General features: G+C 54.8%; 44 protein-coding genes (1 of these 44 cut by a window edge). 28 read left to right on the forward strand and 16 right to left on the reverse strand.

The window, feature by feature from the left end; genetic code table 11:
- The 5 genes in view from ROO76_15295 to ROO76_15315 are tightly spaced (at most 37 nt apart) and all read left to right on the forward strand, a layout consistent with a single transcriptional unit that may run on beyond the window.
- Positions 1–336: the 3' portion of a hypothetical protein gene (locus ROO76_15295; protein MDT8069528.1), read on the forward strand. Its footprint begins 159 nt before the window's first position; 336 of the gene's 495 nt are visible here — the last part of the coding sequence; its start codon lies off the left edge, out of view; the stop codon is at positions 334–336.
- Positions 333–3,650 (forward strand): CusA/CzcA family heavy metal efflux RND transporter, encoded by a 3,318-nt coding sequence (locus tag ROO76_15300; GenBank protein ID MDT8069529.1) that lies wholly within the window; start codon positions 333–335, stop codon positions 3,648–3,650. The genes ROO76_15295 and ROO76_15300 overlap by 4 nt, the downstream gene beginning before the upstream one ends.
- A 9-nt stretch (positions 3,651–3,659) precedes the next feature.
- Positions 3,660–4,421 carry a lytic transglycosylase domain-containing protein gene (locus ROO76_15305; protein MDT8069530.1) on the forward strand — a complete coding sequence of 254 codons (762 nt, stop codon included), beginning with the start codon at positions 3,660–3,662 and terminating at the stop codon, positions 4,419–4,421.
- A gap of 2 nt (positions 4,422–4,423) precedes the next feature.
- Complete coding sequence (locus ROO76_15310; GenBank protein ID MDT8069531.1) at positions 4,424–4,945, forward strand: Fe-S-containing protein; 522 nt, start codon at positions 4,424–4,426, stop codon at positions 4,943–4,945.
- 37 nt (positions 4,946–4,982) lie between these two features.
- Positions 4,983–5,369 carry a hypothetical protein gene (locus ROO76_15315; GenBank protein MDT8069532.1) on the forward strand — a complete coding sequence of 129 codons (387 nt, stop codon included), beginning with the start codon at positions 4,983–4,985 and terminating at the stop codon, positions 5,367–5,369.
- Positions 5,370–5,434: 65 nt separating this feature from the next.
- On the opposite strand, the gene ROO76_15320 is transcribed toward ROO76_15315, so the two are convergent.
- The gene (locus ROO76_15320; protein MDT8069533.1) at positions 5,435–6,115 is read right to left on the reverse strand and encodes a hypothetical protein; all 681 of its coding nucleotides are present in this window, start codon (positions 6,113–6,115) and stop codon (positions 5,435–5,437) included.
- Here ROO76_15320 and ROO76_15325 point away from each other — a divergent pair.
- The 7 genes from ROO76_15325 (at position 6,065) to ROO76_15355 (ending at position 11,444) form a co-directional block, all read left to right on the forward strand.
- Entirely contained in the window at positions 6,065–7,210 is a 1,146-nt protein-coding gene (locus ROO76_15325) for an ABC transporter permease (protein ID MDT8069534.1), read from the forward strand. The two genes, ROO76_15320 and ROO76_15325, sit on opposite strands and share 51 nt — an antisense overlap.
- Before the next feature lie 9 nt (positions 7,211–7,219).
- Positions 7,220–7,960 carry an ABC transporter ATP-binding protein gene (locus ROO76_15330; protein MDT8069535.1) on the forward strand — a complete coding sequence of 247 codons (741 nt, stop codon included), beginning with the start codon at positions 7,220–7,222 and terminating at the stop codon, positions 7,958–7,960.
- Positions 7,961–7,987: 27 nt separating this feature from the next.
- Complete coding sequence (locus ROO76_15335) at positions 7,988–8,317, forward strand: hypothetical protein (GenBank protein MDT8069536.1); 330 nt, start codon at positions 7,988–7,990, stop codon at positions 8,315–8,317.
- An 18-nt stretch (positions 8,318–8,335) separates the two neighbouring features.
- On the forward strand, positions 8,336–8,980 hold the full coding sequence (locus tag ROO76_15340; GenBank protein ID MDT8069537.1) for a tetratricopeptide repeat protein: 645 nt from the start codon (positions 8,336–8,338) through the stop codon (positions 8,978–8,980).
- A 493-nt stretch (positions 8,981–9,473) separates the two neighbouring features.
- The gene (locus ROO76_15345) at positions 9,474–9,962 is read left to right on the forward strand and encodes a hypothetical protein (protein ID MDT8069538.1); all 489 of its coding nucleotides are present in this window, start codon (positions 9,474–9,476) and stop codon (positions 9,960–9,962) included.
- Between the two features lie 477 nt (positions 9,963–10,439).
- Positions 10,440–10,856, forward strand: a complete 417-nt coding sequence (locus ROO76_15350) for a hypothetical protein (GenBank protein MDT8069539.1) — start codon at positions 10,440–10,442, stop codon at positions 10,854–10,856.
- Positions 10,857–11,231: 375 nt separating this feature from the next.
- Positions 11,232–11,444: a hypothetical protein gene (locus tag ROO76_15355; protein ID MDT8069540.1), complete on the forward strand. Its 213-nt coding sequence runs from the start codon at positions 11,232–11,234 to the stop codon at positions 11,442–11,444.
- Positions 11,445–12,220: 776 nt separating this feature from the next.
- Here the strand turns inward: ROO76_15355 and ROO76_15360 are convergent.
- From ROO76_15360 to ROO76_15380, 5 genes are read right to left on the reverse strand one after another with little or no spacing between them, the layout of a single operon-like run.
- Positions 12,221–12,658 carry a hypothetical protein gene (locus tag ROO76_15360; protein ID MDT8069541.1) on the reverse strand — a complete coding sequence of 146 codons (438 nt, stop codon included), beginning with the start codon at positions 12,656–12,658 and terminating at the stop codon, positions 12,221–12,223.
- Positions 12,659–12,701: 43 nt separating this feature from the next.
- The gene (locus tag ROO76_15365; protein ID MDT8069542.1) at positions 12,702–13,016 is read right to left on the reverse strand and encodes a hypothetical protein; all 315 of its coding nucleotides are present in this window, start codon (positions 13,014–13,016) and stop codon (positions 12,702–12,704) included.
- Between the two features lie 17 nt (positions 13,017–13,033).
- Entirely contained in the window at positions 13,034–13,633 is a 600-nt protein-coding gene (locus ROO76_15370; protein MDT8069543.1) for a c-type cytochrome, read from the reverse strand.
- Entirely contained in the window at positions 13,630–15,255 is a 1,626-nt protein-coding gene (locus ROO76_15375; protein ID MDT8069544.1) for a TolC family protein, read from the reverse strand. The genes ROO76_15370 and ROO76_15375 overlap by 4 nt, the downstream gene beginning before the upstream one ends.
- Before the next feature lie 9 nt (positions 15,256–15,264).
- A complete protein-coding gene (locus ROO76_15380) occupies positions 15,265–16,728 on the reverse strand; it encodes a copper oxidase (protein ID MDT8069545.1) in 1,464 nt (487 codons plus the stop codon).
- 705 nt (positions 16,729–17,433) lie between these two features.
- On the opposite strand from ROO76_15380, the gene ROO76_15385 reads away from it, so the two are divergent.
- Positions 17,434–18,366: a hypothetical protein gene (locus ROO76_15385; GenBank protein MDT8069546.1), complete on the forward strand. Its 933-nt coding sequence runs from the start codon at positions 17,434–17,436 to the stop codon at positions 18,364–18,366.
- Between the two features lie 111 nt (positions 18,367–18,477).
- Here the strand turns inward: ROO76_15385 and ROO76_15390 are convergent, their stop codons facing one another.
- The 5 genes from ROO76_15390 to ROO76_15410 form a co-directional block, all read right to left on the reverse strand.
- On the reverse strand, positions 18,478–19,887 hold the full coding sequence (locus ROO76_15390) for a DUF5666 domain-containing protein (GenBank protein ID MDT8069547.1): 1,410 nt from the start codon (positions 19,885–19,887) through the stop codon (positions 18,478–18,480).
- A 107-nt stretch (positions 19,888–19,994) separates the two neighbouring features.
- A complete protein-coding gene (locus ROO76_15395) occupies positions 19,995–20,435 on the reverse strand; it encodes a hypothetical protein (protein MDT8069548.1) in 441 nt (146 codons plus the stop codon).
- A gap of 44 nt (positions 20,436–20,479) precedes the next feature.
- Positions 20,480–21,175: a FecR domain-containing protein gene (locus ROO76_15400; GenBank protein MDT8069549.1), complete on the reverse strand. Its 696-nt coding sequence runs from the start codon at positions 21,173–21,175 to the stop codon at positions 20,480–20,482.
- 72 nt (positions 21,176–21,247) lie between these two features.
- Positions 21,248–22,633 carry a sigma-54 dependent transcriptional regulator gene (locus ROO76_15405; GenBank protein MDT8069550.1) on the reverse strand — a complete coding sequence of 462 codons (1,386 nt, stop codon included), beginning with the start codon at positions 22,631–22,633 and terminating at the stop codon, positions 21,248–21,250.
- Complete coding sequence (locus ROO76_15410; protein ID MDT8069551.1) at positions 22,630–24,468, reverse strand: CHASE2 domain-containing protein; 1,839 nt, start codon at positions 24,466–24,468, stop codon at positions 22,630–22,632. Before ROO76_15410 ends, ROO76_15405 begins: the two co-directional genes overlap by 4 nt.
- Before the next feature lie 532 nt (positions 24,469–25,000).
- Here ROO76_15410 and ROO76_15415 point away from each other — a divergent pair.
- From ROO76_15415 to ROO76_15425, 3 genes are read left to right on the forward strand one after another with little or no spacing between them, the layout of a single operon-like run.
- The gene (locus ROO76_15415) at positions 25,001–25,471 is read left to right on the forward strand and encodes a DUF6223 family protein (GenBank protein MDT8069552.1); all 471 of its coding nucleotides are present in this window, start codon (positions 25,001–25,003) and stop codon (positions 25,469–25,471) included.
- 14 nt (positions 25,472–25,485) lie between these two features.
- The gene (gene sigJ / locus ROO76_15420) at positions 25,486–26,415 is read left to right on the forward strand and encodes an RNA polymerase sigma factor SigJ (GenBank protein ID MDT8069553.1); all 930 of its coding nucleotides are present in this window, start codon (positions 25,486–25,488) and stop codon (positions 26,413–26,415) included.
- Positions 26,416–26,434: 19 nt separating this feature from the next.
- A complete protein-coding gene (locus ROO76_15425) occupies positions 26,435–26,878 on the forward strand; it encodes a VOC family protein (protein ID MDT8069554.1) in 444 nt (147 codons plus the stop codon).
- Positions 26,879–27,010: 132 nt separating this feature from the next.
- On the opposite strand, the gene ROO76_15430 is transcribed toward ROO76_15425, so the two are convergent.
- Positions 27,011–27,391, reverse strand: a complete 381-nt coding sequence (locus tag ROO76_15430; GenBank protein MDT8069555.1) for a hypothetical protein — start codon at positions 27,389–27,391, stop codon at positions 27,011–27,013.
- Positions 27,392–28,078: 687 nt separating this feature from the next.
- Positions 28,079–29,167, reverse strand: a complete 1,089-nt coding sequence (locus ROO76_15435; protein MDT8069556.1) for a DUF4436 family protein — start codon at positions 29,165–29,167, stop codon at positions 28,079–28,081.
- Positions 29,168–29,721: 554 nt separating this feature from the next.
- Here ROO76_15435 and ROO76_15440 point away from each other — a divergent pair.
- From ROO76_15440 to ROO76_15470, 7 genes are all read left to right on the forward strand, one after another.
- Positions 29,722–30,114 (forward strand): glycine zipper family protein, encoded by a 393-nt coding sequence (locus ROO76_15440; GenBank protein MDT8069557.1) that lies wholly within the window; start codon positions 29,722–29,724, stop codon positions 30,112–30,114.
- 243 nt (positions 30,115–30,357) lie between these two features.
- Positions 30,358–31,110, forward strand: coding sequence for a hypothetical protein (locus tag ROO76_15445; GenBank protein ID MDT8069558.1), 753 nt, complete (start codon positions 30,358–30,360; stop codon positions 31,108–31,110).
- 337 nt (positions 31,111–31,447) lie between these two features.
- Positions 31,448–32,200, forward strand: a complete 753-nt coding sequence (locus ROO76_15450) for a hypothetical protein (protein ID MDT8069559.1) — start codon at positions 31,448–31,450, stop codon at positions 32,198–32,200.
- Positions 32,201–32,306: 106 nt separating this feature from the next.
- Positions 32,307–33,683, forward strand: a complete 1,377-nt coding sequence (locus tag ROO76_15455) for a DUF1254 domain-containing protein (protein MDT8069560.1) — start codon at positions 32,307–32,309, stop codon at positions 33,681–33,683.
- Positions 33,684–33,950: 267 nt separating this feature from the next.
- The gene (locus ROO76_15460; protein MDT8069561.1) at positions 33,951–34,289 is read left to right on the forward strand and encodes a hypothetical protein; all 339 of its coding nucleotides are present in this window, start codon (positions 33,951–33,953) and stop codon (positions 34,287–34,289) included.
- A 16-nt stretch (positions 34,290–34,305) separates the two neighbouring features.
- Positions 34,306–35,025, forward strand: coding sequence for a hypothetical protein (locus tag ROO76_15465; GenBank protein MDT8069562.1), 720 nt, complete (start codon positions 34,306–34,308; stop codon positions 35,023–35,025).
- 295 nt (positions 35,026–35,320) lie between these two features.
- Entirely contained in the window at positions 35,321–35,980 is a 660-nt protein-coding gene (locus ROO76_15470; protein ID MDT8069563.1) for a carbonic anhydrase, read from the forward strand.
- 607 nt (positions 35,981–36,587) lie between these two features.
- On the opposite strand, the gene ROO76_15475 is transcribed toward ROO76_15470, so the two are convergent.
- The 3 genes from ROO76_15475 to ROO76_15485 form a co-directional block, all read right to left on the reverse strand.
- Positions 36,588–37,304, reverse strand: a complete 717-nt coding sequence (locus ROO76_15475; protein ID MDT8069564.1) for a hypothetical protein — start codon at positions 37,302–37,304, stop codon at positions 36,588–36,590.
- A gap of 185 nt (positions 37,305–37,489) precedes the next feature.
- Positions 37,490–37,882 (reverse strand): cupin domain-containing protein, encoded by a 393-nt coding sequence (locus ROO76_15480; protein MDT8069565.1) that lies wholly within the window; start codon positions 37,880–37,882, stop codon positions 37,490–37,492.
- Between the two features lie 54 nt (positions 37,883–37,936).
- Complete coding sequence (locus ROO76_15485) at positions 37,937–38,191, reverse strand: hypothetical protein (protein ID MDT8069566.1); 255 nt, start codon at positions 38,189–38,191, stop codon at positions 37,937–37,939.
- A gap of 927 nt (positions 38,192–39,118) precedes the next feature.
- Here ROO76_15485 and ROO76_15490 point away from each other — a divergent pair.
- From ROO76_15490 to ROO76_15510, 5 genes are all read left to right on the forward strand, one after another.
- On the forward strand, positions 39,119–39,829 hold the full coding sequence (locus ROO76_15490; GenBank protein MDT8069567.1) for a hypothetical protein: 711 nt from the start codon (positions 39,119–39,121) through the stop codon (positions 39,827–39,829).
- 123 nt (positions 39,830–39,952) lie between these two features.
- Positions 39,953–41,038, forward strand: coding sequence for a VWA domain-containing protein (locus ROO76_15495; protein ID MDT8069568.1), 1,086 nt, complete (start codon positions 39,953–39,955; stop codon positions 41,036–41,038).
- A 13-nt stretch (positions 41,039–41,051) separates the two neighbouring features.
- Positions 41,052–41,714, forward strand: coding sequence for a class D sortase (locus ROO76_15500; protein MDT8069569.1), 663 nt, complete (start codon positions 41,052–41,054; stop codon positions 41,712–41,714).
- Between the two features lie 152 nt (positions 41,715–41,866).
- Positions 41,867–42,556, forward strand: coding sequence for a hypothetical protein (locus ROO76_15505; GenBank protein MDT8069570.1), 690 nt, complete (start codon positions 41,867–41,869; stop codon positions 42,554–42,556).
- A gap of 1,217 nt (positions 42,557–43,773) precedes the next feature.
- Positions 43,774–44,076 (forward strand): lipid-binding SYLF domain-containing protein (locus tag ROO76_15510; GenBank protein MDT8069571.1); only part of this gene is annotated, 303 nt, incomplete at its 3' end.

Consider the following 44,076-nt stretch of genomic DNA (forward strand, 5'->3'; position numbering starts at 1 on the left):
GGGAGGACGCGACGCGTGTGTTGTGCCCGCTGCGCGATCACGGAAGCGAGACAGGAAAGCAAGGCTTTGCGGCTGATCTCCGTGACCGACTACACCACTGGTCGGCAACTGCCTCCCGAGCGCGCCTGGTACGTGGAGGACAGCCGCGCCGTTGCATGCAATCACGATATGGCGATGGTGGATCAGGATCGACAGGTGGAACGTCTGGCGTTCGACCGCTGCTCGCCTGGAACTTTTGCCTTCGCCCGCAAAGAAGATGCTGACGCCTTCGTCGCTCGAAACGGCGGTGTGCTGCACAACCTGCAAGAAATGCTTGGAGAGGTCAAACCCCAATGATTAACCGGCTCATTGAAATCTGCGCTCATAATAAGTTCCTCGTCTTACTGTTCATCGCAGTTGGTGTGCTGTTCGGCTGGCAATCGCTCAAGAATACCAAGCTGGATGCCATCCCCGACTTGTCGGACACGCAGGTAATCGTCTATGCCCGCTGGGACAGGAGCCCCGACATCATTGAGGATCAAGTCACCTATCCCATCACCACCGCCCTTCTCGGACTGCCCAAGGTGAAGGACATAAGGGGCTTCAGCGATTTCGGGTATTCCTACGTCTACATCATCTTCGACGAAGGAACCGATCTTTATTGGGCGCGTTCGCGCACCCTGGAATACCTCAGCTCCGTCGTCCCGAAGTTGCCACAAGGAGTGAACGTCGAACTTGCGAAGGACGAGACTGCGGTCGGCTGGGTCTATCAGTATGCGCTGGTGGACACGACCGGCAAGTATTCGCTCGACCAGATGCGCTCCTACCAGGACTGGTATCTCCGGTACGCCCTGCAAACTGTACCCGGGGTAGCCGAGGTGGCTCCGCTGGGCGGGTTTGTTCGCCAGTATCAGATCAACATTGATCCGAATAAGCTGCTCGGCTACAAGATCCCGATCAATATGGTCGTCGATGCGGTTAAGCAAGGAAACAACGAGATTGGCGCCCGCCTGATCGAATTCAGCGGGCGGGAATACATGGTGCGGGGACGTGGTTACATACGTTCCCTCGATGACATCCGCAATATCGTCGTCATGAACAATCCGCAGACTGGCACGCCGGTTCGAGTGGGAGACCTGGCGACCGTCACTTTCGGTCCCGACATCCGGCGCGGAGTGGCCGAACTGAATGGAGAGGGAGAAACCGTCGGTGCAGTGGTGATCATGCGTTTCGGCGAGAACGCAGAGAAAGTCATTGAGCGCGTCAAGGCCAAGATTACCGAACTTCAGCCAACCCTCCCCAAGGGCTTGAAAATCGTTCCTGTCTACGACCGTTCTGAGTTGATCGACAGGTCGGTCGAAAACCTCAAACACACGCTCCTGGAAGAACTGATCATCGTTAGCATTGTGATTTTTATTTTTTTGTGGCACTTCCCGAGTGCCATCATTCCGATCACAACAATCCCGATCGCTGTCGTGCTCGCCTTCATTCCGATCCAGCTCTCGGGGATGACGGCGAACATCATGTCGCTTGGCGGAATCGCGGTGGCCATTGGCGCCATGGTGGATGCTTCAGTGGTGATGGTCGAACAGATCCACAAGAAGCTGGAACATTGGGAAGCCGAGGGCCGCGTCGAGAGCCGCAACTCCGTTCTTGTGACCGCCGTCAAGGAGGTGGGTGGTCCGAGCTTCTTTGCCTTGCTGGTAATTGCAGTTTCGTTCTTGCCGGTGTTCACCCTGGAAGCGCAAGAAGGGCGGCTGTTCAAGCCGCTGGCGTTTACCAAGAACTTCTCCATGGCAATTGCGGCGGTGCTTGCCATCACGCTGGTACCGGCGACAGTAGGACTGCTGTTTGGCCGCACGCGCCCCTTCAGCTTCCGGCCAGCATGGTTGTCACGGTTTCTGTCGGCATTCGTTATCGGGACGATTCACAAAGAAGAAAATCACCCCATCAGCCGGCCGCTGATGAAGATCTATCACCCGGTATGTGAGTTCGTGCTGGAGCACAAATGGAAGACTATCGCGGTGGCGATCGTCGCAATGGTCGTCACGATTCCGGTGTTCTTCAAGCTTGGCTCGGAGTTTATGCCGCCGCTGGATGAGGGCACGCTGCTCTATATGCCGACGACACTTCCGGGAATGTCAATCACGGAAGCGAGCCGGATCCTGCAAGTGCAGGACAAGATCATCAAGAGCTTTCCGGAAGTGCAGTCGGTGTTCGGCAAGGCCGGACGGGTGGAGAGCGCCACCGACCCCGCTCCGTTCGCGATGTTCGAGACAGTCATCGTTTTGAAGCCGCAGTCGGAGTGGCCGAAACAGCCGCGGTGGTATTCGAAGTGGGCGCCGAATTGGGTGCAAGGAGCATTGAGGCGCTTCTGGCCAGACCACATGAGCACGCAGCAGCTCATTTATGGCTCTGGCGGGCTGAATGACGCTCTGCAACTTCCAGGAATTTCCAACGCCTGGACCATGCCGATCAAGGCGCGCATCGACATGCTGACCACGGGGGTTCGCACCCCGCTCGGCATTAAGGTCCTGGGCTCAGACCTCGGCAAAATCCAGCAAATCGGCGAAGAGATCGAGATGGCGCTGAAGAACGTTCCGGGTACCACGAGCGTTTTTGCGGAGCGCACCACGGGCGGCTATTTTGTCGATTTCGACCTCAAGCGCGACGAAATCGCCCGTTACGGGCTGAGCATCAGCGACGTGCAGGATGTGCTCATGTCAGCCATTGGCGGGGAAAACGTGACCACCACGGTCGAAGGCCGCGAGCGTTATCCGGTGAATGTCCGCTATATGCGCGACTACCGCTCCGACATTGGAGCATTGAAGCGCGTGCTGGTGGGAACACCATCCGGGCAGCAGATTCCCCTTGCGCAGTTGGCCGATATCCGGTTGAGCACCGGACCGGGCATGATCCGTGACGAAAATGGACGGCTCAGCGGCTACGTTTATGTTGATGTTTCCGGACGCGACATCGGCAGCTACGTGAGCGATGCGAAAAAGGTGGTGCAGGAAAAAGTGAGCGTTCCTGCCGGCTACCAATTGGTATGGAGTGGACAGTATGAATCCATGCAACGGGTGAAGGAGCGGCTCAAAATTGTGCTCCCGATCACTCTGTTCATTGTGTTTCTGCTGCTGTACTTCAATACGAAATCGGCGGTGAAGACGTGCATCATTTTGCTCGCCGTGCCGTTCTCGGCGATTGGGGCTGTCTGGTTCCTCTATCTGCTCCACTACAACATGAGCATTGCAGTCTGGGTAGGACTGATCGCACTCCTGGGGGTGGACGCGGAAACAGCGGTATTCATGCTCCTGTACCTCGACCTTGCATATCACGACTCCATCAATAAGGGCAAGATGAATAGCTGGGATGACCTGCGTGAGGCGATTGTCCATGGAGCCGTCAAGCGGCTGCGACCAAAGGTCATGACGGTGTCGTGCATGTTGTTTGGTCTTCTGCCGATTATGTGGTCGGTCGGCAGCGGCGCCGACGTAATGAAGCGCATCGCTGCTCCGATGATCGGTGGCATCCTCGTGTCCTTCCTAATGGAGCTGGTGGTGTACCCGCCAATCTTCGCGATCTGGAAATGGAATTTTGAAGTCAAGCCGCGGCTGAAAGATGGGCACGACTTGACACCCACTCCGGTCGATCAACTCACGAACGCGTAGAGGAAGCCAATGAAGATACATGGCAAATGGAACTTGGTCCTCGCACTGGTACTGACGGCAGCCATGGCAAAGGCGCAGTCGCCGAGTGCCATCGACGAACAGTTTGCCGCTCTGGACCAATCACTGAGCGGGACCGCCGACCGCCTCCTAACGGCTGCCACCGCTCAGCGAGGGCCTGGCCCCGACAAGGCTGATGGCCCGGCAGTGGCTTGGCAGAGGCCCGAGCCGGGACCGTCAATCAGCCGGAGTGTTCGCTGGCGTGAGCTGCAAAGGCAGATTGAGCCAATCTTGAAGGCGCAGGGGCTTCCAGTTGAAGTTCTGGCCGTGGTGAAAGTCGAGAGCGGCGGCCAGTTGGACGCCTTGTCGCGCGCTGGCGCTCGTGGATTGTGGCAGTTGATGCCGGACACAGCCCGGCGCTACGGGCTGGTCGTATCCGAGTCGAAGGATGAACGGCTGGATCCCGAGAAGGCGACATGGGCAGCCACAGCATACCTGCGTGATCTTTATGAGTTATTCGGTGACTGGACTCTGGCGCTTGCGGCATATAACGCAGGGGAGGAGACGATTTCGCGCGCGATCGTCCGCTCAGGGTCCCGGGAGTTTGACGTCCTGAGTCTAAAGCGGGCGATACCGGAAGAGACGCGGAGATACGTACCTGCAGTTTTGGCGGCGATGAGACTGTTCGGCGTCACCAATTTCCTGGCTGGTCGTAATCGAGTCGGCTTCGGCAACAGTCCGCTGATTTACGCCTCGATGGATGCAGGAGAGTAGCCATGACGCGCCGCTTGAGAGAAAAGACGATCGCCGGCAAATATGTCTTCTGGCCCTTATGGGCGCTCTGCGGCGTTCTGTTGCTGTCCCTGATGTACGTGTTCGTGCGTATCTATATCGACGAGCGGCCAAAGGGGTCGGACATCGCCGTTGTCGATATCCCAGAGACCCGTGAGATTCGATTGCAGACAGCAGACTTTCACCTGGGTGAACTACATCTGTTTCATGTCTCCGGAACCGGAATCATCCTCGCTGTGAAACGGCTTAAAGATTGGCGGGTTCATGCTGCCCTGTCAAGTTGCACGGTCTGCTCCCGCCAGGGCCATAACAGTTACGCAAAAAGGGACCAACTGTTTTGTGGAATCTGCAATCAGCCAATGCGATTTGAGAACGACACCGTTGCGGCAAGAACCGCAAAGAACCAGTGCCCTCTTCCCGAGGTGCCAATATCGGAACAAGGCGGAACCATTGTGATTGCAAGCAAGGATGTCTTGAGAATTGCAGATCGGGCTTTGATGAAGTGAAGCAGTGCAATCAAGGAAGGGAAAAAGGAGACAGTAGATGAACCCAAGAAGTGCAGTTCTGGTGTTGGTAGCTTCAGTTGTCCTGACCGGCTCAGTATGGGCCCAGCACGAACATCACCAGCCCGCCACGCAGCCTTCAGCGGAGTCACAGTCAGCTCCGTCAGAAGATATGATGTCCGCTTGTCATCACCACATGAGCGCGGCCCAGGAGACCTTGACGAAACTTGACACTGCGGTGACGGATGCTCAGCAGGCGAACACGCCGGCGAAGAAACAGGCGGCATTAGACGAGGTCCGCTCTCTGGTAGATCAGCTTAAGAAGCACATCAGCATGTGCCCCATGATGCAGTCTGAGGCGATGCAGGGTATGGATGAGATGAACTGCATGGGGAACGGGAAACAGAAGGACACGAAGGACAATTAAAGAATTCAGAGACGCGGAAAGTCCGCGTCTCCGTCTTACTCATTCTTATATCGGAGTTAAATATGTCACACCACAGTGAACAACGGCTGGCAAAACGCAAACAGTTCTCCAGCCGAAATCAAAACAACAGCTTCCGCTTGGCAATTGGAGCTGTTCTCGCGATTGCAGCGCTGGTAATCGGCTTCCTTGTGTTTGGGCAAAGCGGAAATGCCTCCAGCAAGGGGCGGCAGGTCGTTGCCGTTAATAACGAGGTCAGAATTCCTCTTTCCGAAGTCGGCGATGGGAACGCCAAGTTCTATCAGTACAAAGCCAACAACGATAAAGTTGTCCGCTTCTTCGTGATCAAGAGCTCCGATGGGGTTTACCGTGCCGCCGCAGACGCATGCGATGTCTGCTTCCGCGAAAAGAAGGGTTATCACCAGGAAGGTGACGACATGGTCTGCAATAACTGTGGCCGCCATTTCCCCTCCAAAGCAGTGAATGAGATTACCGGCGGATGCAATCCTGATGGAATACCTCGCACGATCCAGGGCAACGATCTCGTCATTCAAACCGCCGAACTCGAGCAGCGGATAGCTCTCTTTTAGGTTGCAATTCCTATGCGTATAAGCACGATTGCTTTTGCGAATCTGAACCGACGGCGCGGCAAGGCTTTGTTCCTTGTCTTGGGAATCGCAATCGGGGTAGGAACGGTAGTGGCGCTTGCCACGCTGACCCGTTCCATCCAGGACGAGATTGGTGGACAATTAGATCGTTTCGGCGCCAACATTCTCGTCCTTCCTCAATCCAACACGCTCTCGCTGGATTATGGCGGCGTCGCCGTGAGCGGTGTCGCGTTTGACCTGCATCAACTCACCAACGAGGACACAGATAGGATTCACCAAATACCCTATAAGGGACGTCTCAGCGCAGTTGCACCGAAAATCCTCAGTTTTGTTGATGTGAATGGCCAGAAGGTGATCCTCGCCGGCGTCGACTTCAAGAATGAGCTGAAACTGCACAGGTGGTGGCACATCGAGGGAGCTGCACCGAATGACGACTCGGATGTCCTTGTCGGTTTCGAGGCAGCAAAAGCCCTCGGATTGATCACCCCCGATGGAGGAAAAGCTGCTGCTGGTCAGGCGTCCGGAGTATCCCATCATGCCAATACCTCGGAAGATCAATTTCAATTGTCGGTCGATCAGGTGAGCATTGCAGGCAGTGAACACCACGTTTCAGGGGTGATCCACCCTAGCGGCGGGCCCGAAGACAAGATGATCTTCGGGAGACTCGTACATGTGCAGCAACTCTCGAAACGTGTGGGACAGATTGATGCCATCGAAGTTAGCGCACTATGCAAAGACTGTCCGATTGACGATATCGTCGCTCAGATTCGAGAGAAACTTCCTCACGCGAAAGTTTCCGCAATCCAGCAGGCAGTCAAGGCGCGCATGGAAATGGTGCAGCGTCTCTCTCGATTCTCGACCGTTGTTTCAATCGTGGTGCTTCTGATCGCCATGCTCATGGTACTTACCTCGATGACCGGGTCAGTTGTGGAGCGCACTCGAGAGTTTGGCGTCCTGCGTGCAATTGGTTTCCGGAAAGTGCACATCATCCATGGCCTGATCCTGGAGGTGCTGGCCATCAGCGCGTTCGGCGGACTCATTGGTTGGATGCTCGGGATCGGTGGAAGCTGGATTGCTATGCCTTACTTCACGGAAGTGACGTCGGCTCCTGAAATACGGCCAGCCGTTTTGGTGATTGCCGTGATCACATCCATCGCTGTCAGTGTTGCTGCCAGCCTATACCCCGTCGCTCGCGCCTCCCACATGGACCCGGCCGATGCGGTGCGTTCCATCTGAGAGTAGAAAATGGCATTCATAGAATTAGAGAACGTGACGAAGGCTTACGGTAACGGTGAGCAACACCGGGTAAATGTATTATCCAACGTCTCTGTGTCGATCGAAGAGGGGGAGTTTGTCTGCCTGATGGGGCCGTCAGGATCAGGGAAGAGCACATTGTTGACGATTCTAGGTGCGATGAATCATCCCTCAACGGGACGTGTTCTCATCGACGAAGTCGACGTTTATGGGCTTGGCGATGAGCGGCGGGCAGATTTTCGCCGGGAATACCTGGGCTTTGTGTTTCAGCAGCATCACCTGATGCCGTACCTGACGGCACTTGAAAACGCGATGCTTCCGCTAGCGACCGTAAAACTCAGCAACGCCGAGAAAAAGAAACGGGGCTTAGCGGTGCTGTCGCAAGTCGGTTTAACTGGGAAGGAAGACCGCCTTCCAAATCAGCTATCGGGTGGAGAGCAAGGAAGGGTCGCCATTGCCCGAGCTCTCGTCAATAATCCTCCAGTTATCCTCGCCGACGAGCCCACGGGAACTTTAGACAGCAAAACTGGCGAAGAAATCATGAATGTCTTCTTGCGCCTTAACAGCGAAGGGCAGACGATTTTCATGGTTACTCATAATTCCGACAACTCCGCCTCGGCGCACCGGGTACTGCACATCCGGGATGGAATGCTGGAAGAGGGACGGAGCCAAGCTGACCGAACACTTCTGGAGTTTTCTTGCCTGCGTCCGGAGCCAACACCGACAGCGTAAACAATTCACAAGATAGGAGACCAAATAATGAAGACAATCGCGACTAAAACTGCCTTAGCTCTCATAGTGCTCGTCCTTGCCGCCTTCCCGGCATTTGGGGCCGAGCAAACGGTTCAAGGAGTCGTGTCGGACTCCATGTGCGGCCGGAAACATATGATACCCGGCAAGACCGATGCAGAGTGCACGCGCCAATGCATCAAGGCGAAGAGCAAGTATGCGCTCGTCACTGCGGACAAGGTCTACACGTTGCAGGCGCCGCCGGCGGAACTAGACAAGCTAGCGGGCAAACATGTGCAGGTCACCGGTGAGGTCGAGGGCACCAGCCTGAAAGTCATAAAGATCACTGCCGCAAAATAACAGACGTAAGGAATCATTATGAGTCGTCATCACAGACATGTTGAAGAGCCACCCTCCGGGTACTGGACCCCTACGCAGTCATACGTACTGGCTACGATCACGCTGGTGGTTGGCCTATTTGTTGGCTACCTTGTGCGCGGCTCCGAAAGTCCGTCGTCGAATAATGCGGCCGGCTCGGTCTCCGCGGCGAGCGGCTCCAGTGGTTCGGAAGCCTTCACGCAACCAAAGGCTACGCCGGAGTTGACCGCTAAACTCGTTGAACCTTTGTTGAATGAGCTGAAGGTGCGGCCGAAGGATCCGCAGCTACTGAACAAGATTGGTAACGCCTACTACGACAACCAGGCGTATCCGAAGGCGATCGAATATTACGAGAAATCACTTGCAATCAAGCCTGACGATGCCGATGTTCGGACCGACATGGGTACAGCAATTTGGTACACGGGTGACGCCGATCGTGCTTTGAAAGAGTACCAGCGCTCCCTGGGCTATCAACCCAATCACGCCAACAGCCTATTCAACATGGGGATTGTGAAATGGCACGGGAAGAAGGATGCAAAGGGTGCCATCGAGGCCTGGAATAAGTTGCTCACGTCAAATCCGAACTATCCGGATCGGCAGCGCGTGCTCGAATTAATTCAGCAGCTTCAAACTGGAGGCGCATAGAACACCTCCACAAGCGTGCGCGTCGCTTGTCGATGCTTACGCGATGGACTGTACGAGTGTGCCGTGTGAATGAGGACGGCACGCTGTGCGTGGAGGCTGCCGTATAGCACGGCAGCCTTTCTAACAATCTGTATTTACATGTTCTGGCTCCGGTTTTCGGAAGTGTGTGGACGCATTCACTCATGTTCGCTACTCTTTTCCCGGGGAAAGAAGATGTCGGCCCTCATGCGCCATGATTGACGGCCTCGCTGAACATAAAGCCAGTCCGGAGGGCTGCAGACTTTGCCAGGTGCGAGAGTGCCCTAAATGGCGCAGTCAATGGACGAAAGCGGGCCGCTCCTAGGCCGCGCTATGGTAATCGGTTGATGAGCTAGCTATTACGGTGGCATTTACATGAGCTTGGTGACCGCTCTCAAGATCGAACCCGTGGCACGGTACGTGCGGATGTTTAGTGCAAGGTAGACGGATAGGGAAACTCCCGACGAGGTGCCCTATGGGCGGCAAACGAACTGAAACCGAACTTCGCGAGTTTTATGAGCAGTGGGCCAGTGTGGTAAGCACCTTCTGCCGGTTCTACCTGGGCAACGTGGAAGTGGCCGAGAACGCGGTGGCGCAAGGCTTTCTCGATTACTTCCGCTGCGGGTACCCGCTAAGGCTTGATCATCTGCCCACTGCTCTGATTTCGCTGACCCTGGAAGAGTGTGACCGAAGCGGAGGTGGGGCGGTCGAGGTGGACTCAGGGTTTGAAGCGGCCGTGCTCGGATTGCTGCCGGAGGAGCGCGCCGTATTCATCCTGCACGGAGTGCTTGACTTGCAGTTGCCATGGGTGGCAGTCGTTACCGGCACATCCTATCCAGGTGTGAGTCAGTTGTGGCTGCGTTCTCTCGTGCAGTTGCGCATGTTCATAGTCCATGACGGATGTTCGCGACTGTTTGCCGATGGCGGGCTTGAACCCGAGTCGTCGCGCGGGACGTCTGCATAAGACATAGATCGACCGCCATGTAACCAACCGAGAGAGAAACAGTTCTCGCGGGTAGATCGTCCGGGAAGTTGGACTTCCGGAGTAGCGGATCGAGTTAACACGCCTCGCCCCAGTTGTTCACGACGTAGGGAACACTGGTGTTCGTGATGACGTGTTCCTAAAATAAGCATGTTGTCCCAAGAGGAGTGCAATTACGTCCAACAGTACACCCCTCCGTACTCCTCCAATGTGCGAATTGAACCGCCAGCTGCCGCAATTCAGACACCGTTCCCCACGTGCAGCCTCCGTTCTATGGCTGATCTCGATGTAAATTCACGACTTACATCCATTCCAGGAATTCGTGAGCGTGGCAACTGCGTTGCAACCACAGAAGTGCGCGAATCTGATGTCCGCTGACCACGGGGAAACGGACCCAGAGCGAGATCACAGACGCAGATATTGGCGGTGAGGTCAGAAAGCATTCTCAGGGAGCAAGTTATGAAAACAGCAACGATCATCTCCACAGAAGCCCTGTTGGTTCTCTCTTTTGCGCTCGCGCTCCTGCTCTGGCCAGGCCCGGTTGCCGCACAGCCAGTGAACAGGATCAGCAAGAAGGAGCTGAAAGTACTTCTGGCTACGGCCAAGACGCCTTCAGAACATCGGAGGCTCGCCACCTTCTACCTACAGGAGGCACAACGATCAACCAAAAGGTCCAACTACCACAAGGAGATGTTAGCGCTGTACGGAAATAGCCCAGTGCCGTATGAGGGAAAGTTCCCCTATGGAACGGTAGGAAGATCCCATTGCCAAAAGTTCATTCAGTTCTACGCTGCACAAGCACAAGAAGCTGCGTCATTGGCTGCGCGCCATGAGGAGATGGCCAAGGCAGCCGAGCGCATGCAGCTGCGACCGTGACAACGGCAGGACGAATTCAGTCGTGAAGGAGTAAACGTCTGACGCCAGGATGATGACCATCGGAGAACTTAGCATCGCCCTCGAAACTATCCGCTCGCTGATGTCAGTGGATGAGATCACACGAGCGAAGTAAACACGGAGTCAGGAATCACGGTGTCCCTCTATAGAGGAGTAAGTCATGAAAAGCCCCTGGAACCAATGGAAGTACCGAAGTCGAGTCCGGCAGAGACTGAAAGATCTGTGTACGCCGGCAGGACCCGTTCAACAAAATCGCCCATATCAGCGCAGCGCTTTGCGGCCTGGTCGACGCTCAGAACCAGCTGAACTCCGCAACATCGAAAGCGCCGACCTGGGCCATGGAGTAGTTGCGGCCAGATGATTCTAGCCGTGCGGATTCGAGCGGCAATCGAGGAGATCGCGCCAACACCGGCCGTGGCTGCTCCGAAACAGAAACAACAGGCACTGAAAGTTGGGAAGAGAGGCGAGATCACTCTCACCAAGCCAACCAACGTGGACGCATGGTGTTACAGCCGGACACCTATGTCATTCAGCACCGGCACGTTTTCTAACAAGGGGTTGCTGAGGTAGCCCATTTGGGAAGGCGCACCATAAAAACGATCAGAATCCTTGCCACAATATTGTTGTTCATCACGGGGTCAGTCACATTGGCTCAGTATGGAGGGGCGCATTACAACCCCGCGGTGAATTGGCCGCGCTGGGCACGATTCGAAACTAGCTAGTTCTCAACGGGTTCACATGCTGAAGGCCATCGACTCTTCGTGTGCAGCGTTTGTGAGATGCAGGCCGATAGAGAGATTTCGCAGATCCTCGCCGACCAAATGGTTTCAGGGGGAACTCGTTCGCGTTGAGACTCCAAACATTTGCCCCTAGTAGGAAGAGCAACTCCATAGCCCTCTCGGCGACATGATGGCGGCTCATCAGCAGTTCCGACAAGCGCTGAGTTCGAAACTAGGAGAGGAGGCGAGGTATCGGACTGGTACGGTCCTGCGCCTCGTCCGTGAGGCGCGTCTGAACTTCGCCGCCATTCGACATCTACTCGCCCTGCTGCCTTGCTGGAAGATTCGGAATTGTGGCTTTGAAAAGAGGCAGCAATGTCTCATTATTAAAGATCCGACTGCGCCCTGCTGAACCAATCGCGTCTGCTCTTCCCTAGACGTACAAAACTGCTACAACTGTGCGGTGTATTGTTCGGCTCCTGCGGCTGAGAGCCTCAACGCGCTGCTTGTGCATTGATCACTTCTAGTTCGCAAACACACGTTGGTGCGGACGATCCGAATCGTTCGGAAGGTCGGCCAAGATGAAAGCGGCCACACCGCGGCCGCCCTCCACTTTGGACTTAACTCCTATTGAGGATTTGGAGTAGTTGATTGGCTTGGTTTCGATGATGGAGCATTTTTGTCATGCATCATGCCATGTCCCTTCATGTCGCCGTGATGCATTCCCTCTTTCATCATCATGCCCATGTGGGACTGCATGTGATTCATAAATTGGTCCCACATATCGGCGTTGTCGAGCAAAGCGGCCTTTGTGTTGGCATCCTGGACCTTCTCTGCATCTGACCTCATCTTTTCAACTCGCGACTTCATTTGCTGTATCTCGGCCTGCATCTCCTGCATGTGATCTTTCATGCCCTGCATGCCCTGCGACTTCTGGGTAGATCCCATCTGCATGTTAGGCGACATCCCTTTAGATTGATCGCCTGTTTGCTGTGACTGGGTGCTCTGTGCAAGCGTGAAGCTGCTCGCCAGCAAGATAACTCCGAGGGCAACATATATCTTCATTTCCATTCTCCTGATTGTGCTCTAGTCCATTTTAATCCATTCATCAATGTTGATGTCCTTGCGACGGTTTACCGAACTTGACGGTCTCTGCGAGAGCTTTGTTGCCGTGCACGTCGGCTTCGACTACTACTCGTTCTCCTGCTGCGAGGTCGCTTGCCTTGGCCGGCTGTCCACTTTTCAGGAATTTCGTGTGCGGTCCAATTTCGAACTTTCGTACGTCACCAGTCGTTGTCGTTATCACAATATGAGCCGAACTTAGTTCTTTGACGACACCCATAAATATCTGCGGCTTTCCATGGGCCATCGCAGCCAGTGATAAGGCTAGTACTACTGAAATCATTCGAATCGTGCGTTGCATCTTCTTCCCCCTCCTTGTCAGTGCTTGTGTGGAGCTGCAGTTTCTGAGCCGCTTAGAAAATCCTCTTCCTCTCTTTGATTCTTCTGCTCTTGCGGGCTCAACGGATTCCATCGCTTCATCTCACTTTCTTCTTTTTGAGTAAGCGATGGCAGATGGCGGATGAACTGGACGAGCTTCCAACTTTCTTCGTCGCTCAGATCTCCCGGTTTCCCCCACGCAGGCATTCCACTCATTCGAATGCCGTTCTGAATAATGTAGTAAAGTTCCCCGTCACTCAGGTTCTGTGTTTCGGCCGCCTTCATGTCCGGGGCTTTCGGATACAGGTTACGACCCATCTCCGTATCTCCCCGACCGTTGTTTGCGTGGCAGGTGGCGCAGTGATCGGCAAAGTGCTGCATCCCTTCACGGATCGCCGCGGGAGAGCGCGGGACTGGATCTTTCAGATTTCGGGCACCTGACGGAATCGCTAGCCTTCGAACTCGACGTGCCGTCCATGCCTCGATTGACGAAGGCTCGTCGCGAGCACTGAACCCATGGTGAATTAGGACCATCCCGTACACTGCTGCTCCGCCGAGCACAATAGCGATCGCCAAAGCTCCAATGGAGCGACGCTTCATTCGCTGCCTCCCGTTCCGCCGCTCGGCAGGTTTACTTGGGTAGCGGTGCTGCCGCTCGACCGCGGCGCACTGAGGCCGTCGGCATATAGGTAGTTCTGCAATTGCACAGCGCTGCTCCAGAGTTCGCCCAGCGCTCGAGCATAGTTCTCCTGCAGTTGGAAGTAGGTACGCTGCGAAATGATCACCTCCGGATATGCGGCGGCCATGTTTCGATACTTTTGCAGGTAGAGTTCGTATGCGCGTTGTGCGCGAGGAATCATCTGCATTCTGTATCGCTCCACCTCGAGCTTCTCCGTCGCATATCGTTGCAAGAAAGGCTGAGCTTGTTGTGCCAAGCTGAACTTAGTTCGGTCTATCTCTTGCCTTGCGCGCTCAAGTTCCAGCCTCGACGCTTCGACATTGCCTTGATTCCGATTGAATAGTGGAATCTGGATGCTAGCTGTCGCGAAGCCCTGTGCACCAACAGGTCGCATCGATTCAGGATCAAGTTCGCGATTCTGTTGAATACCTGCTCGCAACGTGAGGTCTGGGATTGCCTCACGTTTATCTCTGGAAAGAACAGCTTCCGCACGTTTCGCTTCCTGCTCGGCACGCTTGATGGCGGGACTTCGCTGGACCGCTGTATCCCCCCAATGCTCAATGTCGATTTCAGGAGGATGTTCCAGGTCACCGTCGAGGAATGTGAGTGGGAGACCGGGTTGGCCTGAAATCACCGCGAGGGTATTGAAAGCCTGGATGTATTCGCGCTGAGCGCGGACAAAATCCAGCTTTGCTTGTTCAGCTTCGACTTCCGTTTGCAGAATGTCAGGAGCGTCTGCTTGCCCGACATTTGCGAGCTGGTGGGCGGTTGCGGCGGCATCTAGGGCAATTTGCAGCAGCCGCTGGCGGACTTCGACTGTTCTTTGAGCCGCAAGTGCTTGATAGAATCGGACTCGAACGCCACCCAGCACGTTAAGTCTTTGCTCTTCGATGCCAAGGTTATCAGCCCTGCGCTGTTGTTCGAATACTTCCTTGCGACGCCGAAGCTTTCCGCCGAGTACGATGTTCTGCTGGACAAAACCTCCTTGCTCACCTCCTCGATATGAGCCACCGCGGATTTGCTCGCCCTGATATCCGATTGACGGGTTCGGCCAGAGACCGGCTTGTCGAGCCAGCGCAGATGATTCGCCGGCGATCGCCTGCGCCTGTTTCATCGTTGGATTGTTCTTCAGTGCGAGTTGTTCGAAATCGTCAAGCTTCTTTACTTCCGCCTTTCGCGCACCCGCTAAGAGATCTGGAACTGGAAGTTCGTCCCCGGTTTTCATATTGGGGTTTTCCTGTTCCTGCAACCCGATTATCTGGGATGGAGTGGTCTCAGGCGAGTGCATCTCCATGTTTTCCATCTTCATTTCATGTTGCGGCATAGCCTGTTGCTGCTGTTCGATCGTCGGCAGTGCCCCTTGTGGAGTCTGCATCCCGGGTGCCCCCAGGGGGCCGGGTTGGGTCGCTTGTTGTTGGGCCGGTTGTTGTTTCTGCTGAGGTGGCATGTGCATGCCAGGCATCGAACTCTGGTGCTCTTGCGCAGTTGCTCCCATTGAAAGGAGCAGCGCGAATGAGAATGCGATCGCTTGCTTGATTGTCATTGGCATCTCCTAGTTAGGGTGCTGCATGTTCGGGATGTCATGCATGTCCTTGCCCGGCTTCTTTCCACGACGGACACGTTCCATCACGTCGTCGTACTGGACTGGCGGGAGGACACGAACCAGGGTCATCATGCCTTGCATAAACCCGCTCCAACCGCGAGGCAGTCCATAGGTTTCGGGTTTGTCGACCATCTCATCCATCGCCATCATCGGGCCCTCCATGTACGCGTCCTGCGGGAACCCGGGAACAGAATCCGCATTGGGCGCAATATCGCCGTTCATCGCTCCCATGTTCTGCATGGAGTTCTGCTGCGAGATGGGCCCATTACTCTTCGGAAAATCTCGGGTAGAACCGAAGCCCATTCCACGACCCAGACTGGGGCCGTAATCTTCTCCAGTCGGAACCGTCGGCTCGCCGGTTAACATGCCCATTCCGTTCTCCATGTTCACTCCGGCGGGAATACCGCTTCCGACACGCGTCATCAGCCCGACGTTCGAAGACATCTGGTTCATCATGTGGTGCGGGAGATGACAGTGCAGCATCCAGTTACCAGGGTTGTTGGCAACAAATTCGAAATCGCGTGCTTGGGCTACGCCTACAAGTTCGGTGTTTCCCGGGATCCACGCTGATTCGGGAATTCGACCACCTTCTGTCCCGGTGATTTGGAACGTGTGCCCGTGTAAATGGATCGGGTGATGGTCCATGCCGATGTTCACGAGGCGGACCCGGACTCTGTCGCCGAGCTTGACGATCAATGGAGTTGTGGCTGGACCTGCTTTGCCGTTGAGAACCAACCAATTGAATTCCATGTTCATGGAGTTCGGTACCACGTTGTTAGGAAGGACCGCGTATTCCTGCAGGATGATCAGGAAGTCTTTATCGACCGACGGCCGATACGGCGCCTTGGGGTGCATGATGAAGCCGCCAAGCATTCCCATCATCTCCTGCATCGCCATGTGCGAGTGATAGAAGTACGTCCCTTCCTGATGCAGTGTGAACTCGTATATGAATCGGCCACCCGGCTTGATCGGGAGCTGGCTGATACCAGGTGCGCCATCCATGTTGTTGGGTATCTCGAACCCGTGCCAATGCATGGAAGTTGGTTCCGGCAAGTGGTTATCAACGATGATTCGGACCCGGTCGCCTTGATTGATTTGGATTGTCGGCCCAGGAGCACTACCGTTGAAGCCCCACAGGATTAGTGTCTTGTTAGGAGCGACTTGCTGCTTCACCGGTTCTGCAATCAGGTGGAAGACTTTGACGCCGTTGTCGACCGTAAACGACAGGTCGGGCACGTCCGGAGTCTGTACCGGCACGTTCATGCTTCGATCGGTGCGTACCGCAGGCTCGTGCCGAGCATGTTCGGCGCTGGCTGAACTTCGACGCTGTTGCGCATTTAAGATCGCCGGCGCAGCCATGATGCTGGCTGACGCTCCGAAGACGTTCTTCAGAAAGTCACGACGGTTCTTCATTCGTACCTCGAACCAACAAGATTTTGTAAGTAAGGTCGGCGCGTGCGGATGGGCACACGATGGCACTGCCGTAAGGAGGGTAGGCTAGACTCGAAGAATTGCCGAAGCGGCCGGCACGGTTCCCGGGGGACCATGTGAGGGAAATACAGAAACCTGATCGTTGTCCGGCGTTTCAGCGTGTCTCGATGAAGCCGCTGGAAGATCCACTGCAACGTCAATCATCCGCTTGGCTGCCGCGCTGGACTGGCTATCTAGCGTAAAACACAACGAGCCTGCAGACGAACAATCATGATGGTCGGATGAGGCGTGCAGAACGGTTATAGCCTCGTTCGCAAAATCATTGTGGGTGTGGTGCGCGTGCGCCAATTCAGAATGAACGGAAGATTCCTCGTCAATGCGGTCAGCGTGCATTGATTCGGAAGCACACATGTATTCGCATATCAGACCTCCCGCATCGCCGGCGGCCAAAACGATGCCAACGGCCAGCAGAAGAACGATTGCGCTTCGAGACAGTCTCACCACAACTCACCCGTTAGTTGGTTCATTATAGATGCATTCTCCTTCCACTTGGCTGCACGGAAAGCATTATCGGGTTAGTTGATAGGCCATAAAAGGGACGTGAGCAATGGCTATCAGATCTACCACTCGTCGGTCTGGTAATCTAGTTCAGCCAGCAAACTCTGCCTCGTCACCAACTATCGAATTGTGAAAGAACTGAAAACAATGAAGAGAAGCACGAAGGGCCTCCTCTCTATTTTGGTTTTCCTGTTCGGCGGCCGTGCCGTTCTTGAAGCGCAGATGGATCCTTATTTCACCGCATTCAATCATCCGGTTCCGCAGGACACGATGATGGTCATGGCGCTGTCGGATTTCCAGTCCGCGCGTTCCACCAATGATTTCTTCACCGGCATGGGGATGGTGGAGTACGGCCTAACCTCCCGCTGGACAGCGGGATTTATGGTCGAGGGACAGCAAATCTTCGGATTGCCCACCACCTACGGTGGGCTGAGGGTCAATAGTTACATTCGCGTTTTCCCACACGACCACCTGCTGAATTTCACCTTGTATGGCGAGTACGAAGGCCTCAATGAAGCTAGCTTGTACAAAATGGAGGTCTCCGGATTCGGCGGCGAAGATTTGAGTGGGCCTCTGGAAACGGCTCGGCACACTCCTGCCCGCACTTTTGAACAGCGGGCAATCATGTATCACGATTGGGGACGGAATAACCTAACCTTCAATTTCATTAACGAAACGGGTCTGGAAAACGGCGGGAACGACTTCGGATATGCCTGGGGAGCATTTCGGGGGGCGAACTATATGTCAATGAAGTCAGACAAAGACATGGCAGGAATGGCGGACATGCCGAAAGAGAAAGTGCCTCATGTGTTCTCGTTGCAACGCCTGGGATATGGGCTCGAAATGATGGGGGCGCTTGGCAACACGGATCAGTTCGGCTTCGACTGGCAACGCCAGCAGCACTATGTGGGTCCCGTTTTTAGCTATTCCGTAGCGAAGCACTGGACTGTTCAGGTCGAACCGACATTTGGGCTTTCCGATGTAAGCGACCCGTTCGTGCTGCGCATGGGGGTTGGCTATTCAATCGACCATCTTCTACACCGGCACCCATCGACTTCGTAAGTGATCGGCTTGGCCTTTTCCCGGCGGGGTTGCCGCTAGCGCTCGCCAAATACTCATAGTTGCAACAGTCATGGGCTGCCCTTGAGCAGCCCATGCGCGTTGTTGTCGAAGTTAGGAACCAACGATCCAAGTGGAGACCATTTTGAATGTGCCGGAGTCATAGTACAGAAGTCCACGCACTCCCACCTGATTGCCATTGGCGATCGCCGAGAGATTGTGCATTTGCGTTCCGTTCTGCTTGTAAACGGTGATCGTTGATATGCCAGTCAGGGTGGTAAAGGCAGAATCCATTGGAAGCGTTAATGTGAACGTTGCCTGAGATCCATTGGCAGTGTAATTCGACACGGTCCCGTGCAGGCCTTGCTGTTCCAGCAGAACCTGGCTTGCATTGATGGTGCCGAACGAAGTGCCTCCACCCATCATGCCGCCACCGCCCATCATACTGCCGCCGCTCACAACATCGACCTTCTGACCTTTGGTGATGCTGGTATTGTCAAAGGTCGGCGTGAACGGTAGATTCGCCAGATCAACGTCATCGGAGTCCGCGGAATACGGAGTGCTGCTTGAGACGTTGACCGTGATCTGGCCTGAGATCGCAGACATCATCATTCCGCCGCCGATGCCGTTGCTCGCCACAATGGTGAGCTGGGTCGGTGGATTGCCTGTGATCCCTGTGACAATACCCCCGCCCATCATGCCGCCGGAACTACCCCACATCGACTGAACGTGTTGTGCGAGCAGGCTTCCATCCGCTTGAGTGATCGCATCGACGCTGACGATCATCCCGTTTGACATCATGCCCATGCCGCTCATTCCGTCGAACTGAGTGCTGCCGTTCGTCGCGAATGTTGCCGACTGCAGACCCATCATCATGTTCATTGTGAACTGGGAGCCGGATGCACTCGACACTGAGCCGACCATGTGCTGCATATATCCCTGCCACGGGTTCTGTCCCGTTCCCAGGGCGCCCATCATCCCAGTGAACATCGGCGTGATGGTGACATTGCCGTTGCTGATAGAAACCGACGAGCCCATGTTCATGTCGAAATTGAGCGAAGAAGGCGTGGAGCCCACGGTCATCGCAGGGTTGAAATTCACGGTTCCGGTGAACGGACCTGCCATCGTCTTTTGTACGTACTGATGCGTAGCAGGGTCCATGTAGCCCATTTGAATGGACGAGATGCTGATGGTTGCACTGGTGTAAATCCCCTGTGGCACCTTCATGACCGAAACTGGCTGCACCGTTCCCATGAGTCGCATCATTTCCATCTGGGTTGGTGACGTCAACATGCTGATGCCAGAGCCATTGCTGTTGGTCAGCATGATGGAATTCACGGTCATCCCGAATGTAGTCATCCAGTCGGCCGGTGAATCGCCCAAACCTACCTGAACGGTAGTGCCTGGCGTCGAGGGTGGAAGTGAACTGGTCGAGCTGCTGCTGCCACCACCGCACGCGACCAGTGTCAGTGCCAGCGCGAATAAGGCGAGAATGAGAATTGCATTCCTTTGAGAAACGAACATTTGTATCTCCTGACACCGGCTGCTCCGGCGTTATCTCAACTTGACCACTACCCCAGCTCGCCAGGGCTTACGCCAGATAAGCTGGGGTTTGAAGTGGAGTAGTCAGTTCACTGTTGCTGATTTCCGCCGAAGAAGCGCTGCTTCAACCTGGAGCCAAATCCTCGTATCCGGTTCCTGTTTTGCGAGGTTCCACGTGAGTGCGTTGCCTGCGACTGTCTATTGGTGCCGCCGTAGTTGCCAGGACCACCTACTTGCCCCTGTCCCCTACTTCCGGAGTTACTTCGAGAACCGATTCCTTGCCCCTGATTCATCGTTCCCCAACCGCCATTGGATCCCATGCCCGGTCCCTGGCCCATTGAGCCCCAACCGCCGGATCCCATTCCAGTTCCTTGGCCCATGTTGCCGTGACCCATACCGGCTCCCATGCCACGTCCGGAGCCCATGTTTCCGCCACCGCGCGTGCCGCCACGGCCCATCTGCGCCACACCGAAGATCGGGAACGCCGCTAACAACAAGAAAATCACTGAGAACTTTGCCATTGATTTCATAACTTCACCTCGAATGAAAATGCGAGGCTTGTGACTCGAACTCACTACGGCTTCGGCCCCATGGTGCCCCGGGAACCCATGCCGCCAGTCGACCGCGTACCCATCCCCTGACCCATTCCTGACATTCCAGACATGCCTGAACCCATCATTCCGGGCATCATCTGGTTCATCATCTGAGGCTGGGTTGGCTGCTGGCCGCGCCGCACCGAGACCATGTATCCGGGCTTCACCATGACTTCATCTTCGGGATGCAGCAGATTGGCCACGCTGACGAGGCCTTTATCGACTCCTACCTGCGTGTCCCCGTCCTGGTTGACGGCGACATGGAAGATGGTTCCCCGGACCGCGATGATCGCGGTTGGTGTGGTCATGGATTTGGGGTTCGGCCTGCCGCTTAACTTTTCTATCTGCACTCGCACGTTTCCGAGCAATAAGTTCAGGAATTCTTTGAAATTGCCGGTGCCCGGACGAAGAACTACGTGAGAATTCGGATAGATTTGGACGGTGCTGCCGTCAGGCATGCGCAAGTTTGCCGAGGACTTTCGATCCGTGAGGATTTCATCCCCCACTTGAACCGCATCGCTATTGTGCAGAAGCGCAGGCGCCGCCTGGCCGCGCACAAGGCTAACCTTCCCCTTCACCTTTTCCATTTGCCCGGTCACTGCGTTCTGCGCCCACGTCGGCACAGTCGCTAGTAGCAGGACAACTAGAGCAGCGAATTTGAAGTGAGTTCGAGTCACATTAGCCTCGCTTTCCGTAAATGCAATCCGGCAACCAACCTGGTGGTCATGGAAGTTGCTGAAAACACACTCTTAGTCTTTTTCTTCATCGTGCGGCTTCTGCGTTTCGGGCACACCGTTGTGCCCTTCGTGCGCGAGACCCCAGCGTTCCAACTTCTTGTATAGAGTGCGGCGTTGAATGCCAAGACGTTCGGCCGCGAGCGTTCGATTTCCTCCGCTCAAGCGAAGCGCTTCCACTACGTGCTCCCTTTCCGCATCTTCCAGCGTTTCCGGGCTTCTTGTTGTCGCGTGCTCTGCGGGTGGGGGAATCAATGCTTGGCGCACATCCGCTTCTCCAAGAGGACCGGGTGAAGACATAGCGACCATCCTTTCAATCGCATTCTTCAATTCCCGGACATTCCCTGGCCACTCGTGTCGTTCCAGCGTCCTCACGGCTTCTGGTTCAAGCCATACGTTCCTGCTCTGCTTTTTGTTGGCGTCAGCGAGGAAACGATTCGCTAACAGCGATATATCCTGCTTTCGCTCGCGCAGTGCTGGGACTGAAATGTTGAGAACATTAAGTCGATGATAGAGGTCAGAGCGAAATTCACCTCGCACTACCATCTCTTCCAGCGGTCGGTGAGTGGCTGCAAGGATTCGTACGGCTGTCTTCTTGGGCATGGTGGCACCGACTGCCCGGTACTCCTTTGCTTCAAGGAACCGGAGTAATTTCGCCTGGAAGGAAATCGGTATCTCGCCAATCTCGTCCAGGAATACAGTGCCACCACGAGCTTGTTCAATGATCCCTGCCCGGTCTTTTTCCGCGCTGGTAAACGCTCCCCTGGTAGCGCCGAAAAGTTCGCTCTCCCAGAGATTCTCGGGGATCGCGGCGCAATCGACGGGGACAAACGGTTGCTGAGCGCGATCACTTACCGTGTGAATGGCACGAGCTACCAGCTCTTTTCCGCTGCCTGTTTCCCCTCGGATCAAGGCCGTGGCGTCCGAGCGAGCCGCGCGAGCAATGTTCTTGTACAGCTCAACCATGACGGGAGATATGCCTACCAGTTCCCCGTCAGGCTCGGTATCAGGAACGTGCGTTTCTTCGATCCGAAGCGATTTTTCCGCTCTCTCCAGGACCGTCAAGAGATTACCGAGATCGATTGGCTTGGGAAGATAATCAAACACGCCTCCGGCTTCGGCTTCTACCGTTGTTCGTACCGAGCCCTTGGCGGTCATGAGGATTACTGCGCAATTCGAGCTCGTCTGTCTCGCAGCTTTCAGGATGTCAAGCCCAGTCACGCGGTCAATGTAGATGTCAGTCAGAACCAGCGGGAACTGCACTGCGGAGGCGAGACGCAAGCCCTCCTCACCGCTGTTGGCCACCGTCACCGCGTAGCCCTTGGCTTCCAGATACGTAGCAATGGAAAAGGTTATCCCCTCGTCGTCATCGACTAACAACACCGGCGGCTTTGCGTTCATCGATCTACCTCGCGCGGCAAAGAAACACTGAAGATGGAGCCTTCTCCTGGCTGGCTTTCTACTTCGATTTTTCCCCCGTGCTGCGTCACGATTTCCTTTACCAGCGCCAAACCGACCCCTGAGCCAGACCCGCGGTTATCCTGGTGTTTCTTGGTGCGGTAGAAACGCTCGAAAATCCGGCTTTGTTCGGCCGGTTCGATCCCGCATCCGTGATCAACTACGAGCAAAGTGACAGTTTTTGGATCTGACCGCACCGTGATTCGGATCGACGATCCGTTGGGGCTGTACTTGATTGCATTAACGATCAGGTTGTAGACCGCAAATTGGAGCAGTTCCGCATCTCCCGGAATAGTTACACTCTCGAAATCCTGCTCGATCCCGATGTTCTTCTTCAACGCCAGCAAGCCCGCACGCTCGGTCGCTTCGGCCGCCAAGACAGAAAGCTCGACCTTTTGCGTCTGCAGCTTCAGAGCTCCGGCCGAAATACGTTCCACATCCAGGAAGGTGGTAACGATGCCCGAGAGTCGCCCAGCTTCTTTGTGAATTCGCTGGGCGATCTCTTCCTTCTTGTGCTCGGGAACATCTGTATCCGTAATGAGTTGGCTGGAGGCGTGAATTGCAGTGAGCGGAGTCTTGATCTCGTGTGCGACCGCCTGCAAACGGAATGCATAGTCTTTTCGACCTTCAATAGCATCGCCGAGCTGACGACGAATAAATCGCGTCTGTCCCAGGAAGCAAACCAGCGAAGCGGATATGTGCGTAACGAGTCCAGATGCGAAAGGGATGATGACGCCCGTTCGCAGCATCCAGTAGGAGAACGCGGGGATGGCTATGATCCCGGCGACGGCAACTGACCCCAGAAGACGTCCGTTCTGCCACCATCCGAAAGCCGCGACCAGAGCAACAATGGTCAGCAGAAATGCAAACTCGGAGATCGGCCCAAGAGGTGATAGGTAGGTGCCGTCAAGCAGCGTGCTTAGAATGTTGGCGTGAATCTCAATACCGCTCATGCCGACGCCGGTCGAAAATGGCGTGAAAATACGGTCTCCCGCCCCTTGGGCAGTCACACCTAGGATGACCACTTTCCCAGCAAAGTCAGACAACGGCACCCGCCCTTCCAGAACGCTCGCGACAGAGACGCGCGGAAACGCTCCTTCGGGCCCGTGATAGTGAATCCAAAGCAAACGACCATTGGACTGAGGGGTAGGCACAATCCGATCGCCTACCACCACACGTTTGGAATACTCCACCGGGGGGACCTGCGCTCCAAGCGCAGCTCGAAATGCCTCAAAGCCCAGAGCCCAATATCGATTCTCTCCATTTGCCTTGGCGAGTAATAACGAGCGGGCAATACCATCACGATCGGGTTCTAAATGGACGTGCCCGATCGCGTACGCCTGGGATTCGAATTCAGGAAGAGGCGTTATCCATCGGGACTCCTTGCCATCCGGCGCCGGCTCCAAGGCCGCTGCGAGCACCACTTTAGGAAAGCGTCCCAGTGCATCGGCTAAGCTGGCGTCCGATTTCTGCTGAGTACGTTCCGAAAGGAGAACGTCAACAACCAGCACATTCGGTTTCGCACTAGCGACCCGATTGAGGGCTTCCGCAAGAACCACTCGATTCAATGGAAGGGGACCGTACCGGCTGACAGTCTCCTCGTCGACTGCGAGTAGGATGACATCCTTTTGAGCCAAGCTGTGCCGCGCCGGACTCAGCCGCAGCAGCATATCGTAGGCCGAAGCATCACCCGCCTCTACCAAGCCGTTCCATGCCAGCAATGGCAGAGCTAACAGCGCGAGCAGAGCAACAACCACGACGAGGAGTTTGCGACTCACAACAGGGACGTCCTTTTGCAGCTGCCATCCGTCTGGATTTCCTTGGCCATATTCCTAGGCGGACAAATGGTGGCACCCAAGAAAGCAATGCTTACTTGTACCAGCTCTGTCACAAACGATAAGTGATACCTGTCACAGCTGCGCTAACACCCACCAATGTGGGGGATTGTCGCATTCGTATGGGACCGGCAGGACGCAAGGCCCTCATTGCGCCAAAAGAGAAAGTGCGAGAGCTATTCGTTGTGGGGAGTATCGGACGAAACTGATCCACCGCTTATAGCTAAGGTGAGATCGTCCTTCGATCATAGAGCAAAGGTTCTCCGGGTTGAGAGGGGAAATCCACTCACGTACAGCAACGGAAACCCAGGTCGGGACGCACCAGGGACCGGAACTAACACGAGAATGCAGCCCAACGAGGGCCGTCCGCAAACCTGATCATTCAGTTTCTTTCTGAACCGGAAGTGGCCATGTCTAGTTTGCCGGCAGTCTCTGGCAGCCATGTCACATTCCGACGCTCTATCCCGTCTCACCATTGGAGACTGAGAGGAGCGAAATCTATGAAACGAACTTCGCTATTATTCTCGCCGTTCTGGCTGCAGCCGCCCTGTTCGGAGGGCTAGTGTATGCCGTGCTGTTGGCCGCGCACCTTTCCGAGCCCGGCGCCACCACGGTTCACGGCCTGACTCCCCGGCGACTCTGGGCAACGACGACTGTTGTGCTCGCTCTGCTGGGCGTGGTTATCGGTGGAATGGCCATGTATCGTGGCGCCCGGCGGATCGGTAATCACGGGCAACGCGGAGCCATTGTGGCCGTGGTGGCGGGGCTCATAGCCGCCGTCAACGGCGGGCTGAATTTGGCTATTGCCAACGGCGGTCCCGGCACCGGTAACGGAGTAGTCGGTGGCGCTGCAGCGTTCGTGCTTGGGTTGATCGCCCTGGGCCTCGGCGGGCTAGCTCTCACCCGCTCCCGCCGCACCGCTTTACAACCGGGGCGCATGACGTGAGTTCCAACAGTGAAATGTCGAATCCCGCTGGGAGCTTCGAGCCGTATCGCCGGCGCCTGCTCGGCCTCGCCTACCGCATGCTTGGCTCGATGGCCGACGCTGAGGACGCTGTGCAGGAAGCGTACTTGCGATGGCATGGGGTAGACCGCGACAAAGTGTCAGAGCCGAAGGCGTTTCTCATGGCCACGACGACGCGAATCTGTCTCGATATGCTGACCTCGGCGCGAGCCCGCCGCGAGGAGTACGTCGGCCCGTGGCTGCCGGAGCCAGTTTTCGATACGGCAGCACTCACGCCTGATAGCCGCACGGAGCTGGCCGAGGATCTGTCCATTGCGCTGCTCCTGACACTCGACCGGCTGTCGCCGCTCGAGCGGGCTGCCTTCCTGCTGCACGACGTGTTCGATTTCTCGTTCAGCGAAGTCGCCACCGCACTGGAGCGGAACGAGGTCGCGTGCCGGCAGCTTGCCGCCCGCGCACGCGCGAACGTGCGCGCCGCCCGGCCACGCGGCGCGACAGCGCCGCCGGCGTCTTCGGGCGGGATCGATGCGAAGCATGCGCGGCTCTTGTCCGCGTTCACCGCGGCAACCCAGTCGGGAGATCTCAATGCGCTGACGCAATTGCTCGCGAGCGATGTGCGCGTCCTAACAGATGGTGGCGGCAAAGTGCGCGCGGCGTTGAACGCGATCAACGGTGCTGACCGCGTTGCCCAGTTCCTGGTGGACGTCACGCGGAAACGTCCAGGCGCGTGGTGGCGGGACGACTTCACGCTGCGCTTTGAGATCATCAATGGTCTGCCAGGTATCGTCGTGGACGCACCCGAGGGACCGGTGCAGACTTCGGCGTTCGAGATTGAGGGTGACGTGATTCGGGCGCTGTACGTGGTGCGTAATCCGGACAAGTTGCGCCACTTGGCTCCGCCCCGACGCGAAACAAGTAACAAATGAACGACTGGAGTGTCCATCGATGAGTTCAATACAGCAGAATGAGAATCAACACTCGGAATCACCGCATACAACACAGGCTTTCATCGTGGGGTTTTGGGGTGTTCGATATCAGGTCAAAGATGTTCAGCGGGCAATAGCCTTCTATACGCAGACGCTTGGTTTCAATCTGGACATGCAACACCTTCCCGCTTTCGGCCAGGTTTCCATTGGCGGCCTCAAGTTAATCTTGAGCGGTCCTGGAGCATCTGGGTCCCGGGTAATGTCCGATGGCCGTCACCAAGAGCCCGGGGGATGGAACCGCGTGCTTCTTCAGGTGTTGGATTTACCTGCGCGCATCGCTGACCTGAAAGAGGCGGGTCTGCATTTTAGAAACGAAATGGAAGTAGGCCCCGGCGGGAAGCAAATTCAACTCGATGATCCCGACGGCAACCCAATCGAACTGTTTGAGCCTGCGAAGCGCTAGGTCCATGCCAAATATTTTCCGCCGTTCTGGTGGAGTTGGGGATTTCGGTACAACTCGGTACATCTGAGAGAGAGAAAGAAGGCCGTTCCGGTTCCTAAGCGACACCAAATGAAGCACTTGGAAATTTGCTCTTCATAGTTCGGGACCAGGGGGTCGGAGGTTCAAATCCTCTCTCCCCGACCATTCTTCATTTTTAGCCCTTTCAAACATCACATCGAAGGGCTTTCTGTAAGTAGGCGTGATACTTACAGCATCTATCGAGCAGTTCAAAAGTACTTTTCTGAGGAGTTCGGCCTGTTCTGCAGGTTTCCGCGTAAGGTATAGAAAATAAGCCTTGTTCGCGAGTTCTAAAATTCTCTTCGCATCTAGCAGGCGATCCGTTGCGTTCTGTTCCGTAATTCCGGCAATCGCCATTTCGATCCGCTGCTCTTCTGCCTGCCAGTCGGACATTTTCCGCTGCCAGAACTCTTCGGGAATTTTTCCGTCGAGTCTATCGGAGTAAGCCTGATCCATTCTCCGCCGGATCGCTTCTAATTGCTCTTCCAGGCGTCCGCGTTGTTGCGCTGAGGCGTTCCTAGAACGTGCGTGCTCCCGTTCTAAGGAATTCTCGATCTTTTCTAGGACCTCATCTGGGATGTGGATATGGGAGGGTGAGGGAACGTGCCCACGTTGCGAAAGAAGAGAATCGGGCTACTTTGGGCATGTCTATCAGCTTCGAGCAAGCGCACGAAAGCTTATCCCTGCGCGTCTGTTTGCATGTAAGGATTGTCTATATCAGTTCACAGTAATAAGTGACACAATCTTCCAGAGAACCCACCTCCCGTTAAGCAAGTGGTTTTCAGCTATACATTTCCTATTTTCAAATCAGAACTGCACAGTGCGAGACCTTCAAAAGGAGATCGGCACTTCTTACAAGACTGCCTGGATTGTGAGAGCGATGGTGCGGAACATACCTGAATATAAATCTGGATTTCTGGGCATCACGTTAGAGGCGCCTTCTATCCCGAGAGAACAGCGTCGCTGGATACATCCATGGTGTCTGCGTTGGAGAAATACAGACTGAGTTGTGAAGACGAGAAGTTATGGACGTTAGGCATGACCATTACGTTTCAGTCGCTGAAAGCTCCTGATGTGGTACTACGTCTGCCTTCAGATTAAAGCGCGCCGTGACTTGGAGCGAGATGGTTCGGCCCGCATTTCTCAGCCCCTCGGACGACGGTCATCCTGCACATCTATCTTGCCTTGTCCCAGCCCTCGGATCGCTAGAGCGATTACCGAAGTGGCTGCTGCAATTTCGGCCCAAGTGAACGCCAGCATATCGCCGAGCGTTCCGGGTGAGGGAATGCCGGGCTGAATGCTACGCAACGCAGGCAACCCAAAAATCAGTGAGACGGCCATCGTGGCATGGAAAGCCTCGACTTTTCTCGTACCGCTAAGCACCGGCACTGTCATCGTCACGACGCCAATCGAGAGTCCCAGCATCATCACCGTTGCCAACGCGGAAATCGAAATAACCGAGTCCGAACGCTTCAGGTACACATGGATCCCAGTCAGACCTTTTAGGCTTTGCACGCCTTCGATTAGCTCTGTGCCGCGAAACGTCAGCCCGGGAATGGAGGCCCTGAATTTGATCCTGGTGTCGGCTTGCACTTGCTCTGTCAGTGCTGCGGCTCCGAGACCGAGAGTTGCTTTGGTCAAAGGTGATTCCTGTCTCGCTGGGGCCTGCTGTATCTGAGCCTCAGGTGCCTTCTTTTGTTCCTGTGACGCACCGCGGGAGAATATTCCGAAGAGTCCGCGTTTTTCCTGTGGCACATTCTTATTTTCCGGCGGCTTGCTCTTTTGGGCAGGCTTCGCCCCAGTTTTCCGTGCCGGCGCTGGAGGGCCTTGCCGCCCGGGTATGGTCGCGAGCAGCCACACGTTGCCTGTGTACCGGTCAAGGGGATACCGATTGATCTCACCAAGCAAAGGAAAGACGGCTTCCGTAATGTTCATCCGCTTTCCCTTGGGAAACGTGATCTGCTGTTGCCCGCGCACGGTGTTTAGCACCAGTTGCAGGTCGGTCGCCGGCGTCACTTCGTCCTCGGCCAAGTTCCCGGTGGCCGAAAACGTGATCCTCGCCGTCATCTCGCGGCGTTGCAGGTCAACATTGATGAGATCAACGTCTATCAGCAGGTAGTCATTGCCATGTGATGGTATCTCGAGGTTTATCGAGCGGCGGGCAGATTCAGTGAAATTGAGCCAAATGACAGAAAAGTAAATTCCCAGCAAAACTAAAAGTAGGCCGGCCACGTACAAGTGTTTCGCTCCAAAACTTCTCTTGGAAAAATTGCGGCCCTCAACCGCCACGGCGGTAGACGCTTGTTCGCCGGGAGCGTTCGCATTCATATTCCCAAGTGTCGCGCCATGAACCGCCGGTGACCACTGCTAGTTTATTCAGTACTAGCTGTCAATTATCCAGCCGCAATCGCGGGCGCTCGCCGATCGCCGACTCTGAAGAAGCAAGCATTAAAGATTGCATCTTGTCGCTAGTACTTTGACCAGTGATGTGAACCTCACGGTTCGATTACCCTAGCCCCTCAATCACGCTCACGTCATCGAGTGCGTTTGCACGTTCCAATCAGGTACATGAGTTCAAGGCAAAGAATGAGTTCATATCGGCAAGGAGATTAGGTAAGCCCAACTGCCGAGAAAGGATCCATCCCGTGAAAAACCGGATATTACTATGTGGTTTGTGCACCGCGATCATCAGCGCGTGTTTTGCAGCAGCTCAAACAAAATCAGCCACGCCCACTCAAACTTCAAATACTGCCTCGAGCTCTCCGTCGGCAAAAATTGGACTATTCGTGAATCCGAAGAAGAACCAGACTCCGGAACAACAGATGAAGGACGAGGGCGCCTGTTATTCGACCGCTCAGCAACAGACCGGAATCGATCCGGCTGCCCCTCCCCCGCCCCCGCCGCAAGCTCCTCAGCAAAAGGGCGGTGCGGTGAAGGGTGCGGCGAGGGGAGCTGCCGGAGGCGCCGCCATCGGAGCGATAGCAGATGACGCAGGAACAGGGGCCGCCGTCGGAGCAACGGCTGGAGCAGTTCGCGGACGTCGCCAACAGAAGAAGGCCAACAAACAGGCTGAACAACAGGCGCAACAGCAGGGACAAGCTCAACAACAACAGCGAATGGACACTTTCCGCCGAGCCTTCTCGTCCTGCATAGATTCGAAGGGCTACTCTGTTAAATAAAGGTGAGACTTCCCTATGAACTGAATGGTGCTGGCTTCACCCAGCACCAGCAGGAACAACGCTGCGGGTCTGGCAAGACACTTCTCGTTCGGAGAAATCTTCGTTCGCCTCGTTGTCTGTGTTCTAGATATTAGGCGCCCCCTTCAGGGTGAACCGTATGCGCTCGTAAAAGCACTAGTTGTGGGCGGAGAGGGGTGATCTTTATCTTCTGCTGTACAGCAAATCGCTGCTCTGGAGATTTACATGACGACATCCTTCGCGCAAAAAACTACTTCTGCGGAACCCGCTGTGCTTCGCGACGGCGACGGAGCAAAACTCGTACATATCGATGGTTTGCACATGGCACGTTTCGCCGAGATCTTCCTTACCGGTCGCGAGGCTAAAACCGGAAAGCTGGTCGGTGCCTGCTACAACACGAGCCTTTTCCCATGTGCCGTTACGGCCTCCAAGGACACCGCGCCGCAGGCGTGGGTCGAAGGTCTCGATTTTGACAAGATAAAGAACGAATTCGGCGCCATTGCGGCGTCAATCAACGGCCCTAAACTCTGGATGGCCGATTGGATTGAAATCCAGAATGGCGTTTTCAGGGAGTTCAACGGTCGCAAGTTTCCGTGGGTCGCCCAATTGGATATGGGCGACAACACCGGTGCTGTATCAGAATCCCCGCTTTACAAACCCATACCAATTACACGCGAGGGCAGCAACATCGGCTGGAACAAGGGCACCAGGGCTTTGCTGCTGGACGATGCGGAAGGAAACACCTGGATCATGAAGGGGTTCATGATCGGTGTTAAACCAAAATACACCTACGAGGAATTCGTTGCCGCAGGACAAAGCCAGTTCAAGAAACTGCCGCCCGGCTGGAAGTTCCGGGTCAAGACGTTGGAGCAGGATTTGATCGAGAGGCCGGAAGGCGGCGTGGCCATACTCATGCCCGACGAGTTCTTCAACACCTATGACAAGACCGGGCCCGGCATGATGAATTACAAGCCGTAGCCATTCGTTCGATTGGGCAGGCACCTGCGAAGCCGCAGTCTCGCTTCTTCTATTCAGAGTTGCGGCGCCCAGCTTTTGATTCATAGCGTTTTAGGGGTTTCTGGAGACAACTGTCGACAGAAATCCCTAAAGCGAGGTCGTCTCATGGAGACATGGCTTTCCTCGTCTCGACCATTAGTCACGTCTTTGCGAACGCACAAAGCCAACACGAGGCATACCAGATTAGACTCCCCCTTTTCGCGTTGAACACATGCGCTTGCAAAAGTGCCAGTTGTGTGCGGAGAGTGGTGGTCTTTACCTTTAGCGGAGCAACAAGTCGCTGCTCAGGAGCCACCCCATGACGACAATCTCCGCTCAGCAAACTACTCCTGCGGAACCTGCTGTGCTTCGCGACGGCGACGGAGCAAAATCCGTACATATCGATGGTTTGCACATGGCACGTTTCGCCGAGATCTTCCTTACCGGTCGCGAGGCTAAAACCGGAAAGCTGGTCGCTGCGTGCTACAACACGAGCCTTTTCCCAGGTGCCGTTACGGCCTCCAAGGACACCGCGCCGCAGGCGTGGGTCGAAGGTCTCGATTTTGACAAGATAAAGAACGAATTTGGCGTCCTTGGTGCGTCGTTCAACGGCCCGAAGTTCTGGATGCCCGATTGGGTTGAAATCCAGAATGGCGTCTTCAGGGAGTTCAACGGCCGCAAGTTTCCATGGGTCGCCCAATTGGATATGGGCGACAACACCGGTGGTGTATCAGAATCCACGCCCTACAAACCCATGACCATCGCACGAGATAGTAGCGGCATTGGTTGGTACAAGGGCACCACGGCTTTGCTGCTGGACGATCCAGAGGGCAACACTTGGATCATGAAGGGATTCCAGGTCGGCCTCAAACCGAAATACACCTACGAGCAATTCGTTGCCGCAGGACAAAGCCAGTTCAAGAAGCTCCCGCCGGGCTGGAAGCTTCGCGTCAAGAAACTGGAGAAGGACTTGGTCGAGAAGCCCGAAGGCGGCGTGGCCACGATCATGCCCGACGAGTTCTTCAATATGTATGACAAGACCGGGCCGGGCATGATGAATTACAAGCCGTAGCCATCAGGCCAAAATTGGGCAAAAGCGAGGTCGTCAAATGGAGAGACCGATGAGAACAACTCCGCCCCGGGCCGCTCTTAGCTTGGTCCTGGCTTTGCTCATCTCGATGATTTGTCCTGTATTTGCCAACGCGCAAAGCCAAGACGAGGCATACCAGATCGGGATGGAGGCCTATGTCTACTTCTACCCGTTGGTAACGATGGATGTAACCCGTCGGCAGATGACGAACATTGAATCCGGCAAGATGGCTGGGCGCGGCCCAATGAACACTTTTACTCACATGCGCACATTCCCAGCTGCCGACTTTAAGGAAGTGGTGCGCCCTAACTTCGACACTTTGTACTCTGTCGCCTGGCTGGACTTAACCAAGGAGCCGATGATCGTCTCTGTGCCCGATACCGGTGGGCGGTATTATCTGCTCCCGATTTTGGATATGTGGAGCGACGTCTTCGCCGTTCCAGGCAAGCGCACCAGCGGCACCACTGCCGCCAGTTTTGCCGTTGTCCCTATGGGCTGGAAAGGCAACCTGCCGGACGGGGTCACGATTATCCAGTCACCCACGCCGTACGTGTGGATCATTGAACGAACCCAGACCAACGGATCTTCGGACTACGACGCGGTCCACAAGATTCAGGACGGCTTTCGCATCGCTCCAATTTCCCAGTGGGGCAAGACACCGGTAAAAGCGGTGTTCAAGTCCGATCCAACCGTGGACATGAAGACCCCGCCGCTGGAGCAGGTGAACAAGATGCCTGCGAAAGATTATTTCCGCTATGCCGCAGAACTCATGAAACTCCATCCGCCACACGTATCCGACTGGTCGATGGTTGCGCGTCTCAGACGCATTGGCATGGAACCGGGGAAAAGCTTCGATTGGGACAGCCTGAACCCGGCTGTTCAAGATGCTCTGACGCGAGCCTCCGTAGCTGGGCTCAAAGCCATGTACGCGAAACTGCCGACACTCGCCCCCGTCGTTAATGGTTGGCAGATGAACACCGACACCATGGGTGTCTATGGAAACTATTATTTCAAGCGCGCCATTATCGCCATGGTCGGTTTGGGCGCTAACCAGCCGGAGGACGCAGTCTATCCAATAAACTTTGGCGATGAAGATGGGAGGCCACTCAAGGGAGAGAACCGGTATGTCCTCCATTTTGACAAAGCACAACTACCTCCGGTCGAAGCTTTCTGGTCTCTGACCATGTACGATGCAAACGGGAATCAGGTGGCAAACGCGCTCAACCGTTTTGCACTCGGCGACCGTGACAAGCTCTCATTCAACCCAGATGGTTCGTTGGATCTGTATATCCAGCACGAGAACCCTGGACCTGACAAAGAATCTAACTGGTTGCCTTCCCCCGATAGCGGGATACTCAGCATAACGCTGCGACTCTATGCGCCGAAAGCGCCTGCACTTTACGGACGCTGGACACCACCGGCAGTAAAACTCGTCGAGAACCCCAAAGACAGGCTTCCGGAATAGCCGATGTGGTACGGGGGACAGGTCTGAGGGTGGCCAGCGAGCATAACTTTGGGGCCTCGGATCCGCAGTCCAGTTTTTGGAGGTTAACAGTCAATTCACGCGGTCCAGCGAGTTCCCTTTATCAAGGTGCAACGGCACTAAGGACAAATCCCGATGGATTACTTCCCTGGACAAAGCCCGATGGATTACTTCCCTCGCAGTTTCACTGGAGGCCTGGCTGAACGACTAACAGGACCAGGGAAAGCTCGTCTTCTAGTGCAGCCTCTTGTGGCCATTGCCCTCGGCGTCCGTGATGGAATCGCGGATGCCAAACAGGGACTGCCACCGTACTTCGACCGGGTTCTTTTCACGAGTAAACACAAGCTGTATGAGGTGAAAACGGCTCTCAGACACATCGCCGCGGCACTGACCGTCGGGTTTGTTATGGACCTGATCTTCCAATGGCTCGTTTTTCGGGCACTTTACTTGCTTCCGGCGCTCTTGGTCGGTTCGATTTTCATTGCACTCCCATACGTCATAGCTCGGGGTTTGAGCGATCGGATCGCGCGCCGATGGTATTACGATCGCAAGGCGAAGCGTGAGTCTGAAAAGCACACTGCAGTCTGACGACAGGTGAAATAACTTGCCATATCCATACACCCTGGCGACGGCACTTGTGCTTGCCAGTGTTTACATTTTCGGCCAAAGATTGCGCGTGACGGCGCACCACCGTCGCTGGGTCTCAATTGCGGCCGGAGTATCTGTCTCTACCATCTTCATTGATCTCCTTCCTGAAATCTCGGAACGACAGGCCAGCTTCGCCATCGGTCAACATCGAGGCGAAGCCCTTTTCCCGGAACAGGCCATTTACCTTGCTGCCATGTTTGGTTTTGTACTCTTCTACGGGTTGGAGTACATGGTGACGGCATCCGGTTCAGCCGAAAGCGAGCCTAACCGCGCATTCTCGACAGTTCGGATTGCGTGCTTCGCCGGATACAGCAGCCTTATCGCGTACCTCGTCGTTCGCGGCGAATGGAGTAGTGTCTGGTCACTACTCCTCTATTCCTTCGCCATGGCGTTTCATCTGCTACTAGTGGACCACTCGCTGGCCCGAGAGCAGGCTGAGCTGTACAAGAACCGTGGAAGATGGATCCTGGCCCTGGCCGTGATGATCGGCTGGGCCGTGGGAATATTCGCTTCAATACCAGAACAATGGCTGGCGAGAATCACGGGGTTTGTCTGCGGCGGAGTCATCATGAATACCCTCGTGGTCGAATTACCAGAGGGGCGTGGGGGGCGATTCTGGCCTTTTGTCTTTGCCGCGGCTGCATATTCCTTCGTGCTCATCGTTGTCTTGAATTAGAACGATTGGAGATGTTCTCCACCTCCATATCTCTGATTCAGTACGACCCCAAGCTTGCATTAGTAATAGTTTCCAATGCGCTGTTACCCGTGTAAGTAGACTATAACAGCCGAATCATACGAAGTTAATTCGGAGAGGAGCACAAGACTTTAGCACTTGTCGATTCAGCGACTCGCGAGCTGAACGCAAATGATTGCTGGAAAGTCCAATAGATGCCGTGGGGTGTCGTGCTGCCTCCATGGCGTGGCTGAAAGAAAATATTGGCAGGAACGAACGAGGTTGTGAGGAGGATTAAATGTTCTGCGCCCCACGTGCCTTTGCCCATCTCTTAGTTTGCTTCCTATGCGCCATTTCCGCTCTGGCTCAGCATTCGTCGACGGTTTCAGCCGATCAGATTTGGAATGATCTGGCTGCCGGCAATCGCCGTTTCGTCGCTGGCAGGACTGCGCCAAAAGACTTTCTCGCTCAGCGAAACGCACTGACCAAAACCCAGCATCCGAGAGTCGCGGTATTGAGTTGCTCGGACAGCCGTGTACCTCCGGAACTGGTCTTCGACACCGGATTGGGCGAGCTGTTCGTGGTGCGATCCGCGGGTGAGAATGACGACGCTCTATCTATCGGCAGTCTCGAATATGCGGTCGAGCACCTCGGTTCGAGCGTGATCGTGGTCATGGGACATCAAAGCTGCGGGGCCGTGACAGCAGCCTGTTCCGGCAGAAAATCAGAGTCGGTGAATCTGGATGCCGTTTTGAGACCTATTAGTCCATCGTGCGCCAAGATGAATCCCCAAAGAACCGGAACTCTTGATCTTGCTATTCGCGATCATGTACACACAGTTGCCCAAGAAATACTTGCGAAGAGCGAAATGTTAAGAAAAGCTCTTGAGGAAGGGAAGCTGACCATCATTGAAGCGTATTACTCGTTGGACACCGGAGAAGTAACGAAGCTACGTTGATTTGGAACAGTTCTGCAGGCCACTTCCAACGAAACGGCTTGGCGGACCTTTCTACTGATTGACGATAGGTATCTTTAAAATTCCGCTTATTGTAGTCAAACTCAAATTGAAACCCTCTGAAGGGCTTCCGAAGGGCCACAAAGGAAGAAAGTTCTAAAATCGTCCTCTAAGGCCGACCATTCTTCAAATTCCCGCGTAACTCTCTGAAAAACCAGTTCGAGAATTTTCGCTGAAGAGTAGATTTCTAAAATCGTCCTCTAAGGCCGACCATTTTCTCCCGCAAATTGAATCGTTTTGCTTTGGGTAAGAACCGTGCCTCGAGGAATCCGTGTTACGCGGGTACCTGTTGCGTCAAGATAGTTGACTTCGGACCGAACGCTCAGTCGCATTTTCTCGCTTGGCTTCGCTGGAATGATTCGCATGGCGTCCTTATCCGGCGATGGCTCGAGACCTGGGTGCAACAGGATTCGCAGGCCGGGAACGCGGCATCGTTCGGTCTCGTGCGCACGAACTACACCGGTCCCCAGGAACTGCGCCATATGAAAGGACCGGTTGGTTGAGGGAGGGCGCCCCGAAGCGCCCTCTACGTGTGCTACCCATAAATGAATCAGAACGAAATATTAATTGTGATTCCCGGGCGGTCAGGATACCGGCGATTGTAGAGGTAATACCCATCATCGACGTAATCGACATAGACATCGTCGGTTTCGTACCAATTGTCTCCCCAGTATTCCGGATACGGATCAACAAAACTGAACCAATAGCCGTTGTACTGAAAGCGTGGATATCCGTCAGCCACCATGAAGGGAAGGTGGTAAACGCGGAACCAGTGGTTCCGACCGTAGTATGTGCGGAAATAGCTGTCATCGATTCGGTAACCGTTGTATCCGCCTCTCTGCTGCCAATTGCGGTGTTCGGATTCCCAAGTACGTGCCCGATACTGGTGCCACGCGCCTTGTTGTTGCTGCTGGTATTCCCGTTGTTGGAGCGAGGTGGGGCGTAGCTGTGCAGGTCTATTCACCCGCTGCCTATCCTGATCCTGTCTTTGTTGCTGCTGAGCGCTCTGTTGTCTCTGCTTATCCTGATTCTGTCGATCTTGCTTCTGAGCCCGCTGGGTGTCCTGATTCTGTCTTTGCTGCTGCTGAGCTTCCTGCTTCTTGTTCTGGCCTTTTTGGTGTTGCTTGCCCTTCTGTTTATCGGGCTCAGACTGCTTGTCTGGTTTACCGTGCTTATCGCCTTGCTGCTCCTGCATGGCGTAACAAAAGGTAGTTAGTACAAGAAGCACGATTAGAACTGCTGTCCTGACAAATCCAACTCTCTTCATGGTTGTTGCCTCGACCCCAGTGTGAATCCAGAGAAGATGGACTTCTGTACTGTTTTGACCAAAGGCAAGAACTTGCGTTGCCACGATGACAAGTTGTCTGTCATTTCCTGAACTATCTGTTGATTGCCGATCACAGCCAGTACGTTTGCCTGAGCTGAGCTCATCCAATCGTCTCTGTCTTCAAGTCATTTCGGATGTGCAACTAGCTCTGCTGCTTCCGCTTCGGCCTTTGTCTTATGCACCGTACCATCGGGGTGGTTGGGCGGAGAGTAGAGCGTATACAGCTTCAACATCGTCGTCTTCGACGTGTTAATCACGTTGTGGTAAGTCCCCGCAGGGACCACGACCGCGTCTCCGTCACGAACCGGACGCTCCACCTTTTCCTTAAAAACAAATTTACCCTCTCCCCGCTCGATTCGAAAAAATTGATCGACATCCGGATGCACCTCATCGCCAATGTCTTCCCCCGGTTGCAGGCACATTACGACAAGCTGGGTGTGCTCGGCCGTGAATAGCACCTGCCTGAAATACGAATTCTCGAGGGCCTGCTTTTCAAGTGCTCCAACATATTCAGTCATTGGGAAGATCTCCTTTGCTGCTTTCTTCCTGGTGAATTCAGGAACAATTCCTATTTATGCAGCGCTCTTCTTCTCGGTTTCGTTCTCAGTAACGGTGCTCGTCGCGCTATCGCATTTCTCGGCATGCAGTTTCGCCATAGCGGCATCGTGGGCAAGTGCGTGTTGATTGTGACCATGAGCCAGATACGCGCGGTGCGCTGCCTTCTCGCGCTCTTCGGCTTCGTCGTACTTTGCCGCCTCTTTGTAATGAAACACTGCCCGCTCATGGTGACGGGCTGCATGGTGGTAATGCTCCCAGGTCTTCGACATACGATGCCCCTCTGTTGGCTCCAAGCAGATTGTTTCGCTTAAATGCCTCGTTCGTCTGGTCAAAAATGAACATTAGATTCCCAAGACTTAATGTCCTTTTCGCCTTTGGCGAGATATAAGTATCCGGACACGCGAAGTGGATTCTCAAAACACTCAAGTCAAATAGGAAGAGACGTAGCGCCGGTCTTTTTTCCGTTATTCTTAAGAATCACGTTAAGGGCTCCCGCCCCGGCTGTGGATATTCGCGCGGCATTTTTGTGTCTGTTCAGAAGTTGCTCACCTAGGCCGCCCTGACAAAACACCTTGTCTCCGGCTCACTTTTAACCGTTCTGCGAACTCCTGGTTCCCTCTCTATTGCGATTGATGCACATCACTTCGGCTAAAACGCCCTCGGAATTCTTTTATCCGTTTCCGGCAGTTGGAGCATCTGAAGACTCTTCGTGCGATAAGCCGTTCCAGCCAACTACGCGCGGTCCGATGGATATAATCACTGCCGCATCTCGGGCATATCACTGGAGCCATATTCCTTCTCTCGTTCTCCGGCTTCCGGAAGTACTCCCTTTTTCGTTGCAGCTGAATCCCTGAACTCATTCCCTGGACTCATCAGAACTCTCGGCATACCGATGTTCGGCTCAAGAAGCTAGTGAGTGAGAATCTCACATCCAGAAACTCACGTCTGTTCACTTTTGATCACCGAAGTCGATCTCTGGCGAAAGGACAAGCAAAGCAAGCAAAATGCGCAGCTCGATCAATATTGACCAGCATTCCTTCGGCTCATAACCGAGATTAGTACGTGCAAGTTCCTGGATGCTCCGCGCACTTGCGGGTACGGTCGGCAGTTATGTCCACGCAGATCGGACGTAACAGGACTCCGCGTGACTTCCAACCGCGTAACCGGGGACGGGCTTCTGTAGAAAGAAGGAGAAAATGAATATCTTCACAAAGTGCTCGATCGCCGTTTGTGTTATCGCAATCTGCTTGTTCGTATTGCCGGCCGCGTCGGCCGACGATTGGAACCGCAAGACCGTCGTGACATTCACCGAACCCGTTGAGGTTCCCGGTGTCGGTGCTCAGACGCTGCCTGCGGGTACGTACGTCTTTAAGATCTTCGACTCACCTTCAGACCGCCATATCGTCCAGATCTTCAACCAGGATGAAACCCATATTTTTACGACTATCCTGGCGATTCCAAACTACCGTCTACGCGCAACTGATAAGACAGTCATGACGTTCAAAGAGCGAGCTCAGGGTGAACCCCAGGCATTGCGCGCGTGGTTCTATCCTGGCCGTCAATGGGGTGAGGAGTTTGTTTATCCGAAATCGAAGGCACTCGAGTTGGCGAAGATAGCTGACGAACCTGTGCTCTACACACCGGTCGAGATTGCCTCCGTAGAGGATCTCAAAACCGCGCCAGTCGAAGCTATAACTCCAAGCGGAGAAACGATTGCTGTGGCCGAGGTGGTTCAGGCTCCGCCGGTGGAAACAGCCGAACCGGCAAAAGTAGCCGAACGAGTGGAAGTCGCCAAGGTAGATGAATCGAAGTCTCTTCCGCAGACGGCAAGCTATCTGCCATTGCTTGGAGGTCTTGGGTTGCTCTCGTTGGGCATAGCCGGTTTGATAAGGAAGTATGTGGCTTGATGTCAATGCGATTACTGGGGCGAAAACCTCGGAGATTGCTTTGTTGAGGCTGTACACGTCGGAGACGTCAGTCCGGCGCGTACAGCCAGCCTTTCACACATTACGCGTTAACAGTTCGTTTTTATGAAACACAGCGTTTCCTTATCCATCAGCCGTGCGCTCGAAGCGGTTCTGGGCATGACGGCAGGCGTTACTATCTTCGGACGGGAACTCCGTTGCCCTGATCTACGCGCCGGGCGAATTTGGTCCGCTGCTTTTCCGCTCGCCGCACGCCTGCTCGCTATAGTCACCGTCTTGTTAATGCCAGCAGTTGCATGCACACAGCAGACCGACGGCACACTTCCGGATGTCCGCTATACGATTAATGTGAATGTCGAAGAAGTTGTCTTGCACGCGACCGTTCGAAATCGCAAAGGAACGCCCGTAGCCGGACTTTGTAAACGTAATTTTCAGCTTTTTGAAGACCGCGTTCCGCAGTCGATTAAGCATTTCAGTCATGAGGATATCCCGGTAACGGTTGGCATAGTCATCGACAACAGCGGCAGCATGCGTCCGAAGCGAGCCGAGGTGATTGCCGCAGCCCTGGCGTTTGCCGCTTCCAGCAACCCGCAGGACCAGATGTTCCTGGTGAACTTTAACGAGCGCGTTTCATTCGGCCTTCCTTCCAACATACTTTTCACCGACCAGCCAGATCAATTGAAGGCTGCGATGGGTACCGTTATCGCTGACGGAAGGACCGCCTTGTACGACGCAGTAGCTGTTGCGCTGGAACATTTGAAGAAGGGGAATCGTGACAAGAAAGTGTTGATCGTAGTCAGCGACGGCGCCGATAACGCCAGCCGGCTCACAAAAAAGCAGATGTTGGCGATGGCAACCCAATCCAACGCGATCATCTATGCGCTGGGAATCTACGAACCAGACGATCCTGAGAATCGTGACCCACAGGTACTGAGTGCACTCACAAAGGCGAGCGGTGGTGAAGCATACTTCCCGAAGTCCTTGCACGATGTGCAACCGATTTGTGAATTGATTGCGCATGAAATTCGGAACCAATACACCATTTCATACATTCCCACCAACCAAAAGGCGGACGGAACGTATCGCACTATTCAATTGCGGGCCGCATCGGATGAAGGCCGAGGCTTGGCAGTGACTACGCGTGCTGGTTACGTAGCACCGCTGAAACCCGCAACCGAAGTCAAACCGTAAGCGAGGAACCAGGATGTCCGTGTACCCTCATCGCCGGAGGCGTCCGGTCCTACATTGGGCGCAGCTAGCATTCCTCGCGTTGGGTGTCGCCTTGCTTGGATATGTCGGATATTCGCTGCTGGATAGCACGCTGTTCCAGTTGTACGAACATTGGCGGTTTGACCGGGCGGTGAATGCGTCGCGTCGGGCACCCATTAAAGAGCAGCCAGGTGTCCCACTGACAATTGATTCGTCGCCCGAGGAAGTCGGTCGTGCGACGTTCACTGATGGCTCCGTGCTCGGACGGATTGAGATCCGCAGAATTGGCGTATCTGTCATAGTCATGGAAGGCACCGATCGAAGGACATTGCAACGGGCGGTCGGCCATATCGCGGGAACCTCCCTGCCTGGTCAGCCGGGAAACATCGCCATTGCGGGACACCGCGACACTTTTTTCAGAGAGTTGCGAAATCTTCGCTTGGGCGATGAGATTACTCTGACGACGCTGGATGGATCGTTGGTTTATGAAGTCGATTCGATGAAGGTAGTTGCAGCAGATAACACGGCGGTACTTAACCATTCCACGAGATCAGACCTTACTTTGGTGACCTGCTATCCCTTCTACTTTGTAGGTCCGGCCCCGAGGAGATTCGTGGTGCACGCAACAGCGAAAGTGAGTACCGCAAGCGGCAGGTGATGAGACCTCCTCATTCTCGACGTTGCTCAATACGTGCAGTCGACCAGATATGTCACTATCTGCGTGATCAGTACTCGCGCTTACTGGCGGTACACAAAGGGCTGAACCTCACGTGATTGCGGGATTCGATGCGAAAAGCGGGAGAATACACTATGCCACGCAAGCGATGCTACAGATTGCTCAACTTACTGATGATCCTACTTTGCGGCGTAGCGGCAGCGCAGGTTCAACAGGAGAGCAGGACCCTCGTGGTGAATGGACAGACCGGAAAAGCAACGGTCGTCCAAATCAACGGGAGGACATACATAGACCTGGAAAACCTGGCACGGGTAGCAAATGGCTCAGTGGGTTTTCGCGGGAAGCAGATCACTCTGACACTACCTTCCATTGCGAGCGCGTCCGAGGAGTCTCCGGCGCCAGAGCGAGAGGCCCATGCCGGTCTTTCGCGGAATTTCAGGACGGCAGGGATCGAAACGATCGCACGGATGAGGGAGTGGGCAAGTACACTGGCCTACGCCGTACAAAATGGATATGGCGTTACCGAGAACTGGGCGGCCGGGTACCGGGATCAGGCTGCAAGCAGCCTCAATTTGGCGACCGCAGCTGCATCTACAGACTCTGACCACGATGCTCTTCAGTTGCTCAATAATGAGTTCGAGGCCGTCAAACTGTGGAGCAGCAACCTGGTCGATGCGAAGAAATCGATGGACACGGCGAAATATTCTCTCTCTCCCAACGTGCTGCGAGACGAGCCTCTATCCCAGAAGATCACCACCTGTGGACGCTTCCTGGGGTCGATGTTGGGGAGCGGAGAGTTCAAAGACGACCCTGCGTGTCACTGAGTCTGCGCGAGTTGCGAGTGGCCCGAGCGAGGCCGGATCCGCAAATCTCTTGCGTTCAGGCGCGAAAATTGAAAGGGGATCGAACGCAGGACTCGACCCCTGTGACAATCATGCATGCTTCCTTCGGGCCGGGTGTCGTTTCAGACCTTGAAGACGAACCACGAGGTGCTGGGCGGCGCGAGTTCGTGCTCTTATTGGAGCCAGTGCGTCTGTTCTCTTTCGCTGCAGTACGCTGTTTGATGGCCATGGGCGCTCCCCTTAAGAACCCTATATCTCTCTTTTATTTCTGATAGCAGACACATACAGGGACAATGGACGGTGTGAGAATCTTGTCTGATTACTCCCGATTTTGCAGGCAGACAGTCTCACACTCCAGAAGCGCGTCACTCTGAACGAGTGAACATTGAGCTGAACTTGCCAACAAGCTCTGTTACGCCTCCTTCAACAATAAGGCGGTACTGTTTTCACAGTCGATTGTTTCGGTAGTACCTGCTGCAAACAGCGAAGCAGGTCGTTTGTTGGGCCATCCTGTTCTATACAAGCATCTACCTGCCTCAGGAGATCTGCCGGGATCTGGCAACTATTCGAGAGTAGGACAACATGTACAGGCTTGACCTGCTTCATGAATATCAAGAGTTCCGCACCCGAAACTCCGCGGAGGTGATCGCTGGAAAGAACTAGATCGATTTCGTGACTCACGAACAACTGCATGGCTGCATTTGCGTTCATTGCCGGGAAAACGCGATACCCTGCCGACTCGAGCAGTGCCGTTCGATCCCTGAGTGCCGGCTGTTCCTCGTCGATACATAGGACTGTGATTTGATTTCTCTCTGGTTCAGAGTAAGTAGACAACATACGTATCCATTCCTCCTTTCCAGAAAATGTCCAGAGCACGGCGTGCCAGTAATGTGCATCACGTTGGGAGCCATGGCTGTACAAAACAGCACACTTTAATGTGTTTTTTCCTTGGCTGGCTCTCGTGGTTTTTCTCTGCGTCAAACGTTTACCGGTTCATCGGAGCCCTCCCGCGTGTGCGCCTCCCCCCTTGAGGATGTCCTGATTGTCTCGTCGACGGAGTCGATTATGGCTGAATGGAATGTAACTGAGCATTTTTGCTCAGACTACTTTGCACTGTCCGACTATTGTGAGTAGTACCTCGCATCAGGGGTGCGCCTGAGACAAGTGCCTGCTGCGCAAGGGTGGAAGAAGAAGGTGGAATGATGAAGAAACTCATATTGTTCGTTGTATTACTCGGTGTGACCAGCCTGGGCTGGGGACAATCGGCTCGCGAATCCTCGATCGAAAGGCTGACTAAGGCTGGCGCGGTCCTGCACGAGATCATGGCGGCGCCCGACAGTGGCATTCCTGAAGAAGTCCTAGAACATGCAAGGTGCGTGGCAGTGGTACCAAGCATGGTCAAAGGCGGCTTCATATTTGGTGGGGCACATGGACGAGGCGTGGCAACATGCCGAACCGCTGACGGATGGAGTGCGCCGGCGTTCTTCAGTGTTGCGGGCGGC

The organism is Terriglobia bacterium (genome assembly GCA_032252755.1).
GTDB lineage: Bacteria > Acidobacteriota > Terriglobia > Terriglobales > Acidobacteriaceae > JAVUPY01.

Coding starts and splice junctions, on each gene's coding strand:
- ROO76_15300 (MDT8069529.1), top strand. CDS start 333: ATGATTAACCGGCTCATTGAAATCTGCGCTCATAATAAGTTCCTCGTC.
- ROO76_15305 (MDT8069530.1), top strand. CDS start 3,660: ATGAAGATACATGGCAAATGGAACTTGGTCCTCGCACTGGTACTGACG.
- ROO76_15310 (MDT8069531.1), top strand. CDS start 4,424: ATGACGCGCCGCTTGAGAGAAAAGACGATCGCCGGCAAATATGTCTTC.
- ROO76_15315 (MDT8069532.1), top strand. CDS start 4,983: ATGAACCCAAGAAGTGCAGTTCTGGTGTTGGTAGCTTCAGTTGTCCTG.
- ROO76_15330 (MDT8069535.1), top strand. CDS start 7,220: ATGGCATTCATAGAATTAGAGAACGTGACGAAGGCTTACGGTAACGGT.
- ROO76_15335 (MDT8069536.1), top strand. CDS start 7,988: ATGAAGACAATCGCGACTAAAACTGCCTTAGCTCTCATAGTGCTCGTC.
- ROO76_15340 (MDT8069537.1), top strand. CDS start 8,336: ATGAGTCGTCATCACAGACATGTTGAAGAGCCACCCTCCGGGTACTGG.
- ROO76_15345 (MDT8069538.1), top strand. CDS start 9,474: ATGGGCGGCAAACGAACTGAAACCGAACTTCGCGAGTTTTATGAGCAG.
- ROO76_15350 (MDT8069539.1), top strand. CDS start 10,440: ATGAAAACAGCAACGATCATCTCCACAGAAGCCCTGTTGGTTCTCTCT.
- ROO76_15355 (MDT8069540.1), top strand. CDS start 11,232: ATGATTCTAGCCGTGCGGATTCGAGCGGCAATCGAGGAGATCGCGCCA.
- ROO76_15360 (MDT8069541.1), bottom strand. CDS start 12,658: ATGAAGATATATGTTGCCCTCGGAGTTATCTTGCTGGCGAGCAGCTTC.
- ROO76_15365 (MDT8069542.1), bottom strand. CDS start 13,016: ATGCAACGCACGATTCGAATGATTTCAGTAGTACTAGCCTTATCACTG.
- ROO76_15370 (MDT8069543.1), bottom strand. CDS start 13,633: ATGAAGCGTCGCTCCATTGGAGCTTTGGCGATCGCTATTGTGCTCGGC.
- ROO76_15375 (MDT8069544.1), bottom strand. CDS start 15,255: ATGACAATCAAGCAAGCGATCGCATTCTCATTCGCGCTGCTCCTTTCA.
- ROO76_15380 (MDT8069545.1), bottom strand. CDS start 16,728: ATGAAGAACCGTCGTGACTTTCTGAAGAACGTCTTCGGAGCGTCAGCC.
- ROO76_15390 (MDT8069547.1), bottom strand. CDS start 19,887: ATGTTCGTTTCTCAAAGGAATGCAATTCTCATTCTCGCCTTATTCGCG.
- ROO76_15395 (MDT8069548.1), bottom strand. CDS start 20,435: ATGAAATCAATGGCAAAGTTCTCAGTGATTTTCTTGTTGTTAGCGGCG.
- ROO76_15405 (MDT8069550.1), bottom strand. CDS start 22,633: ATGAACGCAAAGCCGCCGGTGTTGTTAGTCGATGACGACGAGGGGATA.
- sigJ (MDT8069553.1), top strand. CDS start 25,486: ATGTCGAATCCCGCTGGGAGCTTCGAGCCGTATCGCCGGCGCCTGCTC.
- ROO76_15425 (MDT8069554.1), top strand. CDS start 26,435: ATGAGTTCAATACAGCAGAATGAGAATCAACACTCGGAATCACCGCAT.
- ROO76_15430 (MDT8069555.1), bottom strand. CDS start 27,391: ATGGATCAGGCTTACTCCGATAGACTCGACGGAAAAATTCCCGAAGAG.
- ROO76_15445 (MDT8069558.1), top strand. CDS start 30,358: ATGACGACATCCTTCGCGCAAAAAACTACTTCTGCGGAACCCGCTGTG.
- ROO76_15450 (MDT8069559.1), top strand. CDS start 31,448: ATGACGACAATCTCCGCTCAGCAAACTACTCCTGCGGAACCTGCTGTG.
- ROO76_15455 (MDT8069560.1), top strand. CDS start 32,307: ATGATTTGTCCTGTATTTGCCAACGCGCAAAGCCAAGACGAGGCATAC.
- ROO76_15470 (MDT8069563.1), top strand. CDS start 35,321: ATGTTCTGCGCCCCACGTGCCTTTGCCCATCTCTTAGTTTGCTTCCTA.
- ROO76_15475 (MDT8069564.1), bottom strand. CDS start 37,304: ATGAAGAGAGTTGGATTTGTCAGGACAGCAGTTCTAATCGTGCTTCTT.
- ROO76_15480 (MDT8069565.1), bottom strand. CDS start 37,882: ATGACTGAATATGTTGGAGCACTTGAAAAGCAGGCCCTCGAGAATTCG.
- ROO76_15485 (MDT8069566.1), bottom strand. CDS start 38,191: ATGTCGAAGACCTGGGAGCATTACCACCATGCAGCCCGTCACCATGAG.
- ROO76_15490 (MDT8069567.1), top strand. CDS start 39,119: ATGAATATCTTCACAAAGTGCTCGATCGCCGTTTGTGTTATCGCAATC.
- ROO76_15495 (MDT8069568.1), top strand. CDS start 39,953: ATGAAACACAGCGTTTCCTTATCCATCAGCCGTGCGCTCGAAGCGGTT.
- ROO76_15500 (MDT8069569.1), top strand. CDS start 41,052: ATGTCCGTGTACCCTCATCGCCGGAGGCGTCCGGTCCTACATTGGGCG.
- ROO76_15505 (MDT8069570.1), top strand. CDS start 41,867: ATGCCACGCAAGCGATGCTACAGATTGCTCAACTTACTGATGATCCTA.